The sequence below is a fragment of the Geobacillus zalihae NBRC 101842 genome, from assembly GCF_001544135.1.
GTDB classification, from domain to species: domain Bacteria; phylum Bacillota; class Bacilli; order Bacillales; family Anoxybacillaceae; genus Geobacillus; species Geobacillus zalihae.
The window spans coordinates 1-57671 of sequence record NZ_BCPV01000011.1 but is presented as its reverse complement, the minus strand read 5'-3'; the positions used below and the strand labels follow the sequence as shown (position 1 = coordinate 57671).

The following is a 57671-nucleotide window of genomic DNA, read 5'->3' as shown; positions in this document are numbered from 1 at the left end:
AATTTGTCGATCAAAGTGACGGACGACCCGTTGACGTTTTTGGTGACAGCGAGCGGCAAGGATAAGCGGAAGCAAACGGATGAGGACTTCTTGCTCGTTGACGCTGCCGGCCGACCAGCGGAGAAAACACATTTAAAGCCATCAGCGGAGACGCTGCTGCATGTGGAAATTTACAACCGCACAAACGCCGGTTGCGTCTTGCACGTTCATACCGTGGACAACAATTTGATTTCTGAACTGTATGCGCAAAACGGGGAAGCGGTCTTTTCCGGCCAGGAAATCATCAAGGCGTTCGGCATTTGGGAAGAAAATGCCGCCGTGCGCATCCCGATCATTGACAATTACGCCGACATTCCAACGCTCGCTCGGGAGTTTGCGAACTATATCCATGGCGACGCCGGCGCCGTGTTGATCCAAAACCATGGCATCACGGTCTGGGGGCGTACAGCGTTTGAAGCGAAAAAACATTTGGAGGCATGGGAGTTTTTGTTCCGCTGGCAGGTGAAGCGGCTGCTTTTGCAGCGGGCCGGCCTGCCGGTTGGCTAATCCATATACATTTTTCCAAAGGAGGATGTGAACAATGGCAGTCATCAAAGTGAGAAAAACGGGCCAAGTGATTGAAGGAGAAGACAATGTGCGCGCGTTTTTGAACAGTCAAGGGGTGTTGTATGAACATTGGGACATCACGAAACTGCCGGAGCATTTGCGCGATAAATATGTTCTGACAGATGAAGAAAAAAATGAAATTTTAGCGACGTTCAAAGACGAAATTGAAGATTTAGCGGCGCGCCGCGGCTACAAAACGTGGGATATCGTCGCTCTGTCCGACGCGACGCCGAACTTGGATGAGTTGCTGAAAAAATTTGAACAAGTGCACATCCATACGGAAGATGAAGTGCGCGCCATTACGGCCGGCCATGGCATTTTCATCATCAAAGGCGACAAAGAAACCGGCTATTTTGATGTAGAGCTTGAAGCCGGCGACGTCATTTCCGTGCCGGAAGGGAATCCGCATTACTTTACGCTCATGGATGACCGTCGGGTCGTTGCGGTGCGCTTGTTTATCGACCCGTCCGGCTGGGTCGCTCATCCATATGAAGAAAAAGAGGAAGCCGTCCAATAACAATGAACGCCCCGCTGCTTATATACAGGCAGCGGGGTTGTTTTCGTTAAAACGATTGTGTTAGAAAAATCATAAACAAAATGCCGACAATAAACGCGTACGTCGATGTCCGTTCATTTCCATCGCCATGGCTTTCGGGAATGAGCTCTTTGTAAATGATAAACAGCATCGCCCCGGCGGCAAACGCCAACCCGTATGGAACGAGGCCGCGGAAGAGAGAGGTTAAATAAAAGCCGAGCAAAGACGTCACAATTTCGACCGCGCCGGTTAACGTGGCAATGACAAACGCTTTAAAGCGGCCAATCTGCTGATTGACTAAAAACAAGGCGACCAAAAATCCTTCCGGCGCGTTTTGCAAGCCGATGGCCAATGCGATCAAATTGCCGATTTGCGAAGCGCCGTCTGAGGCGTAGCTCACCCCGACTGACAGCCCTTCGGGGAGATTGTGCATCGCAATGGCGGCGATGATGAGCATCGCCTTTTCGTCGAATTGCAAGCCGCTTTTCGTATGCTCCAAGTCGATATGGGGGACGGTCATCTCAAGCAACGTTAACACGAGCACCCCCGCCGCCAATCCGATGGCGAGCGCCTCAAAACCGCCGGACCGCAGGGCCTCGGGAATAAGACTTGTCATCGAGGCCGCCATCATAATGCCGGCTGAAAACGCGAGGAGCACATCGCGCCAGCGGTGGGTGAGCGATTTGGCCATAAACAAAATCGGCACAGCGCCAAGTCCGGTCGATAAGGCGGACAGCACACTGCCGGTCAATACCCCGTTCATCCAATTCCCCCTTCATCAGCCTTTATTTTTTCATATGCGCCGTTTCCACAAATGTGACAATCGCCCAAGCGCTGCCCTATCACAAAATTATCATAGCGAAAGGAACGGCCGCTGGCGAGAAAAATGGACCAGCGCCTGGCAAAAACGGTTGCCTGCCTGTTTGCTGTTCAAGTATAATGCAAGTAAGAAATGGTTAAATGCAAAGGGTTGGATGGCATGGAACAAAAAGAGCAAGAACTCGAGCAATCGCTAAAGTTGTTTATCGTATTGTCGCGGGCTTACCGCGCCGTAAGCGACCAAGTGAACAAATCAATCCACTCATTCGGGGTCAATCCGACCGAATTTGCCGTGTTAGAATTGTTATACCATAAAGGGGATCAGCCGCTCCAGCAAATTGGCGAAAAAATTTTGCTGGCGAGCGGGAGCATCACCTACGTCATTGACAAACTGGAAAACAAAGGATTGATCGTCCGCCGCGCCTGCGAAAAGGACCGGCGCGTCACGTACGCGTCCATTACAGAAGAGGGGCGGCGGTTTATTGAACGCGTATTTCCCGAGCATGCGGAAAAAATTCACGAAACGGTTTCGGCGCTGACGGCGGCAGAAAAAGAGCAGGCGATTGCGCTGCTGAAAAAATTAGGATATGGGGCAAAAACAAGGGGCTGACGCGAGGTCGGCCTCTTTAATTTTGCCGGAAATGGATACGTTATATAAAGAACATACCATAGCCAGCAAAAAAGGAGAGATCACCATTGATGGTTCCAGTAGGGGTATCGAATCGCCACATTCATTTATCAAAAGAACACATGGCGGCGCTGTTTGGCGAAGGCGCCGAGCTGACGGTGCTCAAGCCGTTGTCGCAGCCTGGCCAGTTCGCCACCAAGGAAACGGTGACGGTCGAAGGGCCGAAAGGGAAAATTGAAAACGTCCGCGTCCTCGGACCGGTCCGTTCGCTCACCCAGCTTGAAATTTCGAAAACCGACAGCTTCAAGCTCGGCGTCGCGCCCCCGGTCCGCTTATCCGGCGATATTGACGGAACGCCGGGCATTACGATTCACGGACCGAAGGGGACGGTGACCGTCGACAAAGGGGTGATCATTGCCAAGCGCCACATTCATATGACGCCGAAAGATGCCGAGACGTTTGGCGTCCGCGATAAACAAGTTGTGAAAGTGAAAACGCAAGGGGAGCGGGCGCTCATTTTTGACGAAGTGATCGTCCGCGTCAGCGAAGATTTTGCATTAGATATGCACATTGACACCGATGAAGCGAACGCGGCCGGCTTGAAAACGGGCGATTATGTCGAACTGCTTCCATCGTGAAACCATCCGCGCCAAAGGCGGACAAAGCGCCCTCTCGGTACAAACGAGAGGGCGCTTCCCATTAATGCGGCCGCTTCTTCTCTGATGCTAGTGTGCCGACAAGATGAAACGGCGCATCACGCCGAATGGCGTCAATGACGCCGCTGCTGATTTCTTGATGGGTGAGCCAACGCGTGCTGTGCTCTTCGATCACGAAGCCAAGCTGAATTTGCCGGTACAGGCAAGCGGAAGACAAACGGAGTTCCCGCTTTGCCTCGGCCGGATGGGCCCGGCTGCCGAGCACGTGGAACAGACGCCAAGGACCGGGATGTCTGCTATTTTCCCGGATGATGGCCGGAAACGCCTGTTTCCCGTCGCTGTGCACCCATGCGACAACAAGGTCGAAGGCTCTGTTTTCATTGATTGTTTGGTGAATCAAGGAACATAGTACATCATGATCGCGATAATCGACCAAAAGCGGGGTAATGGCCTCCAGATGTGCGGCGCGGGCGATGAGCCGTTCCATCCGTTCCCTGTTCCGGGCGACGATGGATACATGGTACCCTTCTCGCACGAGCCAAAGCGACACGTCGGTTAACATGCCTGTCCCACCGATGACGAGTGCGTGCATGGTGGTTCTCCTTTCGGATTAATGCGATGCTCCTTTCAAATAGCGGTCAAACCAGTCGACGATATGGCGAAGACGCTCAAGCCGAAGAGCAGGGTTGCCGGTGCGCGACAAATCGTGGTTGGCGTCCGGAAAGCGGACGAGCTTTGTTTCCCGCCCGAGCTGCTTTAAGGCGACAAACAGCTGTTCGGCCTGCTCGATTGGGCAGCGGTAATCGCGTTCGCTATGCAAAATTAACAGCGGTGTGCGCATGTGTTTGACGTATTTGAGCGGCGAATGATGCCAAAGCCGCTCAGCGTCTTCCCAAACGTCGCAGCCGACTTCCCATTTCGTGAAAAAGTAGCCGATGTCGCTCACGCCGGCGAAGCTGAGCCAGTTGGAAATCGAGCGTTGGGTGACGGCGGCTTTGAACCGGTCGGTATGCCCGACGATCCAGTTTGTCATAAACCCGCCGTAGTTGCCGCCGGTGACGCCAAGTCGTTGTTTGTCAATAAAGTCGAACTTGCTGATCGCGGCGTCGACGCCAGCCATAATGTCTTCATAATCCATGCCGCCATAGTCGCCGCGCACGGCATTGACAAACGATTGGCCGTATCCGTGGCTGCCGCGCGGGTTCGTAAACAGCACGGCATAACCGGATGAAGCGAGCAGCTGAAATTCATGGAAAAACGTAAATCCATACATCGCATGCGGCCCGCCGTGAATTTCGACGACAAGCGGCGCCTTTTCTCCTTCGTCAAGCTCAGGCGGTTTCATCCTATTTCGCGCAGGAGACTCCCACTTCAACGACCAAAGGGAGTAAGTGGGAGAGGAATGCGCGTTCCCCTTTTCTTTTGTGTATGATATAATAAAGGCGTGGAGAAAACCGTTTAATAAAGGCACTCCAATAACTGCTACTCGATGTATGGAGTTGGTTACAGGAAACGTTGTAACCGTAAAACATCGAGCGTAGATCCGTCTGTTGTGTGTGGAAGCCAAGTACTGCCAACAGACACACCGAGAGAATCGGTAACGATGCAGGCATGACCTGCGTCGTTGGGTAGTTGTCAACCTGCCCTGATGCAACCCCAAGTCAAGGAAGGAGGACGAAGTCCGCTTGTACTTCTGGGGAGTTGCAAGCCCCCACTTCAAGCGTTAGCTAAGTGGGGGTAGTTGACGATCCAGCCTTGAATCTCCAAACCGTCCGCCGATCGATACGTAAACGGTTCGGCAGCGGCGAAGGCCACTTCATGTTCAAGCGCTTCATTGGCACGCGTAAGCCGTGTTTTCGTTCCATCGGCAAGCGAGACCGCATATAAATCGCCAACGGACGTAGGCGAGCTGATGGCGGCGACGGCTTGCCGTCCATTCGGATGGACGGTGAATCCGTATAGATGAAAATCTCCTTCGACCACTGGAACGATCGGGCCGGCGAGCGAGACGAAATATGCGTTGACGCGTCCGCGCTCTGAGGCGGTGACATACAGGCCGCTTCCGTCGCTCGCCCAAATCGGGCCCGGGCCTTTCGCATCAGCGTGCATGTCGCCGACCATGGCGTCACCGAGATGGACGTCCCAGTCGGCGGTCAACACCCGCTTCGTTCCACGTTCCGGCTCAAAGACGTAAAGCCGGTGAAGCGTCGCCCCAAGATAAGCCAAATCATGGCCGATGGCCGCGAGCTTCATTCCGTCCGGCGACCAGGCGAGTGAAGCGAACGCGCCGCAGCCGTTCGTCAAGTTCGTTTCTGTTTTTTTCTCGAGATCGAGCAAAATGATGTCGCGGGTAAAGGCGGTGTCCGGATCCTCGTTTCGGTTGGCGACAAAGGCAAGCGTCCGTCCGTTTGGCGAAATCGCAAACGAACCGATTTCCTCCTCGCGGCCCGTCAACGCTTCGATTTTTCCTGACAGCACATCGATGCGCGTGAGCACCGCCCGTTTGCCGTCAAGAAAACCAGCCGCGTCCGATTTGTAATACAGCCGCTCGATCACGCGCGGTTTCAGGTCGGCTCGCTTCACTTCTGCCTTTTCCGGTTCTTCGCGGTCTTCAATCGTTTCATCATCGCCAAGCGTCGTTAGGGCGATGAGAAACGTTCCATCCGGCGACCAGACGTAATCGCGCACGCCGTTTTTGAAAAACGTCAGCTGGCGCGCTTCGCCGCCATTGGCAGGCAGCAGCCAAAGCTGCACACGCCCCGAGCGGTCAGACAAAAAGGCGATCGTTTCGCCGTCCGGGGAAAAGCGCGGCTTCGTGTCGCGACAGCGCCCGAACGTCCATGGACGGACGGCGCCGTCTTCCGTCCACATAGATAGATGGGAGCGGTATTGGTTTTCTTCGTCGATCGATTTTTCCACAAACACGACGCGCGTTCCGTCCGGCGCGTAGTGCGGGTCGCGCACCGAGCGGAGGCGAAGCAAATCTTCCGCCGTCATGCCGCGGCGTTTCGTCAGGTGCTCGTTGTTGTTCATCAGCAAGACCTCTCTTTCCTTCAAAAATGGAACCATCTTGTATATTTCGTCTTACGAAAGAAAAGATCCTGCCCCAAAACAGAAAAAAACGAACGCCCAAACGATAGGCGTCCGTTTTTTAGCTATGCCGACAGTTTTTGTTTTTCATTTGCCTGCTGCGCTGCCTTTTTCACCTGCGGGTAGAAGATCACGCCGCTTGCCAGCAAGGCAACGCCAAGCAGGAACGTTTTCATATCCGCCGTCCCGGCGATGACGACCCAGACGGAATACAATGTTGCCAGCGCCGCAACGATGCCGTCAGCGAGCCGCTCCCGTCCTGCCGCATACGTTTCTCCCGTGAGCGTGAGCTTCAGCTGGAAGACGGAAGCAATCAAATATGGAACGAGATAAGCGAGCGTGGCGATGTAAATGACGAAGTCAAACGCTGTTGCCATCGAGTTGGAAATGGTCGAGAAAATGAACAATTGCGCCAGCGCGTTTGACAATGTGAGCGAGAAGCTCGGTGCCCCTTTTCTGTTTTCCTTCAAAAAAACCGGCAAAAACATCCCTTGTTTCGCCGCCTGGTACGGCACTTCGGCGCTCAACAAGATCCAGCCGAGCGTCGAGCCAAGCAAGCTGATCAGCCCAAGGCCAGCCAACACGTAGCCGCCCGCCGGTCCGACGATGGCATTGATGGCGTCCACGAGCGGTTTTTCCGATTGAATCAGTTCGCGTTGCGGCAAGACGCCCATCACCAAAAAGCTGATGCCGATGTAAATGGCTAAGGCGATGAGCAGGCCGGCGATCGTCGCCCGTTTTACGTCCGCTTGTTTGCGCGCGCGGGAAGCGAACACCATCGCCGATTCAACGCCGACAAACGCCCAGAGTGTCGATAAAGCGGCGTTGTTGATTTGTCCAAGCAAACCGATCGGCTGTCCGTTCCCGTCATAGCGAGGGGCATCAAGCGGGCCGATGACCGCTTTGTCAAAGGCAAACAAGGCGATGACGATAAATAGGAAAAAGCCAAGCACTTTGGCCGCGGTGGCGACAAAATTCAGCTTGCCAGCGCCTTCTACACCGCGCAAAATGATGATATGCATCCCCCAAAGGAGCGCCGTGCAGACGAGAAACGTCAACAAGTTCCCAAGCTTCAAGGTGAACGCCCCGGCGGTGAACACCGTTTGGCCGCTTGTCAGCACCGGGAAAAACGTCGACAAGTAGCTTGCAAATGTTGTAATGATCGCGACGTTGCCGGCAAAGTTGCCGACCCAGTAGCCCCATGATGACATAAAGCCGGATAAAATCGACAAGTTCGAACCTTTCGGAAACAGCTCCTTCGCGTAAATTTGCGGACCGCCGCCTAAGTCGGGCTTGCGGATTGCCAAGTTGCCAAACACAAGCGCCGTCATGAGGACACCGGCTCCGGTCAGCAGCCAGGCGAACATGACGCCGATGGGGCTCGCCGCCTCCGCCAACGAGCGCGGCAGCATAAAAATGCCGGATCCGACCATATTGCCCACGACAAGCGCGGTTAACACCCAAATGCCAAGTTTTCGTTGCTGATCCAAGGTCAAAACGCTCCTTTCAAAAAAAGAAAGCACCCGCGCCTCTTCAGCGGGTGCATGATCGATTCGCATCCAACTGAATGGCGATAGCGCTCCATCGCCCAAGGGCGATGGCAGTCCTGCGCCTGTTCGGCCGCAGGCCCAGCTTGCGCCGCCGGAGCGCGCCGCAAACTTCGGCGGTGAACCCTTTCCCGCTGCGTCATCGACCGCTCCGAGCCTCGGCAGCGCTACTTTTGTTCACCGCAACCTCTATCCCATGAAAGTGGAGAGGGGGATATATGGTTTTCGACATTATATTACTCAATTCGACAAAAAACGTCAATATGTTTTTAGGAAATACCGAAGATGGAACGAGATTACTAATCTAGGGCCGCTATTTGGAGGATGAAAGGGGGGAGAATAGGAATATGACTTGTTTTTGAAAATTCTTTTATTCATGAAAAGGAAACAAAGCAAAACGAAAGACATGAACTAAAATACTGGATATCAAAAAGTTGAAGCTAAGGTAGCATCAAAAATTTTATGAAAAGCACGTGTGAGCGACTTGTTGAAGGAAAATAAAAGAGATGGCGGGGCGGATTCGCCCTTGGCCAACACTTGCCAAACGAGAGAAAGGGTCAGTAGGAGGAAGGATAGGAAAAAGCATAGGAAAGCAGCTCTTGTCCCATCCTTGTAAATTAGGACATTATTTCAGAATCCTTTTTCAAATTCTTTCGGAACGTTTGCACGCTCTCTCAGATAAAGATTTCCAACGCGACTGATGGACCGATGGAAAAGAGAAAGCGCAAAATTTTGGTGAAGAGCCTTTTTATGCGCATATATGGGTGGTTTTTTATATATTATGCAAAGGTTGCGAAATATGGGTGAAATGATTAGTATAATTTGTGGTGATGAACCCAGAGAATGGGAAATCGAGAAGGATTTTGAGGATTCATGGCGAATAAACAGTAGGTCGGCTGAGTGATGAAAAAATGTAAAAATGAAAGGAAAGAAGGGACAGAGCATGAAGTTTTCCGAATTTCGTTACGAGCGGCCGGACATCGCTCAATTGCAAGCATCGTTTCAAGAAGCGCTTGATTCGTTCCGCCGTGCCGGGAGCGCCGCCTTGCAGCACGAGGCGATGAAGCGGATCAATGCACTGCGCCGCCGCTACAGCACGATGGCGAACCTTTGCCACATCCGCCATACGATTGATACAAACGATGAATTTTATAAACAAGAACAGGACTTTTTCGACGAAACCGAGCCGGTCGTCAAGGGGCTCGTCAACGATTATTACCGCGCGCTTGTTTCCTCGCCGTTCCGCGCTGAATTGGAACAAGTGTGGGGAAAACAGCTGTTTGCGTTGGCGGAAACGCAACTGAAAACATACGCGCCGGCGGTTGTCGAAGACTTGCAAAAAGAAAACAAGCTGGCCAGCGAATATACGAAGCTCATTGCATCGGCGAAAATCATGTTTGAAGGAGAGGAGCGGACGCTCGCCCAGCTGCAGCCGTTTGTCGAGTCGCCGGACCGCACGATGCGCCAACGGGCGAGCGAAGCGCGGTTTTCGTTTTTCACGGACCACGAAAAAGAGCTCGATGAGCTGTATGATGAGCTCGTCCACGTCCGCACAGCGATCGCCCGGAAGCTTGGGTTCAAAAACTTTGTTGAGCTCGGCTATGCCCGTTTAGGACGGACCGATTACAATGCCGACATGGTTGCAGGCTATCGCCAGCAGGTAAAAACGCACATCGTCCCGCTCGCGTCCAAGCTGCGCGAGCGCCAGCGGCAGCGCATCAAGGTCGAGAAGCTCTACTATTACGACGAACCGTTTATGTTTCCAACCGGCAACCCGGCGCCAAAAGGCGATGCCAGCTGGATTGTCGAAAACGGCCGGCGCATGTATGAAGAGCTGTCGCCGGAAACCGGCGAGTTTTTCCGCTATATGGTCGAACACGAATTGATGGACCTCGTCGCCAAAAAAGGGAAGGCGGGCGGCGGCTATTGCACGTATATCGATGATTACAAGGCGCCGTTTATTTTCTCGAACTTTACCGGCACATCCGGCGACATTGACGTATTGACCCATGAAGCCGGACATGCGTTCCAAGTGTATGAAAGCCGTCATTACGACATTCCGGAATACAACTGGCCGACGCTTGAGGCGTGTGAAATCCATTCGATGAGCATGGAGTTTTTCACCTGGCCGTGGATGGAGCTGTTTTTCGCCGACGACGCCGACAAATACCGGTTCGCCCATTTGAGCGACGCGCTCTTGTTTTTGCCGTACGGCGTGGCGGTCGATGAATTTCAGCACGCGGTCTACGAGAACCCGGATATGACGCCAGCGGAGCGGAAGAGTGTCTGGCGCAGCATCGAAAAAGCGTATTTGCCGACAAGAGACTACGCCGGCCATGACTACCTTGAGCGCGGCGGGTTTTGGCAGCGGCAAGGGCATATTTACACCGATCCGTTTTATTACATCGATTACACCCTTGCGCAAGTGTGCGCGTTTCAATTTTGGAAGCGGGCGCAAGACGACCTGGCTGCGGCGTGGCGTGACTATGTGGTGCTTTGCCGATTGGGCGGCAGCCGGCCGTTCACCGAGCTCGTCAAAAGCGCCAACCTCGTGTCGCCGTTTGCCGATGGAACGGTCGCTTCGGTCGTCGGCCATATCGAGCGATGGCTGGACAGCGTCGATGACAAAGCTTTGTAAAAAGAAGAAAAAAGGCGGGCGGGAACGGCACCGCCTTGCCTTTCTTTATTTTGGAAACTTCTGCTGAACTAGGGCAAAGGGGGAAAACGGATGATCCGTAAAGCCACATGGGCCGACGCACCGGCCATCGCCTCCGTCCACGTCGAAAGTTGGAAGACGACGTATGGCGGCATCGTGCCAGACGCGTACTTGGAGACGTTGACAGTGGAAGAAAAGCAAACGTTATGGGAGAAGGTGCTCCGCCAATCGGATCATTCCGTGTTTGTCGCCGAGGAAAACGGGCACGTCGTCGGATTTGTCTCGGGCGGCCGAAACCGGGCGAGCGACGGTTCAGCGGCACAATATGACGGGGAGCTGTACGCGATTTATTTGCTTAAGGAAGCGCAAGGAAAAGGGCTCGGCCGGCAGCTCGTGCAAGCGCTCGTCGGCGATTTGACGCAAAAAGGCATTCATTCGCTGGCTGTCTGGGTGCTTACCGACAACCCGTCCCGTGGTTTTTACGAACGGCTTGGCGGTGAAAAAGTGGCCGAGGAAAGGGTGGAAATCGGCGGAAAAGCGTTGTGGGAGCGGTGCTACGGCTGGCAAGACATGCAAACGATGAACGAGTAGAGGGGCTGCCGACAGTTCGGCAGCTCAAAAAATTTGTTTTGCGAGTGATTACTCACTTTACAAACACGTTTGTCCTATTTTATACTTTTGTGAGTGATTACTCACTATTTTATTTCAAGAAGGAGGAAAGGTGCATGAGCATTTTGAGAAGTAAGTGGGTGGCCTTGTCGCCTGTCATGGTGGCCATTGTAGTATTGATTTTCTCTCTTGTTCTTGTTCCAACCGTGCATCCGAAGCCGCAAAAGCTTCCCGTTGCGTCTTTTTCAGCTTTTTTGCCATTGAAAGCGCGGTGCTCAGTTGGATTGGGTTAAAAGGGATTCCGATTTTTATTCTTCTTTTGTTCTTCGGCGCTCCGCTGCTTTCCATGGCGCCGGAATTGATGACATCATTTTATCGCGATTGGGTTTATTCATGGCTGCCGCAGCGCTTCATGGTCGAGGGGCTTCGGGAACTCTTTTTCTTTGATCCGACATTTCAATGGAACGAACCCGTTTCCGTCTTATGTTGGCTGGCGCTTGTCGGGGTTGTTCTCGTCATCGTTTCGGCATTCAAGAAACGTATGGTTCAGGAATCGGAGGAATCCGGCAAACTGGTGACGTCATGATGAGGTGTAAAGGGGGAATGAACAATGCGCACTCATCCGCCTATTCAAGTCGAGCGTGTTTCCAAGCGGTTTGGAAAAAAAGTAGTCATCGACGATGTGTCGTTGGATGTCCAGACGGGGGAAATATTCGGCCTGCTCGGCCCGTCGGGGGCGGGCAAGACGACGTTGGTGCGCATGATCGCCGGCATTGATCAAGCGAGTGAATTCGGCGCTGGGAAATGGTCGTTGGCTACATGATCGGGTTCGGATTGTTTACCACGATTCAAGCGAGCTTAATTTCATGGTTTGCCATTGATGTGTTGGACATGATGATGGAAGGTTCGTTTTGGTATGTGCTGCTCATTACGTTTTTGCTGGCGATGACAGCGCTGGCGCTTGGGATGCTGCTGTCGGCGTTCGCCAACAACGAGCTGCAAATGGTGCAGTTTATCCCGCTTGTCGTCGTGCCGCAAGTGTTTTTCTCGGGTTTGTTCAATCTCGACACGATGGAACAATGGCTTCGTTCCTTAAGCGTCATCATGCCGCTCACCTACGGGGCGGACGCGCTGCGCGATATTATGGTGCGCGGAGAAGGTTTTAGCGCCATCGCCGTTGATGTGTACGTGCTACTTGGCTTTACGATGCTGTTTATGCTATTAAATGTAGTAGCATTGAAAAAATACCGCAAGCTGTAAGGAGTAGAGTCATGAGCGAGCATTCATGGATTCAGGAATTGCTGCAAATCGGCGGCAAGGAAGGGCAGTTCAGCGAAAAGCAGCTAAAAATTTTGGAAGCTGCCGTTGAAATGTTCGCCGAGAAAGGCTATGCGGCGACGTCGACGAGCGAAATCGCCAAAAAGGCTGGGGTGGCGGAAGGGACGATCTTTCGCCATTATAAGACGAAAAAAGATTTATTGCTGGCCATCGTCACGCCGACGTTGTTTCATTCCGTCGCCCCGTTTTTGGCGAAAGAATTCGTCCGCGAAGTGTTTGACAACGAATATGAGACGTACGAACAGTTTTTGCGCGCGGTGCTCGCCAACCGCTACACCTTTGTGAAAACGTATTTGCCGGCGATTCGCGTGCTTTGGCAGGAGGTTGCCTTTCATTCCGAGATTAAACAGTGCTTTCAACGCGTGTTTACCGAGCACGTGTATCCAAAATTCGCCCGCATTGTCCGCCATTTTCAAGAAAAAGGTGAGTTGGCCGAGCTGCCGGTTGATTCGGTCATCCGCTTGACGATCACATCGCTCGCCGGCTTTTTGGCCGCCCGCTTTCTCCTTTTGCCTGACCACCATTGGGACGATGAGGCGGAAATGGAGCGGACGATTCACGTGTTGATGAACGGTCTGCGGCGCTAACCGGCCGGCTTCCGCGTGGGAGCCGGCCTAGCCGTTTTTCTTGGCATAATCGAGGATGGCTTTGGCAAAGTGTTTAAAATCATCGAGATGGTGGTCGATGATGGCTTGCAAAATGCCAAGGTTCAGTTGTTGGTAGTTGTGAACGGCGATGTTGCGGAATCCGACCATCGCCTTCATCTTTTTGCTTACGGAAGGGGAGATGACCCCATGTTCTTCGAGGAGAGCGAACGCATCGCGGCTATGCTGCGGCAGTCCGAATTTCTGCTCGGCCACGATATGCATGGCCAAATCGATGCATGCCTCGCACGCCCGCTGTAAATTCAGAACGATCGAATCTTGTTTTGTGTAATTTTGTAAATTTTTTGGATCGCCGTTATATTCTTCACGAATTCGTTTCAGGCAGCGTTCGATCACGCTGATCTTGTTTAAAATGACATCACTTTTCATATATGCTCCCGCTTTCCGTAATTTGTTTTAACACCGGTGCTCTCTCTTCGTTTAGTTTCACATACATTTTCAATGTTTTCATTTCGAACTCAGCCCGTTTCCGCTCGTCGCGGCAATCAATGGCTTTTCCCGTCGAGACGACTTGCGCTTGAAACACCGTGCTGGCTTGGCGCAAATCGACAAGATCGACATCGCGTCCTAACTTGCCAGCCAACTCCCCAGCGAGCCGAAACAGCTCATACGGATCATGCGGCACGCCGTCGCTGACAAAGGCGATGTCGACATCGCTGTCTGGGCGCATCGCCCCACGGGCGGCTGAACCGAACAGGTAGATGACGAACGGGTGAAGAGCCGGGCGGAGCGTCTGAATGATGATCGTCTCCATTTCGTTTGGCAATCGCGATGCCCCCTTGCGTTTTTCTTCATTATAGCAAAATCTTATTGTTCTTGGCGAAAAGATGGAAAAAGAAAAAGGGATGGCGATGATGCGCCAATCCCTCTGAGCGAAAGAAGCAGGGGCTGATTGATTCATTTCCTCCTTACATACAAACTTCGGGGCGGCTCTTTTTGCTGCTCTTCCCTAAAACACTTCCTCACCCCGAAAACGGGATGGGGCGATGTTCGAGTCATTCGGGTGATGGATGATATAGGTGTGCGCGTTGGCCGTTAAGCCACAATTAGGCGATTTCCGCCACAATGGCATTGTCCTTGACATCGATGCGGATCGCACGCACCGATTGATCGGCGTCAAGCAGGCAGTCGGCGATGTTGTCTTCAACATGTTCCTGGATGGCGCGGCGGAGCGGGCGGGCGCCAAAGGCCGGATGGTAGCCAAGCTCAGCCAGCTTTTCTTTCGCCGCTTCGGTCACTTCGAGTTCGATGCCTTGTTCGCGCATTGCCGTTTTGACCTCGGCAAGCATCAAGTCGACGATTTGAAGCAAGTGCGCTTTTTCAAGCGGCTTGAACTCGATGATGGCGTCGAAGCGGTTCAAAAATTCCGGCTTGAAGTAAGCGTTCAAGGAGTCAAGCACGCTTGATGCGCCACCGCTTTGTTTTTCAAAGCCGACGGTGATTTTTTTGTCGGTCACCCCAGCGTTGCTTGTCGCGATGATGACCGTGTCTTTGAAGCTGACGGTGCGGCCTTGGCTGTCGGTTAGGCGGCCGTCTTCCAAAATTTGCAAGAAGATGTGCTGTACATCCGGGTGCGCCTTTTCAATCTCGTCAAGCAAGATGATGCTGTACGGGTTGCGGCGCACTTTTTCCGTCAGCTGGCCGGCTTCTTCAAAGCCGACATAGCCCGGCGGCGAACCGATCAGCTTCGAGACGGAATGTTTCTCCATGTATTCGCTCATATCGAGGCGAATCATGGCGTCTTTTGTGCCAAACAGCTCCTCGGCGAGCGTTTTGGCGAGCTCCGTTTTCCCGACGCCGGTCGGGCCGACGAACAAGAACGAACCGATCGGGCGGTGTTTCGCTTTCAAGCCGGCGCGGCTGCGGCGAATGGCTTTCGCGACTTTTTTCACCGCTTCCGCTTGGCCGATCACTTTTTTCGCCAAGTGTTCTTCAAGATGTTTCATTTTTTCTTTTTCATCGGCTTGCAGCTTGCCGACGGGGATGCCGGTTTTCTCGGCGATGATTTGTTCGATGTCGGCGGCATCGACGACAGGGCGTTCTTGGGTGACGCCTTGCTCGAGTTGTTTTTCGAGCTTCAGCTCTTCATCGCGCAGTTTCGCCGCCAATTCGTAGTTTTCTTCTTTCGCCGCTTGTTCTTTTTCTTTCGCGATTTGGATCAACCGCTCTTGCAGTTGTTTTTCATCGGTCGGGCCGAGGCGCAAGTTCGCTTTCGAGCCGGCCTCGTCAAGCAAGTCGATCGCCTTGTCCGGGAGGAAGCGGTCTTGAATGTAGCGGTGCGACAGTTTCACGCACGCTTCGATCGCTTCATCCGTATAGCGGACATGGTGGAATTGTTCGTATTTCGGCTGGATGCCTTTTAAGATGACGATCGCTTCCTCAACGGTCGGCTCGTGGACGATGACCGGTTGGAAGCGGCGCTCAAGAGCCGCGTCTTTTTCAATTTGCCGGTATTCTTTGAGCGTCGTCGCCCCAACGACTTGCAGTTCCCCGCGGGCGAGCGCCGGTTTTAAAATATTGCCGGCGTCCATCGAGCCTTCAGCGGCGCCAGCGCCGACGAGCAGGTGGATTTCGTCAATGAACAAGATGATGTTTTTCCGCTCTTGCAATTCGGCGATGAGCCGTTTCATCCGCTCTTCAAATTGACCGCGGATGCCGGTGTTGGCGACAAGCGACGCCACGTCAAGCAAGTACACGTCTTTGTTCAATAGTTTTTCCGGCACTTGCCCTTCGGCGATTTTCAGCGCGAGCCCTTCAACGATGGCTGTTTTCCCGACACCCGGCTCCCCGATCAACACCGGGTTGTTTTTGTTGCGGCGGTTTAAAATTTCGATCACGCGGGCGATTTCTTTGTCGCGGCCGATGACCGGATCGATCAAGCCCGCTTTCGCCATTTGCGTCAAGTTGCGGCCGAATTGATCCAAAAATCCACCGCCATGGCTTTGCGGGCGCTTCGCCATCGTTTTCGGCGCGCTCATTCCGGCGTTGGCGGCTGTGAACGGGCTAGTAAAGAAGTCATCAAAGGAAAACGGTGAAAAGCCGAAGTTCATCGGAATGGACAGTTGTTGTTTTTGCTTTTCATAGCATTCATGGCACAGGTGAAGTTGTTGTTTTTCCCCGTTCCATTGCAAGTTGACAAACACTGTTGCTTCACGTTGTTGGCATGCTTGGCATAGCATGAGACATACCCCCTTTTCTCTTATTCGGGATTTTACTTTGACTTTCTTTGACTTTCTGACTTTATTATACTTTGACCTTTTTTGACTTTCAAGTGTTTTGTACAAAAAAATTGTAATAACGATGAAATGTTTTTGAAAAAATGGTGAATACTAATGTAGGTGCGGCAAAGCTATGATAAAGTGAAAAACAGAAAAAGAGGCGGAAAAGACTCCGTCTTTGGTGCTCATGATGATCATGAATTTGAAGGAAAAAGGAGAAAGGTGAAGATGAGAAGACAGGTTGGTTTCGCGTTTGCTGTTGTACTTTTGGGGATGATGATCATGGCTGCTTGTACAAATCACAACAAGCAAGCCGAGACGCCGGCCGTGCTTGACGTGAAAATCGATGCGCCGGATCATATCGATTTGAACAAACCGACCAAGCTCGCCTGCGTCGTGACGTACGGCGGCGAAAAAGTAGACGATGCGAACGAAGTCAAGTTTGAAGTATGGAAGCATGGAAGCGACGAGCGGGAAATGCTTGAAGCGAAGCATGACGGCGACGGCCGATACTCGGTGGAAAAAACGTTCACCGAAGCGGGAACATATTCGGTGGTCGCCCATGTGACGGCGCGCGACATGCATAACATGCCGAAGAAAGATATTGTCGCCGGCAGCCCGGAACAGGCGGCGACGGCCGACGGTGCGCGCGAAAATTCCCAAGGCAGTGCTGAAGAAAATCATCATGGCGCCGTCGCCATTTCGCTGTCGTCCCGTTCGTTCGAAGCCGGAAAACCGGCGGCGTTGACCGTCCGCCTCTCCAAAGATGGGAAGCCGTTGACAGGTGCGACCGTTCGTTTTGAGATTTGGCAGGCGGACAATAAGCATGAATTTGTCGATGCAAAGGAAAAAGGAAACGGCGAGTACGAAGCCATGGCCACGTTTGCCAACAAAGGAACGTATTCGGTGAAAGTGCACGTCGAAGGAAGCGGCGGGCTGCACGAACATCAAGTCGAACACGTGACAGTTCATTGATGGAAACGCGATTTCACATCGCATGCCATATTAATGAAGAGAGTTTGCGGTGTGTGAGAAGGCATCTTGTCTCGGATGCCTTCTTTTTTCGTTCTGTCGTCTTTCTTGTCCATGCCGGACATATACATATATATGGAAAAGCAACGGACAAGAGAGGGAGATGGAGGATTTGGGCAAGAGACACGAGTGGTCGGAGGCGTGGCAAATCGCTGCTGTTTACGTTGGAACGGTGATTGGGGCAGGATTTGCGACCGGAAGAGAGATTATGGAATTTTTCACTCGTTATGGGACGGCTGGAACGGTTGGCATCATCATCAGCGGTTGTTTGTTTATATGGGGAGGCGCGCGGCTCATGGTGATGGCGCGCCGCATTGGAGCCGCGTCCTATGATGAATTGAATCGCTATTTGTTCGGGAACATGTTGAGCCCGTTTGTGACGCTCGTGATGACGGTGATGATCGCAGGGGTGACGGCGGTGATGATCGCCGGGGCGGGTGCCGTGTTTGAAGAGCAGATCGGCTGGCCGAGGCAGGCGGGCGTCACGCTGACGCTCGGTTTGGCGCTTCTTGTCATGTTGTTTGACCGCAAAGGGCTGTTTGGCGTCAACGTGTTCGTCGCGCCGATGATGGTGCTGTTCAGCGCCATCGCCTTTGTGAAAACAATCGTGGCTGGCGATTTGTGCCGTCCGGACATGGCTGCGGTGGACTATTCCCTCAAGGCGATGTTGTCCCCGTTTTCCTATGCGGCCTTTAACTTGGCGATGGCCCAAGCGGTGCTTGTCCCCATCGCCCGCGAAGCGACCGATGAGCGAGCGGTGAGGCGCGGAGCGATGTTAGGCGGAATGGTGTTGACGGTTTTGCTGCTGTTGAACCATATGGTGCTGCTGTCGTTTCCACACAAGGACGATTATGATATTCCAATGGCCGAAGTCGTTCATACGTTTTTTACTGTGTTGTATTGGCTTTATGTCGTCGTCATTTACGGAGAAATTTTTACATCGGTCATCGGCGGCATGTTTGGACTTGCACGCCAAGTGCGCGTTTGGGCGCCGCTTGGCGGGAAATGGCTGGGCGTGCTGCTCGTTTTGCTGTTTGCGGCGGTCAGCCCGTTTCATTACGGGGAGCTGCTGTCATTCATCTATCCGCTGTTTGGCTATATGAGTCTTGTGCTTTTGTGGCTTCTTTGGCGCCGGCAGCTGCCGCGCCGGTAAATGAGCCCTTTCGTTCCCCAAAGTTTTTTGGTGAAGGGGGACGAAAGGGCTTCGTTTCGTTATGAGTGGAAGCGGGCGATCATGTTTTCTAAATCGCGCGCTGCTGCAGCCAACGTGTCGGCTTCCCGCGCCAACTGGTGAAGGGCGAGCGTCTGTTGCTCAAGCCCCGCCGCCGTTTCTTGCACCATGTTTGAAAAATCGGCGGCGACGGTGCGTACGTCTTCCATCAGTCCGCCGAGCTGCTCGCCGTCGGCGGTGATGTCGTTGACATATGATTCGTTTTGCTGAAGCAAGTCGTTCAGCTGGGCGAACATGCCTTGAAACGATGTGAACGTTTCCCCTGTTTTCCAAAGAGAGTCTTTCGTTTTTTCGACGTGGCGGCCACTTCCTTGCATCGCATGCACGGCTTCTTTGAGCGCGTTCGTCATGGCGTCGAGCGAGGCGAAAATTTCAGCGGCGAAGGCGTTTGTATCTTCGGCAAGCTTCCGGACTTCTTGGGCGACGATGGAAAAGCCGCGGCCCGCTTCACCCGCCCGCGCCGCTTCGATCGAGGCGTTGAGGGCGAGCAAGTTCGTTTGCTTGGCGATCGTGCGAATGGCGGCGATCATCTCATGAACGCGCGCCGCTTCATTGGCTGCTTTGTCGATGAGGGCAGTCATTTCGCCGATGCCGCGCTGCATCGCGTCCATGTTTGTTTTCGTTTCCTCAATGAGGCGGATGCCTTCTGCTGCTGACGACCAAGCGTCGCCCGCTTGCCGTACGACGCGTTCAACGGCGGCCCGCATGAGTTGCACGCGTTCCACCATCTGCCCGATGACGTCACCCGCTTGTTCGACGGCGGTCGTTTGTTGTTTCGCCCCTTCGCGGAACGTTTCGACGGCGGCGGCGATTTCGTCAAACGATTCAGAGAGGCGGCGCATTTCCATCTGCTGTTCAACGCTCACATCATGCACCGTTTTGGCCGCTTTGCCAAGCTCATGGATGATCGTGCGGATGCCGAGAATCATTTTGTTGATTTCGTAGGCGATTTGATGAAATTCATTCCGTTTTCCCGTCGTTTTCACTTCTGTCCGCAATTGACCCGAGGAGACAGTGCGGGTGACGCTGTACCAATGGCGAAGCTCGGCGGCAATGGCCCGATGCCAGGCGGCGCCAAGCCCAAGCCCAGCGAGAGCGGCGCACAGCGCGGCAAAAACGGGCGGCGCCCCTGCGATGGAAGCGGCCAGCCCAACGGCTGCGGGCGCGATGGCGATGCTTGCTAACACCCATTGCAAATACGGACGGTGCATGAGCCGCCCCATCCGCAAATTGAACCGCCTTCCGCCTGGCTTCGTCCAAAACGGGCAGCTGGCGTCAATCAGCACCTCGCCCGTATCGCGTTCGTACACTTGCAAGAGCGGCTCATTCGTGCGGGCGGCAGCCAGCCCGACCGGGTCGGCAAACACCCTTCCCTCGCGAAGGCGGTTCGTATGGACAACTCCGTATCCGCTTTCATCGACAAGAACAAAATATTCATCACGGCCGAGCCGCTCGTCTAAAAAGGTGCGGATGCGGTCAAGCTGTTCTTCAAGCGGACGGGTTCGGTCGATCATCTCCCGCAGCGCTTCCGCCGTTTCCGTCACTTTTTTCAACGCTCGTTTCGCCCGGCGCTGGTTCGTCAGTTCGCTCATAGACGATTCTCCTTTTCTCATTTGTCTATTTTCAATAATATATAGAAGATTTTGTCGAATCAATAGGATGAAAGGGGGATGCATAAAAATATCGATCGATTGGAAGACTATGCTGTAAACGGAAAGGCGAGGGGATGTTCGTGGGTTTATTCTCATTTTGGAAAAAAAAGAAAAAACGCCCCCCTCAGCGGCCCATTTCGCAACTTTGGGAAAAGCTTCGGCAATCGAGCGATTTTGTCGAAGTGTCGTTTGTTGTCGGAGGCAAGGAGCTGTCGATTTACTATTTCGATTCGCTCGTTGATCCGCAAGTGCTGCAAGAGCGGATTTTTTGCCATTTGCAAAACGACATTCCCCAGCATCCGAACGTCCGATTGGAAGACTTGCAGCAAATCGTGCCGATTCAGCGCATTGAGGTGAGTGAAGACACGGCACTGATTGAAGAGAAGGTGCTGAAAGGGTTTGTCGCGGTCACCTTCCGCGAGCAACCGAACAAAGCGGCGCTCATGGGCGCCGCGGCTGAAAATTTGGGGCTTCGGGAAAACAATGATTCGGAAAACGAATTCAGCGTCGTTGGGCCCAAAGTCGGATTTGTGGAAAATGTCGGCGTCAACTTGCATCTCATCCGCCGGCAAGTGGTGACGCCGAATCTTGTCTTTCGGGAAATGTCGATTGGTTCGGTGTCGAAAACGAAAGTGGTCATCGCCTACATCGATGGCGTCGCCAATCCGGAAGTCATTCAAACGGTGACGCAGCGGCTTGAGTCCATTCATTTTGACGTCGTGTTTGACAACGCTATTTTGGATCAGCTGCTCGCGGATAATTCACGGACGCCGTTTCCTCTTTTTATCTCGACCGAGCGGATCGATCGGGCCATCTATGCGCTTGTGTCGGGTCAGGTGGCCATTTTTTGCGACGGCTCCCCGTATGCCGTGATTGGCCCCGCCGCTCTCTTCGATTTTTTTACGTCGCCCGAAGATTATTACTTGCCATGGGTGCTCGGTACGTTTTTCCGGCTCATTCGGTTTTTCGGCGTTGCGTTTTCCGTGTTGGCGTCGCCGATTTATGTGGCGGTGCTGACGTATCATTATGAAATGATTCCCGAAGACTTGCTTGGACCGATCATTTATTCACGCTCGAACGTGCCGTTTCCGCCGGTGCTCGAGGTGCTGTTTTTGGAAATTACGATTGAGCTGTTGCGCGAGGCCGGGGCGCGGCTGCCGACGAAAGTCGCACAAACGCTCGGGATTGTCGGCGGGATTGTCATCGGGCAAGCAACCGTTGATGCCGGGCTGACGAGTACGATTTTGTTGATTGTCGTCGCGTTGGCGGCGCTCGCTTCGTTTACAACGCCGATTTTCAAAATGTCCAATACGATCCGGCTCATTCGGTTTCCGTTTATTTTGTTTGCTGCATGTTGGGGCGGGATCGGCATTATCTTTGCCGTCTGCGGGCTGCTCATTCATTTAGGGCGGCTGCAGTCGTTTGGCTATCCGTATTTGCTGCCGTTTTATCCATTTCGTGTGCGCAGCTTCCGCGATACATTCGTTCGTTCGCCATACAGTGAAACGGCGGAGCGGCCGATGTTTCTTCGTCCGCGGTCGCGGTTTCGTTACGATCCGAATGCGGCGAAGCAAAAACGCGATATTGATGAGTAAGGGGGATCGTGATGAGGCGTGGGCTTCTATGGCTCGGTGCGCTGCTGTTGCTTGGCGGCTGCGCCAGTTCGCGGCCGATTGATGAAATTCAAATTATTCAACAGATGGGGTATGATTTCGAGAACGGCCGCTACACGGGCACCGCGGTGTACCCGACGTTCAAGCAAGGGCCGATGACAAAGCCGAATATGCTGACGACGACGTCGCCGACGGTCTACGACTTGATTCCGCGCCTGTCATCGAAATCCGCGCTGCCGGTTGAGGAAGGGCAGCTGCGCTTGATTTTGTTCGGCAAGGAGTTTGCCAGGCGGGGGGTGACGCAAATTACGCACAGCCTCGCGCGCAACAACAAAGTCGGCAGTCATTTGCTGCTTGGCGTGGCGGAAGAAAGCGCGAAGGAGCTGCTGAAAACCGCGGCGAACACGACGCTGAGCGATACGTTGTATTTGCCGAATCTGGTGGAGCAGAATGAGCAGTCGATGAACTTGCCGAAAACGAATTTGCACTTGTTTTTGTATCGCTATTTTTCCCCGGGCAGCGATCCGTTTTTGCCGTATTTTGAGAAAAAAGGAGATTTCGTCAAGCTTGAAGGGGTCGCGTTGTTTCGCGACGACCGATACGTGGGGCATGTGAGTTTGCGTGATTCGTTTTTAATGAAAATTTTGCTTGGAGAAACGAAAAACGGCGTCTACCAGCTGAAGGTTGGGAATCGCGGGAAACAGGGCGAGGATCGGGTGATGCTGCAAAACTTATGGGCGAAGTCGAAATATGAATGGAAGCGTGATGGAAGCCGCCATGTGCTTGATGTGTTCGTCCATATCCATGCGTCGGTGCGGGATTACCCGTCGTGGCTCGATCATTCGGGTCAAGATTTGTTTGCTGATGTGAAGAAAAAAATGCAAAACGAATTGGAGCATAATATGCGTCGGTTATTCCGTTATTTTCAGAAAAAACGGATTGACCCGCTCGGCATCGGCGATTTTGTTCGCAGTGTGACAAGACATTGGGATTCCGACGCGTTTTACCGTGAATACCCGGATTTAGACATCCGCCCGCACGTCACGGTGGATATCGTCCATACCGGCATTGGCGAATAAGACGGGGAACATGAGGAGGGATTAGGATGAAGCAGGCCATTCAGGAACGGTTTCTCATCTCCCCGTTTCTTGTGTTTTTTGTCATTCATGCTACGCAAGTTGGGATCGGGGTACTCAATTTTCAGCGTCCACTGATGAAAGAGGTGGGGCAGGATGCCTGGATGGCAGTCTTAATGGCCGGGCTGTCGGCGCACGTGTTGATTTGGCTCATGTATCGGCTGTTGTCGCATTCGCCATCAGGCGGAGACCTCGTGTCGCTTCATGAACAGTACTTCGGGCGGTGGATCGGCGGGGTGCTGAGCCTTGGACTTCTTTTTTACTACGCGTTGGCGGCGTTTATGGTGCTTCAATCATACATTGAAATCATTAAAGTATGGGTGTTCCCGTTGATGGGGGCGTGGCAGTTCAGCCTTATGTTTTTGCTGATGACGTATTATGTCGTCTCCGGCGGGTTTCGCGTCGTTGTCGGCTTATGCGTTTGGGGGGTGGTGACTCCGCTGTTGACGATTTTTCCGATGGTTTTCTTTCCGCTTGAGTATGCTCAATACCGGAATTTATTGCCGGTGTTCGACCATTCGTTTGGGCAATTGGCAAAAGCATCGAAAGAGATGGTGCTGCAATATTTAGGGTTTGAAATGCTGCTGATGTATTACCCGTTTTTAAAACAGGCTCCGTCCTCGCAAAAGTGGGCGCATGCGGCCAACGCATTTACGATGTTCATTTATTTTGTTTTGATCCTTATTTCCATCGTGTTTTATAACAAAGAGCAAATTCAGCATATTACATGGCCGACGCTGACGCTGGCCAAAATTCCGGAAGTGCCGTTTATCGAGCGGATGGAGTATATTGTCATCTCGATTTATGTGCTCGTTGTGTTCCCGATCATCGCGGTCTCTATTTGGGCGGCGACGCGCGTGATCAAACAGCTGTTTGCTGTTCAGCAGCGCCGTTCGCTTCCGGTGTTGCTCGCTTGCTTGTTTGTCGGGGGAATGTTTTTTCAGGAGAAGACACATATTGAGCAGTTGACGGAATGGACAGCGAAGGCGGGATTTTATCTTGTCGCGGTGTATGTTCCGCTTTTGTATCTATACGTATGGACGGCGGAAAAAGTGAAAAAGGCGCTACAACAAAAGCCATAAGTATGGTATAGTAATATGGAAAACAGAAGAATCGCAATTCCGTACGCTTGTACGGGAGAGGTTTCTAGCAAAACCCTCTATAAAAAACTAGGGACGGCTGTATCCTAGGGGTATGGCCTTTTTTGTTTTGGAAACCTCTTCTTCTGCTGATTCAGAAGGAGGTTGATTGTGATGAAGATGAAGGAAGAAAAGGCGGTCGTTGTCTTCAGCGGCGGCCAAGACAGCACGACGTGTTTGGTTTGGGCGAAAGAGCAGTTTGGGGAAGTGGAAGCGGTGACGTTTGACTATGGGCAGCGTCATCGCCGCGAAATTGAAGTCGCTCAGGCAATTGCCGCTGAGCTTGGCGTTCGCCATACGGTGCTCGATATGTCGCTGCTTGGGCAATTGGCGCCGAACGCCTTGACGCGTGATGATATCGCCATCGAACAAAAGGAAGGCGGGCTGCCGACGACGTTTGTGGACGGACGCAATTTGTTGTTTTTATCGTTCGCGGCGGTGCTTGCCAAACAGCGGGGCGCGCGCCATATTGTGACGGGAGTGTGCGAGACGGATTTCAGCGGCTATCCGGACTGCCGTGATGTGTTTATCAAATCGTTGAACGTCACGCTGAATTTAGCGATGGATTACGAATTTGTCATTCATACGCCGCTCATGTGGCTGACGAAAGCGGAGACGTGGAAGCTCGCGGATGAGCTCGGGGCGTTCGAGTTCATTCGCACGAAGACGCTGACGTGCTATAACGGCATCATCGCCGACGGCTGCGGCGAATGTCCAGCGTGCGTGCTGCGCAAGCGCGGATTGGATGACTATTTGCGGGAAAAAGCGGGGGTGGAGCGGCCATGATGCACCAGCTTTATCCGCAAGTGATGCACCCTTACCGCTATGAGCTGAACAAAGATATGCACATCGCCGCCGCCCATTTCATCCCGCACGAAGCGGCCGGGAGCTGCGCCAACGTGCACGGCCACACGTACATCGTCAATGTGACGATTGCTGGCGATGAGCTCGATGAAAGCGGATTTTTGGTCAATTTTCAAACGATCAAACAGCTTGTGCATGGAAAGCTGGATCATACGCTGCTCAATGACCACACCGATTGCTTTGATGAAAACGACCCGAACCGGTTTCCGACGACGGAAGTGGTGGCGCGCACGATTTATGAAACGATTCAGCGCTATTTGGATACGCTGCCGCACAAGCCGACATGTTTGCAAGTGTTTGTCCGCGAAACGCCGACGAGCTATGTCGTCTACCGGCCGAAAGCGGGGGACCGGTAATGGCGCGCACGATTCCGGTGCTGGAGATTTTTGGTCCGACCATCCAAGGAGAGGGAATGGTGATCGGCCAAAAGACGATGTTCGTCCGCACAGCCGGCTGCGATTATCGCTGCCGCTGGTGCGATTCGGCGTTTACGTGGGACGGATCAGCGAAAGACGAGATCGAGCAGTTGACGGCAGACGATATTTGGCGGCGGCTTGAAGCCATGGGCGGCCGCCGCTTCCGCCACGTGACGATTTCAGGCGGCAACCCGCTTCTCATTGCCGCTCTTGGAGAGCTTGTCGCCCTTCTTCACGAAAAAGGGGTGCGCGTTGCGGTTGAAACGCAAGGGAGCCGCTGGCAAGACTGGCTGCTCGATGTAGACGATGTCACCATTTCCCCAAAACCGCCAAGTTCGGGGATGGACACCGACTGGTCGGCGCTCGACCAACTCATCGGGCGGTTGCAGAAAGATCAAAGCCGGACGCGGCGCGTCAGTTTGAAAGTCGTCGTCTTTGATGACGCCGATTTGGCGTACGCGAAAGAGGTGCACCGCCGTTACCTAGGCGTTCCGTTTTACTTGCAGGTAGGCAACGCCGATGTGGCCGATTCAGATGTGGATGCACTCCGCACAAAGCTTCTCCATCGGTTGGAATGGCTGGTGGAGCAAGCCGCCGATTCGGAGGAGCTGGCCGACGTCCACATCTTGCCGCAGCTGCACACGCTTCTTTGGGGAAACAAGCGTGGCGTGTAAAGCGGGGGTGCGGCCGCTCACGTTGCATGAATCAAAGGGAGGAATGAAGGAATGGCAGGAAGAAAAGAGGAAGAATTGAAAGACTTGACGCTGCTTGGCCATCAAGGGACAACGTATTCGTTTACGTACAATCCCCATCTTCTTGAAGTGTTTGACAACAAACATCCTGACCGGGATTATTTCGTGAAGTTCAATTGTCCGGAGTTCACTTCGCTATGTCCGAAAACCGGCCAGCCGGACTTCGCGACGATTTACATCAGCTACATCCCGGACAAAAAATGCGTCGAAAGCAAATCGTTGAAGCTGTATTTGTTCAGCTTCCGCAATCATGGCGACTTTCACGAAGACTGCGTCAACATCATTATGAACGATTTGATTAAAGTCATGGAACCGCGCTATATCGAAGTGTGGGGCAAATTCACCCCGCGCGGCGGCATTTCCATCGATCCGTACTGCAATTGGGGGCGCCCGGGGACAAAATACGAAAAAATGGCGGAATACCGGCTGCTCAACCACGACTTGTATCCAGAAAAAGTCGACAACCGCTAAACTACAAAAAAGAGGTAGTTTTTTCGCCAACACTCCTATATAATGGACAGTGAATGTTTGCCTTGGAGGTTTTGGCGTTGGAGCGAAGAACAGCTCTTTTGCTTGGGGCGAGCGGCTTGGTCGGCGGGGAACTGCTCAAGTTGCTGCTTGAGTCGGATTTGTACCGGCAAGTGACCATTTTTGTCCGCACCCCGCTGCCGATTAAACATGAAAAACTGCAGCAAGTCGTCGCCGATTTTGCGCGGCTTGAATCGTATGAGCGGCATTTTTATGTCGATGATGTGTTTTGCTGCCTCGGAACGACGCGGAAAAAGGCGAAAACGAAGCAGCAGTTCATTCAAGTTGACTATGAATATACGCTGCGCGCGGCGGCGTTGGCGGAAAAGTGCCGCGTGAAAAGCTTTTTGACCGTCTCTTCGGTTGGCGCCAACCCGTGTTCGCCGTTTTTTTACCAGCGCGTCAAAGGAGAGGTGGAAGAGGCGTTGCAGCGGCTTTCCATCCCATCGCTTCATATTTTCCGTCCATCGTTGCTCGTCGGCAAGCGTCGGGAGTTCCGCCTCGGCGAGACGCTTGCCGGGTGGCTGTTATGCCGGCTGCCGTTTTTGTTCGTCGGCAAATGGAAAAAGTATAAGCCGGTTGACGCCCATCAGCTTGCTTTGGCGATGTTTTACCGGGCGGCGTCCGCAGCGAACGGCGTCCACATCTATGAATGTGATGAACTCGCCCGCATTTCGTAAACAAAAAAGAGGCTCTTGACGGCCTCTTTTTTCTATTCAATAATCTTATAATTTTTATGGTTGACCACCGTCCGCTCTTGCAAATCAAGCTCGCGGTAGTTTTTCATATATGTCAAATCGACGATGACCGAGTTTTCGTTCACTTTTTCCACGATGCCGCGCAATCCATTTTTAAATTCAATAATGTCCCCGACTTTTGCTTTTTTCACCATTCTATCATTCCCCTTTTTAAACCGAATATAGTCGTCGGCGGCTAAAACGGGCGTGATCGGCCGAAAAGGCGGCCGGCCGGTGCGCCCTGGCCGTTGTGCCCGCTCTTTATAAAAAGGAGCAGGCGCTTTTTTACTAGTTTGCCTTATTTTTATGCACAAGTAAAGGGGTTTCTTTCCTAAAATTTGATATTTTAAAAAAAAAACAAGGGGCGAAGCCGTCCCCTTGTTTTCATCTACTTGGCAAACACATGGTTGCCGATGACGACCGTCACCGGACGGGAGCGCAGCCATTTGCTTTTCGCCGTTTTCGGATTGTAGAAATAGAGCGAGCCGTTTCCTAAACCGCGAAAAGCAAGTGCTTCTTCAACGGCGCGATATGATTCACGGTCAGCGGGTTCATTGATCGTTCCGTTTGCGACCGGCGTGAATGCATAATGGCCGCCAGAGCGCTCATAAATAACGGCGCGGATCGTATCCGGAAAATCCGGATGGTCGACGCGGTTGAGCACGACCGTTGCCACGGCTACTTTCCCGGCGTACGGCTCCCCTTTCGCCTCAGCATGGACGAGGCGAGCGAGCAAGTCTTTTTCCGCCGCTGTAATGCCTGCGTTCGGGATGATCAGTTTTTCGCCAGGATACAGCCAATCGTCTTTTCTATTTTTTTGCATCAGCTGTTTGAGCGGCACACCGTATTGCTTCGCGATTTTCCAAAGCGTGTCGCCGCGCTTGACGGTGTGGATGGTTGCCGCATCGGCATGGCCGGCAAAGAAAAACATCCCGCACAATACCGCCATCACCCATGCTTTTCCTTTTTTCATCCTGATCCCTCCTCTCGTAAACTCGCTACTAGAGTAACAAGGATGGGAAGATGATTCATTATCGAAATGATGGAAAAAGTGCGCGAAGCATTGAAATGACTAGTTTCATAGGAGGAATGGAAATTTCTCCGCAAGCCAAAACATCCGGCTTTCGGGGCGGAAAGCCGGATGTGAAGCCATGGGGACAGGAGCTTTTAGCTGCGTGGAGCATCCATATAGTGGTAAATAACGTGGCCGCCGCGCTGGGCGATGCCGCGAAATCGTTTGAAGTCGGGCTGTTTGACGAGCACGGCACGAAAAACAGGGAAGTCCTCTTTTTTCACCAACAGTTCGGAGATGATTCCGTTGCGCAATTCATCGATTTGCTTGGCCGCCAGTGCTTCATCCATCGCATGTCCCCCCAAGCGTTGATTCGGCATCGTCACCGTTATTTATCGTATCACAGACGCCTGTTGGGTTAAATACCTATATTTTGGCCGGGCAAACACCCTTTGCTTGTTCTGACATACAATATGGGTGGGTACGCGCCCCGAGAATATAAGCAAGAAAGGGAGAGAACAATGAATCATTGGGATCCGTATATGAATGGTCCGTTTTCAACCTCTTCCGGCCATGACAATGAAGCCGGGTGGATGGAGAATAACGTGCCGCCGATGGCTCCGCTATCGGCAACGACGCCAAATGAAGCGACGCCGACTCAAGTGATGCCGATGGCGTATTATCCGCCGGCAGCGCCTTATGGCTATTGGTGTCCACCGGTTGCGCCGCCAGCGCCGCTTGTCAGTCCGGTCCATCTTGACAGTCCAGACAGTCCGGACAGCTCCGATATGATGCTGCCGGCGCCGCCGCTCGGTTTAGGAGCCGGGCCGAATATGGCCCATGCTTCCGTTTGGCCGATGGGTGGGAAAGAAAACACGCCGCCGATGACGCCTGATGACGCCGCTATTCCGTATGGCATGACGGCCCCGTATGCAGAAAACGTCCCCCCGGCTGGCAGCACGGCTCCCGTGGCCGTTCCTGGCACGCTGTCTGGAATGGCTGCTGGTGCAACACCAGGTTTCGTTCCTGGCGCACATCCGTATGCGCCGCTGTACTATCCACCGATGGCGCCGCAGCCGTATGCCCCGGTGATGCCGTATGGCTATGGCTATCCCGCTGCGCCGCTGCCTCCATATTATGGCGGAGGAACCCCGTATGCACCTGGCTTTCCAATCTCGTATGGCCCCTATCGGTAAGATGCCAAAAAAGACCGCCGAATGGCGGTCTTTTTTACATCTGGAGCCGAGAAAATCCTCACTTCCATGCGTGAGCGCAAGTGGGGGATGAATCGGTATCTTTCCTCATCCACCTTTCTCTTGCATCAAGAGAACGAAAGGTATAAAATGGTCATGAATAGAACAAACGTTCCTTATCGTAGGAGGGAAGGCCATGCATAAGGCCTACCTCTTTCGGTTGGATCCCATCCGAAAGCAAACGGAGCAAAGGAAGGGAGAAGAGATTGCACATGAGCATGGAACAGAAAACAGCCATTGTCACCGGTGGAGCGAATGGGATCGGCAAGGCGATCGCTAGAGCATTCGCAAAACAGGGAGCGAACGTCGTGATCATCGACCGCGATATTCAAAACGGTGAAGCGTTCGCCGCGCAATTGCAGTCGGACGGGTTCAAGGCGATCTTTGTGGCAGCGGATGTGCGGAAGGTGGACGATATTGAACGGTTTGTACAAGAAGCTGCCGGCCGCTTCGGCCGCATTGACTATTTGATCAACAATGCTGGCGTCTCACGCTGGAAGTCGCCGTATGAGCTGACGGTTGAGGAGTGGGATGACGTGCTGTCAACGAATTTGCGCAGCGCTTTTTTTGCTTCTCGAGAAGCAGCGAAATATATGCGCCGCAATGCAAAAGGCGGAGCCATCGTCAACATTGCCTCGACAAGGGCGCTCATGTCCGAGCCGAATTCCGAGGCGTACGCTGCATCGAAAGGCGGCCTTGTCGCTTTGACCCATGCGCTGGCGGTGTCGTTTGCGGATGATCGCATTCGCGTCAATTGCATCAGCCCCGGTTGGATTGAAACGGGCGATTATGGGCAACTGCGAGACATTGACCACCGGCAGCACCCGGCCGGCCGCGTCGGCAAACCGGACGATATCGCCCGCGCTTGTCTGTATTTATGCGATGAGGAAAACGATTTTATCACCGGGGTCAATTTGGTCATCGACGGGGGAATGACAAGGAAAATGATTTATATTGAGTAGGGAGCGGGCGTTTGTTAAAATAAACAAAATGGGGACGGCTTGAAAGGAAAAGGTGGGACGGAAAAATGAAAATCCGCAAAACGCCGGTGATGGACGGACAAGCTCCGGCTAATGTCTACATTTACGAAAATCGAAAAGAAGAATATATCGTGATTGCCATTCCGGCGCTTGAGTGGTCATTTTCGTTCGCCTATGAGGAAGAGGCGGAGGCGGTGGCCGAGCGGCTTGAGGCATCGCTAAAAAAGCGGCTTGACCATGAGCGCGCCGCCCTCTTGGCCGTGCGGTTGCTCGGCTGGGCGCGGGAAATGTAGCCTAGAGGGCGACCGTGGCCGCCAGCGACTTTGCATGTTAGGGGTTCGATGACAACGTGGTCAACAAAACAAAAGTAATCGCAGTATATATCATAGGCAGCATTTTATGGATTGCCGCCACCGACACCCTGCTCAATATGCTGTCGATCAGCCGCGCTGTATATATGGCGCTTGGCGCCGCCAAAGGGGCCGTGTTTATTTTGCTCTCGGCTATTTTTTTGTACCAGCTGTTAAAAAAACGCGAGCAGCTGGAAAAGATCGAAGAAAATGAACAACAGCTGCTTACGCTCATCAATTCGATGCCCGATTTCGTTTGCTTTAAAGACAGCGAGGGTCGATGGCTGCGCGTCAACGATTTCGGACAGCGGCTTTATCATCTCGAGCGTATCGACTATGTCGGGAAAACCGATCGTGAACTTGGCGAGCTGGTGCCGTTTTTTAAGGACGCTTTCGAGCAGTGCATCGAATCGGACCGCGAAGCATGGAAAAGCGGAACGGTCACCCGCCGCGAGGAGTCGTTTGCGACGCCGGATGGGGAAGTGAAGACGTTTGACGTCATTAAAGTGCCGCTCTTTGACGAAAACGGAGCGCGCAAAGGGCTGCTGACGATCGGCCGCGACATTACCCAGCAAAAGCTTGCCGAGGAGCTGCTCTTGAAAAAAGAAAAGCTGTCCGTCCTTGGCGAGCTGGCCGCCGGCATTGCCCATGAAATCCGCAATCCGCTCACCTCCATGAAAGGATTTATTCAGATGATGCAAGAAACGCGCGAAGTGAATGATCATTATATGCGCATTATGTTAAGTGAACTCGGCCGCATCAACCAAATTGTGAGCGAGCTGCTGGTGCTCGCCAAGCCGCAAAGCCACGATTATCGGCCGTTTTTGCTAGACGAGGCCATTTCGTATGTCATCAGCTTGATTGGCCATGAGGCGACGTTGAACAACGTTTCCATTTCCGTCCATAACACCGCTCCGAAAGCTTGTGTGTACGGCGATCAAAACCAAATTGTTCAAGTGTTGTTGAACGTTATGAAAAATGCCATCGAAGCGATGCCTGATGGCGGAATTTTATACGTCCACGTTGCGGAAGCGGACGGGAAGATCTATGTCGATGTTGCCGACACCGGCGTCGGCATCTCGAAAGAGCGGCTGCAGAAAATCGGTGAACCGTTTTTCACTTTGAAAGAAAAAGGAATGGGGCTCGGGCTGACGACAAGCATGAAAATCGTTCAAGAACATAAAGGAACGATGCGGATCGAAAGCGAGGTTGGGAAGGGAACGACTGTTCATTTGACGTTTCCGTCCGGCGGCGTCAAAGCCGCAAACGGCCGGCAAAATGCGCTGTCATAACAACAGGCGTCCACGCAGAGCGAGGATGTCTGTTTTTTTTGGCTAACGGCTCAATCCATGGCTGATAGGCAGACGAGTTCTATGGCAGGCAGCGGCTGATGTTTTGTGGATCATCATAGGCCCTGTCGGTGCACAGCGCGTTTTGGTTCGTAAAATTTCTCTTTCAGTTGTTTAGGGTCGAAACTGCCGATCGTGCAGGGAACGATTCCGACTTAGCTTTGCTTGAAGTGGGAGACTTCTTTCGGAAATCCGTTAAAAATGAAACCTATTGCACATGATAAACGTAGTTTGGGGAGGGATAATGGGAAAAGGATGTGATGGTGTGTTCATCGCCCAACTGGCAGTCATTTTGTTCGCCGCCAAACTTGCCGGCGATCTTGCCGTGCGCCTTGGCCAGCCCGCCGTGCTCGGCAAGCTGCTCATCGGCATTGTGCTTGGTCCGAGCGTGCTCGGTGTGATCGAGGATACCGACCTTTTGCAGGAGTTAAGCCAAATCGGCGTCATTTTGCTTATGTTTATCGCCGGCCTTGAGACGGATATGGACCAGTTTCGGCGCACTGGAAAAGCTGCTGTGGCGGTCGGAGTGCTCGGCATTCTCGTTCCGCTGCTCGCCGGGTATGCGGCTAGCGCAGCGTTCGGCATGGAAACCGGCACAGCTCTTTTCCTCGGACTTTTGCTGTCCGCAACGAGCGTCAGCATTTCCGTGCAGGCGCTCAAAGAGATGGGACAGCTGCAATCGAAGGAAGGATCCGCGATTCTCGGCGCGGCGGTCATCGACGACGTGCTGGTCGTCATTGCCTTGGCGTTTTTATTAAGCCTAACTGGCGGCGACGTCGAGCTTGGTGCGGTCGTGCTGAAAAAAGCTGTTTTTTTTGCCGTCGCCATTTTGCTCGCTTGGAAAGCCATCCCGCTCGTATTAAAGTGGTTTGCCCCGTTGCGTGTGACAGAGGCGGTCGTCTCAGCCGGGCTGGTCATCTGTTTTGCCTTTGCCTATTTTGCTGAGGCGATGGGGGTGGCGGCGATCATCGGCGCCTATATGGCCGGGCTTGGCGCGAGTTTTACGGACTATCGGGAAGAAGTATTTGAGAAAGTGGAAACGATCGCCTATTCTTTGTTTGTCCCTGTCTTTTTTACCTCCATCGGGGTTGCGGCCGACTTTTCCGGCATCGTCGAGCATTGGCCGCTGATTGTCGGTTGGAGTGCGCTCGCGATTTTGACAAAGCTTGTCGGCGCCGCGCTGGGGGCAAAATGGGCCGGATTTTCGTGGGGAAGCTCGCTGGCGGTAGGTGCTGGCATGGTGTCGCGCGGTGAGGTGGCGCTCATCATCGCCGGCATCGGCTTGGAAGCCGGCCTGCTTGATGGAGACATGTTTGCGGTCATGATCATCGTCGTATTGGTAACGACTGTTGTGACGCCGCCATTATTGAAGATGATTTTCAGCCGTCTTCATCCGGTGCGCCGGACGGCCTAGTCGCCGTCGAAGTGGGCGGCCGGGCCGATGGCCGGCGCTATAGCGGCAAAACAGCGGGGCTGTCCCCAAGAAAGGGCAGCCTCGCTGTCGCTACGAGCGGTTCTTTTTCGCTTGTTTGGCCGTATCCACGCTGTCTTTGGCCATTTCTGCCTCCGCCTTGGAGACGGTCGGGTTGGCTGTTTCTTGGCTCACCTTGTTTTGTCTCCCTTTGTTCGACATGCGATCCCCTCCTTTCGGCCCGTTTCGCTCCGCTTGCCGTATGCCCGCAAAACCTTTCCTCCCTCCCAGCCCTCTTATTAGTATGTCGAGAAGAGCATCTCCCCATCCAAAAAACGTCATTGAGAGCGATGGCCCGTCCGGTTTATAATGTAGTCTGCATAGACTAGCGGCAGACGATGGGTGCGGAAAGGAGGGAGCCTGATGGAACAGCCGTTTCGCGTCGAAAAAACGCTCAACAATAACGTGTTAATCGCTTCCCATCCGGCGTATGGCGAAGTCGTCCTGCTTGGCAAAGGAATCGGCTTCGGCAAAAAACGGGGGGACGAGATTGCGAAGAGCGCTGTGGAAAAATGTTTCGTTCTGAAAAACGAACGCGAACAAGAGCAATACAAAAAGCTGCTTCCGGAATTGAGCGAAGAATTCATCGCCCTCATGAGCGAGGTGGTTCAACATATTCAGCAACGCGTGGGCGCACCGCTCGACGAGCACATCCATGTGGCGCTGACGGACCATATCGCCTTTACATTAAAGCGGCTTGAGCAAGGATTGGACGTCAAAAACCCGTTTTTGGCTGAGACGAAAAGCTTGTATCCGTTGGAATATGAAATTGCCCATGAAGTGGCCCGCACGATTGAACAAAAGCTCGGAGTCTCCCTGCCTGAAGGGGAGACAGGCTTTATTGCTCTTCATATTCATAGCGCGATTTCGAAACGAAGCGTGTCGGAAGCGAATCGATATTCCCAGCTCATTGCTGACCTTGTCAAGATCGTCGAGCAACAGCTTGGCGTTGACATCGACCGCGAGAGCGTTCATTATTTGCGTTTCGTCCGCCATTTGCGCTATGCGATTGAGCGGATGAAAAAAGGTGAAAAAGTCGAAGAACCAAAAAATTTGTCGAAAATCTTGAAGGAAGCGTATCCATTGTGCTATAATCTAGCATGGAAGTTGGTTAAGGTCATGCAGCAAACGCTTCATCTGCCGGCGGACGATGCCGAGGCGGTCTATTTGACGTTGCATTTGCAACGGCTGGCGGAGAAAAAGAACAATACAACTGCATAGGTTGTCTCGCTTTACGTGTTACTGACTCGATCAGGCATGAGTAAAGAGGGCAAATAAGGCGGCAACAGTTGCGAATGTATGCGCGCTGTTGTAAGCGTTCTTTTTGCCTCTCTTTAGTCATGCCTTTTTTATTGCGCCGATGCCCCTCGGAAGCGTCCGCTCCATTTTCGATACATGAATCGGCTGTTTGCTGCAAAACTTAAGAAAAGGAACCTAAAGGAGGTTATGAAGATGAAGCGAGCGTTTGGCACGCTGCAAAAAGTCGGGAAAGCGCTCATGTTGCCGGTGGCGATTTTGCCGGCGGCCGGGATTTTGCTGGCGTTTGGCAATGCGTTGAAAAACCCGGCGCTCACGGATAAAATTCCCGCATTAAAAGCCGATTGGGTCGTGCTCGTCTCCAACGTGATGGAGCAAGCGGGCGGCATCGTCTTCTCCAACTTGTCGCTCTTGTTTGCGGTCGGCGTAGCGATCGGCCTTGCCGGCGGGGACGGAGTCGCAGGCTTGGCGGCGATCATCGGCTACTTGATTATGAACGTGACGATGAGCGTCATCTTAGGTGTAACGGCCGATATGGTCGGCGCTGACCCGTCGTATGCCAACATTCTCGGCATCCCGACGCTGCAAACCGGCGCCTTTGGGGGGATTATCGTCGGGATTTTGGCCGCCTACATGTACAACAAATACTTCAATATCGAACTGCCGCAATATCTCGGCTTTTTTGCCGGCAAGCGGTTCGTGCCGATCGTGACGGCGGCGTCTGCGGTCGTGCTTGGCATTATCATGACATTCATCTGGCCGCCGATTCAGCACGGGCTCAATGCGTTTTCGCACAATATGATCGATGCGAACAAACCGTTGGCCGCCTTTATTTTCGGCGTCATCGAACGGGCGTTGATTCCGTTTGGCTTGCATCATATTTTCTATGCACCGTTTTGGTTTGAATTTGGCGAATACGTCAATAAAGCCGGGCAAGTGGTCCATGGCGACCAAAAAATCTTTTTCGAGCAGCTGAAAGACGGCGTGGAACTGACGGCCGGCACGTTCATGACCGGGAAGTTTCCGTTTATGATGTTCGGCCTTCCGGCAGCGGCGCTTGCCATCTACCATGAAGCGCGGCCAGAAAACAAAAAAGTTGTGGCCGGCATTATGGGATCGGCTGCGTTGACATCGTTTTTGACTGGGATTACCGAACCGATCGAATTTTCGTTCTTGTTTGTCGCTCCGGTGCTGTTTGCCATTCACTGCGTTTTTGCCGGCTTGTCGTTTATGATCATGCACTTGTTGAACGTCAAAATCGGGATGACGTTCTCCGGCGGGGTCATTGACTTCTTGCTGTTTGGCGTTCTGCCAAACCGGACGGCATGGTGGCTCGTCATTCCGGTCGGCTTGGTGTTTGCCGTGATTTATTATTTCGGGTTCCGCTTTGCGATCCGCAAATGGGATTTGGCGACGCCGGGCCGGGAAAAAACGGTCGAGGAAGCACCGAAAGCCGAGGCGGCCGCTGCTGGCGACCTGCCGTATGAAGTGCTCGCTGCTCTTGGCGGAAAGGAAAACATCGAACATTTGGACGCCTGCATTACACGTTTGCGCGTGTCGGTCCATGACATTGGCCAAGTCGATAAAGACCGCCTGAAGGCGCTTGGCGCTGCCGGGGTGCTGGAAGTCGGCAACAACGTGCAAGCGATTTTCGGTCCGAAATCGGATATGTTAAAAGGGCAAATTCAAGACATCATGCAAGGAAAAGCGCCGGCCCGTGCGGCGGAAGAAGAAAAGCCGAAAACAGCGGCTTCGGAAGCCGCGGAGTCCGAAACGATCGCTTCGCCGATGTCCGGAGAAATCGTTCCGCTCGCTGAAGTGCCGGACCAAGTGTTTTCGCAAAAAATGATGGGCGATGGGTTCGCAGTCATGCCGACGGACGGCACGGTCGTCTCTCCGGTTGATGGGAAGATCATCAACGTCTTTCCGACGAAGCACGCCATTGGCATTCAGTCGGCCGGCGGGCATGAAATTTTGATCCACGTCGGCATCGATACGGTGAAGCTGAACGGCCAAGGGTTTGAAGCGCTTGTGAAGGAAGGCGACGAAGTGAAAAAAGGACAGCCGATTTTGCGCGTCGACCTTGATTATGTCAAACAGAACGCCCCATCGATCGTCACACCGGTGATTTTCACGAATCTCCAAGCCGGCGAAACGGTTCACGTCAACAAGCAAGGCTCAGTTGCTCGAGGAGAAGACGCTGTTGTGACGATCCGCTAAGCTGCTTATTCGCCGCGGGGCGGGGACAAGCATTTTCCGTTGCCTTCCCGCCCCTGCATTTGATATGATGGCAAAGAAAAAATTGAAGAAAAGGGGAATGATGAACATGGCAGAAAAAACGTTTAAAGTCGTTTCTGATTCCGGCATCCACGCTCGTCCGGCGACGATTTTGGTGCAAACGGCGAGCAAATTCAACAGCGAAATCCAGCTTGAGTACAACGGCAAAACGGTGAACTTGAAATCGATCATGGGCGTCATGTCGTTAGGCATTCCGAAAGGGGCAACGATCAAAATCACGGCAGAAGGGGCCGATGCGGCGGAAGCAATGGCGGCGTTAACGGATACGTTGGCGAAAGAAGGTCTTGCAGAATAATGGGAAACGCAATCCGTGAAAAAACGATCCATGGGATTGCTGCATCGAGCGGTATTGCCATCGCGAAGGCATACCGCTTAGAAACCCCTGATTTGGCAGCCGAAAAACGGGCTGTTGCCGATGTTGAAGCGGAAGTAGCGCGGCTTGAGGCGGCGGTGGCGAAAGCGAAAGAAGAGCTGGAAGCCATCAAGCAGCATGCCTTGGAAAAGCTTGGCGAAGATAAAGCGGCCATTTTTGCCGCCCACTTGCTTGTGCTTGACGACCCAGAATTGTTGAACCCGATTAAAGAAAAAATCTAAACGGAGCGCGTCAATGCCGAGTACGCTCTCGATGAAACCGCCTCGTTTTTCATCTCGATGTTCGAGGCGATGGACAATGAATATATGAAAGAACGGGCCGCTGACATCCGCGATGTGACAAAGCGCGTCCTCGCCCATCTGCTTGGCGTCACAATCTCGAACCCGAGCCTCATTTCTGAGGAAGTCGTGATCATCGCGGAAGACTTGACGCCATCCGATACGGCGCAGCTGAACCGCCAATATGTGAAAGGATTTGCCACCGACATCGGCGGGCGGACGTCGCATTCAGCAATTATGGCCCGTTCGCTCGAAATCCCTGCCGTCGTCGGCACGAAGACGGTGACGGCGGAAGTAAAAAACGGCGACATCGTCATTGTCGATGGGCTCGACGGCCAAGTAATCATCAATCCATCGCCGGAGTTGCTCGCCCAATATGAACAAAAACGGGCCCGCTATGAGGCGCAAAAGGCAGAATGGGCGAAACTCGTTCACGAGGCGACCGTGACGGCTGACGGCATTCATGTCGAGCTGGCTGCCAACATCGGCACGCCAGACGATGTGAAAGGAGCGTTGGCGAACGGAGCGGAAGGAATCGGATTGTATCGCACAGAATTTCTATACATGGGACGCTCGGAACTGCCGACGGAAGACGAACAGTTTGTGGCTTACAAAACGGTGCTGGAACAAATGAATGGCAAGCCGGTCGTTGTGCGGACGCTTGACATTGGCGGCGACAAAGAGCTGCCGTATTTGCAGCTGCCGAAAGAAATGAATCCGTTCTTAGGGTTCCGGGCGATCCGCCTTTGCCTTGAGATGCAAGACATGTTTCGGACGCAGCTGCGCGCCTTGTTGCGGGCGAGTGTGTACGGCAATTTGAAAATCATGTTCCCGATGATTGCGACGCTCGATGAATTCCGCCAAGCGAAAGCCATTTTGCTTGAAGAAAAAGAGGCGCTCCTCCGCCAAGGGGTTGCCGTTGCGGATGGAATTGAAGTCGGCATGATGGTGGAAATCCCGGCAGCTGCCGTCATGGCGGACCAGTTTGCGAAAGAAGTCGATTTCTTCAGCATTGGAACGAACGACCTGATCCAATATACGATGGCGGCCGATCGGATGAATGAGCGGGTTGCGTATTTGTACCAGCCGTACAACCCGGCGATTTTGCGGCTCATCAGCCACGTGATCGATGCCGCCCATCGCGAAGGAAAATGGGTCGGGATGTGCGGAGAAATGGCCGGCGACCCGATCGCGATTCCGATTTTGCTTGCCCTTGGCCTTGATGAGTTCAGCATGAGCGCCACCTCGATTTTGCCGGCGCGCGCTCAGTTGAAACAATTGTCGAAAGAAGAGGCGGCTCGCATCAAAGAAACGGTGTTGTCGCTCGGCACGGCTGAGGAAGTCGTGTCGTTTGTCAAACGAACATTTTCACTTGCCTGAATGAAAGCGCGGCGACGTTTACGTTCGCCGCGCTTTTTTCGTTTTGCGTTATGCCAACAGCGGCGTCGACGATTCATAGCCATACCGCTGCCGGACCGTAAGCGAAAGGCCGATAGCGATAACTTTCGCCATTTGGTAAACTATGTGCAAATTCGTATACGGAAGCGCGCTTACATCGGCCGTGTCCTCCATCATGACTCCCATGACGCTGATGTCTCCGACCGGTGGCAGCGATTTGCCGAGCGCCGTGCCAGGGGAAAGGGCGCCAGGGCGGATGGCGATCGTATGGACAAACGGCTGCGGCCCGACAATGCTGTCGATTGCCACCACATACGCTCCGCGCTCGTGTTGCAGCCGCTCGGAAACACGATGGATGTTCGTTGCATCGACAGGCTTCCTAAGTGTACCGATGACGGTCAAATGATCCGGATAAGCGTTTTCCAGCAGCGTGCCGACGAACGGCCCTAAGCTGTCGCCGTTGATGCGGTTGCTGCCGATGCAAACGACGGTCAAACGGGAAATGTGCGCTGGCAGCAGGGAAAACAATTCATTGCGAATAAGCAAAGGAGCAAGCGGATCACTATACAAAATCGATTTCATCGGCCGCGATTCCTTTCCGTCGGTCGTTCTCCTTTTCTTAGTTCGCGGCCGATGCGGGTGATTCCTTTTTTTCGTTTCTGTCAATTGTGTCCTTGTTTTTGCTTGAACGGATTGCGCCATTCCATTAACACGGCATGGTTGAGCGATTCTTCGTCTTCTAAATAATTACGGACAATCGCAAGCGGCGTTCGCCCGCAACGGAGCAAAAATGTAATGACCGGATCGTTCAGCTCGCCAGCAACGACTTTGTCGATGTAGGCTTCCGGCGATAGTTCAGCCGCATGTCGATGGTAGCCAGGCATCCGCCCGCCGCCGAGCAGCCGGTCAAGGCCGAGATGGACGACGACTTCATACATCGACTGCATGAGCCACTTGCCGAGGCCGAGCTTCCGGTATGGCGGCGAGACGCAAATGTCGACGACATACAGCGTGTTGCCATCCGGGCGGTGGTTGCGGATGTAGCCGCCGTCGGTGATCTCTTCCCATGTATGATCGGCATGGGCTGGATCAAAATCAACGATCAAGCCGGTCATCGATCCGACGATGCGCCCTTCGACTTCGACGCAAAGCGCTCCTTCGGGAAACAAGGTGACATGGTTGGTTAATTGTTCCTCGTTCCACCACAACTCCGATGGAAACGGGGGCGGAAAACTTTCTTGCTGCACGCGGATGAGATCAGCAAAGTCGTCTGTCGTATAGTTGCGGATGACCGCTTCGCGCGGGGTGTTGCCGTCAAAGACGTATAAACGTTTATCGTACATGCCGATCCCCCTTGCTTTTTTACCTTCATCATAACAGAAAACGCGAAAAAATGGCAAGAAAAGCCTCCGACAACTAACAGCGGCCGGAGGTTTTTTGCTCGACATACTCGCTCACAAGCGCTTCGATTTGCTGTTCATCGGGCTTTTCGCCGCAAAATGCAAACTCAATTTCCTCAATCAATTCACCGTCGCGATAAACGTGCAGCGCCCCTTTTTGCAGCAAGACGCTGTATTCGATCTCAAATATATAGCCCTCATGTTCAATCGCGCCCATTGTGGTTCACCTGCCTACGTTTAATGTCCCACAGGCGCGGCTCTCTATGTATGAATAAGAAGCTCATCCTATAGACGCAGGACGATTGTCCTTTTATAATGGACGTGGTTCGACAAAAAGAGGAAACAGAGGGGAGAAATAGAGAGTGTTCCGGACATTGCGCAGCAAATTGATCGTCTTGATGGCTTTATTGTTAGTGATTTCATTGGCAGCAACACAACTCGTTGGGGTTGTGCAAATGCGGAAGATGGTGGATGCTGACGTGAAACAGCGGGCGCAGACGGCGCTTGACGGACTGCTCGGCGATATTCGCGACAGTTTTCAAAGTGAGGAGAATAGCTTAGTGCAATTCAGTGAATCGCCGTTGGCTTTGCAAATGGTTCAAGATGAAAAAATGTGGCTGCAGCTTGAGAAACAGTTCCGCACGTTTTTGCGCCTGCATGAGAATGTGCAATTCATCTATATTGGCACGGAGCAGAAGAAAATGTATATATCGCCGATGACAGAGCTCCCGGACGGATACGATCCGACGAGCCGCCCGTGGTATAAAGCGGCGATGAAGCGGCCGGATGAAGTGGTGTGGACCGAACCGTACGTCGATGCGATTACCGGCAAGCACGTTGTGACGTTGGCCAAAGCGGTGAGCGAAAACGGCCGCATTGCTGCGGTCATCGGCATCGATATGACGCTCGATGCGGTGACAAGAATCGTCAATGCGAGAGACGTCGGCTATCACGGCTATCCGGTGCTGTTTGACGCGAAGGGGACGGCGGTCGTCCACCCACAATACAAGGGGAAAAACATGGCGAAAAACGCGACGGTCCGCTATATGCTCGAGCATGAAAAAGGAATGCACGAATATGAGCAAGACGGCGAACGGCGGGTGATTTACTTCACTACGATTCCAGAGCTCGGCTGGAAAGTCGGCGCTGTCTATAGAGAAAGCGATTTATCCGCGATGAGCCGCTCACTTGGGATGACGATGCTTGTCATTACGGTGATTGCGTTCATCATCGCTTTGGTCGTCGTTTATTTCTTGGCGCGCTCGATCACAAGGCCGATTGTGGCGCTGCAAGAGCAAGTCGAAAAGGCAGCGGGCGGCGACTTGACGGTGCACGCACGCATCACTGCCAAAGATGAGATCGGCCGCCTCGCCCGCCACTTCAATGACATGATCGACCATATGCGGATGCTGATCAGCGAGGTGAACCGCTCGGTCAATGAATTGGCCGTTTCGGCCGACCATTTGAGCGCTGTCTCGGAAGAAACGATGGCGACAAGCGAACAAGTGGCGAAAGCGATCGGCGAAATTGCCAAAGGAACAACCGATCAAGCAGGAAGCCTTGATACGATCAATGAGCGGACGACGACGCTGTCGCAGCAAATCGAAGCGGTCACGAATGCGACGGCTGGCATGGAGTCGCTGTCCGATGAAACGAAAACCGCGAGCTACGACGGCTTGGAGCATTTAAACATTTTGCAGAAAAAATCGGAGGAAGCGAAACATGAGCTGGAGTCAGTAGAAAACGTCATTAACGACCTTGTGAAAAAAATGAAAGAAATTGACGATGTCATTCAAACGATTACCGCCATTTCCGGGCAGACGAACTTGCTCGCGTTAAACGCCAGCATTGAGGCGGCGCGCGCCGGCGAGCACGGCAAAGGGTTCGCCGTTGTCGCGGACGAAGTGCGGAAGCTGGCGGAACAATCGGCGAAAGCGACGGAGATGATCCGCGCGACGATCGCCGCCATCCAGCAGCAAGCCGGGCTGGTGATGGAGGCGGTCCGCCGCTCCAAGCAGGCGTACGACGAACAGCGGGAAGCGGTGCACACGACCGGCGATTCATTTGTCAAAATCACTGGCATGATGGAGCAAGTGGCAACAGCGCTCGCTGGGATTATGGAGGAAGCAAAGCGGATGAACGCGAGCAAAGACGATGTCGTCGGGGCGATGCAAAACATCGCCGCCATCGCCCAACAAGCAGCGGCAGCGGCGGAAGAAGTGGCTGCTTCGGCTGATGATCAGTTGCAGGCGCTTTCGACGGTGACCGAATCGGCGGAGGCGTTAAGCGAAATGAGCCGGCAGTTGAAACAACTGGTTGAGAAGTTTAAGATTTCATAAAAAATGGAAGGCGTCCTAGCGGCAACGGGGCGCCTTTTTTATCATCTCCAGCCGAGAAGGCTCCCATTTCCGCGTGCGTAAGTGGGGGATGAAGCATCAAGGATGTTCCCTAACGCCGCCCAAAATAAAGAAGGATTTCGCTTGCTGTCTTCGTAAGACAACGGAACCGTGGGACACACGAGGATGGCTTGGCTGGCAAGCCTGTCGTGGAGCGGTTGTTCCAAAGAATCTCCCACCGCTAAACGTTTGCGCAGGCAAGAGAGCGTTCAATCATTTTCGAATAGGAGACTTTCACTTTCGCTTTGTACAGGGTGCAGTCCAAAAATAAGCGGGAGATGAATGTCGGTCGGCGTTTGCTTAAAATCATGAATGTCCCGCCGCCGTGCAGTCACGATCTTTTTTCTATTCATACAATGATAATAAGTGAAATTTTTTCAGCTTCTTCGTCGATTTTAGTGAGCGATAGTGCTAAAATAAATAGTGAAAACGTTTATACCGTTATTTTGCTGTACGTTTGGGGATGCTGGCAGCGCAATGAGGACTTTTATGCATAGCTGTTGCCAGCCCAAACGATGCGAAAACAAGGTGGAGGTTTTTTCACGATGGCAAAACAGACGAACTACGCTCAACCGTGGAGCCAGTTTTACGGGCCGAACCTCGGCTATGTCATCGACATGTATGAACAGTATCTCGATGACCCGGACAGTGTCGACCCGGAACTGAAACGATTATTCGAACAGTGGGGGGCGCCGGTCTTGGAAGAACCGGTTTCTCCTGCGGATGACGAAACAGCCAAAACGCATCAAACGTTCCGGCTGCCGGAAACGCCGAACGCCTTCAGCAAGCTTGTCGCCGCTGTCAAGCTGGCGGACAGCATTCGCCATTATGGCCATCTGGCTGCCGACACGAATCCGCTCGTCAAAGAAGAGAAAAAGCTGCGCCGTCTCGAGCTTGACGAGTACGATTTGACGGAAGAGGACTTAAAGCGCATTCCAGTTGCGTTCCTTTGCCCGCATGCTCCGGCCCATGTTCAAAACGGCTGGGATGCCATCTTGCACTTGCGCAAAGTTTATACCGATAAAATCGCGTTTGAATTCTCGCAAGTACATAATCTAGAAGAAAGGAACTGGCTCATCCAGCAAATTGAGTCCGGAGCGTACTATCCGAGCCTGGCGAACAAAGAGCGGGTCGCCTTGTTGCGCCGCTTGACGGAAGTCGAAGGGTTTGAAAAATTCATCCATCGGACGTACGTCGGGCAAAAGCGGTTTTCGATTGAGGGGCTTGACGCCATGGTGCCGCTTTTGGATGAGCTTGTCAGGCAGGCGATCGAACATGAAATCGACGCCGTCAACATCGGCATGGCGCACCGCGGCCGGTTGAACGTGCTGGCTCACGTGCTCGGCAAGCCGTACGAAATGATTTTCGCCGAGTTTCAGCATGCGGAAAGCAAAAATTTCATTCCGTCTGAAGGGTCAGTGGCGATCACGTACGGGTGGACGGGCGATGTCAAATACCACTTAGGAGCGGCGCGCCGCCTTCGCAATAAAAGCGCGCATACGATGCGGATTACGCTCGCTAACAACCCAAGCCATCTCGAAGTGGTCAATCCGGTTGTGCTTGGCTACACGCGCGCCGCGCAAGAAGATCGGACAAAACCAGGAGTGCCGGTGCAAAATATGGATGCGTCGTTTGCCATCTTGATTCACGGCGATGCCGCGTTCCCGGGACAAGGGATCGTCGCGGAAACGCTCAACTTAAGCCAGCTGCGCGGCTATACGACCGGCGGGACGATCCATATCATCGCCAATAACATGATCGGCTTTACGACGGAGAGTTACGATTCACGCTCGACGACGTATGCTTCCGATATGGCGAAAGGGTTTGAGGTGCCGATTGTGCACGTCAATGCCGACGACCCGGAGGCTTGTTTGGCGGCCGCATGCTTGGCGTTTGCCTACCGCCAGCGGTTTAAAAAAGACTTTGTCATTGACCTAATCGGTTACCGCCGCTTCGGTCATAATGAAATGGATGAGCCGATGGCGACGAACCCGACGATGTACGCGATCATCAACCAACATCCGACTGTGCGCAAGCTGTATGCGCAAAAATTGATGGAAAAAGGGATCATCACCGAGCGGGAAGTCGACGAAATGGAGCAAGAGGTGGCGGAACGGCTGAAAATCGCCTACGAGCGGGTGCCGAAAAACGAAGACGAGCTTGATTTCATCATGGATCCGCCCAAACCGGTCGTCGATCGGCTACCGGAAGTGAAAACAAGCGTGGCGAAAGACGTGCTCCATCGTGTGAACGAAGAATTGTTGCAGTTTCCGGACGGATTCAACGTCTTTAACAAGCTTGAGCGCATTTTAAAACGGCGAAGCGGCGTGTTTGCGCAAAACGGCAAAGTCGATTGGGCGCACGCGGAAATTTTGGCGTTCGCCACGATTTTGCAAGACGGGGTGCCGATCCGTCTGACTGGTCAAGATTCGCAGCGCGGCACGTTCGCACAGCGCCATTTAGTGCTGCATGACGTGAAAACCGGCAAAGAGTATGTGCCGCTTCACCATATCAGCGGCGCCAAAGCGTCATTTGTCGTGTACAACAGCCCGCTGACGGAAGCAGCCGTGCTCGGCTATGAATACGGCTACAACGTGTACGCGCCGGAGACGCTCGTGCTGTGGGAAGCGCAATTTGGCGACTTCGCCAACATGGCGCAAGTGATGTTTGATCAATTCATTTCATCCGGCCGGGCGAAATGGGGGCAAAAATCTGGGCTTGTCATGCTCTTGCCGCACGGCTACGAAGGGCAGGGCCCGGAACATTCAAGCGGCCGCGTCGAGCGCTTTTTGCAGCTGGCGGCGGAAAACAACTGGACGGTCGCCAACTTATCGACGGCCGCGCAATATTTCCATATTTTGCGGCGGCAGGCGGCGCTGTTGACAAGGGAAGAAGTTCGCCCGCTCATCATTATGACGCCGAAAAGTTTGCTCCGCCATCCGCTGGCGGAATCGGATGCGGAAGCGTTCGTTGACGGTGCGTTCTCGCCGGTGCTGGAACAGCCGGGATTGGGCGCTGACGCTGGCAAAGTGGAACGCATCGTGTTTGGCACCGGCAAATTGATGATCGATTTAGCCGAACAGATCGGCAAAACCGAAGGGCTCGATTGGCTACACGTCGTGCGCATTGAAGAGCTGTACCCATTCCCGGAAGAAGCAGTGAGAGACATCATCGCCCGCTATCCGAACGTCAAAGAGCTCGTCTGGGTGCAGGAAGAACCGAAAAACATGGGCGCGTGGACGTATATGGAGCCGCACCTGCGTGCCGTTGCCCCAGAAGGTGTCGATGTCAGCTATATCGGGCGGCGCCGGCGGGCGAGCCCGGCGGAAGGCGATCCGGTCGTCCACCGAAAAGAGCAGGAGCGCATCATCCGCTGTGCATTGACGAAGCATGAATGATGACTACGGAACATTTGAGGAGGGCATCAACGTGGCTGAGATCAAAGTCCCAGAGTTAGCAGAATCCATCACGGAGGGAACGATCGCCCAATGGCTGAAAAAACCGGGCGACTACGTGGAAAAAGGAGAATCGATTTGCGAGCTGGAAACGGATAAAGTGAACGTGGAAATTATGGCGGAAGAGTCGGGCGTTTTGCAACAGCTGCTTGCCAATGAAGGCGATACGGTTGCGGTCGGTCAAGCGATCGCCATTATCGGAGAAGGAGCGGCGTCGGCACCGCCTGCACCAGAGAAGGCGCCGCAGCTGGCCGAGGAACCAAAACCGGCTGTGCCGGTCGACCGTGCTGAGCAGCCAGCGCCGCAGCCGGTTGCGGTTGCCCAAGCGCCAGGCCAACGACCGATTGCTTCGCCGGCTGCTCGGAAAATGGCGCGTGAAAAAGGGATCGACTTGACGCAAGTGCCGACCGTTGATCCGCTTGGACGCGTGCGCAAACAAGACGTCGCCTCGTTTGCCGCCCAGCCGGCCGCCGCTCCGCAGCCGGCGCCGCAAGCCGCGCCGACGTCGACGCCGGCCGCCGTTCCAACCGCTGAGGCCGGCAAGCCGGTCATCCGCGAAAAAATGTCGCGCCGTCGGCAAACGATCGCCAAACGGCTGTTGGAAGTGACGCAAACGACCGCGATGTTGACGACATTTAACGAAATTGACATGTCGGCGGTCATCGATTTGCGCAAGCGGAAAAAAGATAAATTTTTCGAAGAGCATGACGTCCGCCTTGGCTTTATGTCGTTTTTCGTCAAAGCGGCTGTCGCGGCGCTGAAAAAATATCCGTACGTCAACGCGGAGATCCAAGGCGATGAGATTTTGCTGAAAAAATATTACGATATCGGCGTTGCCGTATCGACGGATGAAGGGCTTGTCGTTCCGGTTGTGCGCGACTGCGACCGGAAAAACTTCGCCGAAATTGAGCGCGACATTGCCGAATTGGCGGCGAAAGCACGCAGCAATAAGTTGTCGCTTGCCGATTTGCAAGGCGGCACGTTTACGATCACAAACGGCGGCGTCTTCGGCTCGCTTCTGTCGACTCCGCTTCTCAACGGCCCGCAAGTCGGCATTTTAGGGATGCATTCGATCAAACTGCGCCCGGTCGCCATCGACGAAGAGCGGATCGAAAACCGGCCGATGATGTACGTTGCTTTGTCGTACGACCATCGCATTATCGATGGCAAAGAGGCCGTCGGGTTCTTGAAAACGGTGAAAGACTTGATCGAAAATCCGGAAGATTTGCTGCTTGAAAGCTGAAAAGGAAAAGGGGAGCCTGCGATGCGCGGGCTCTTTCTTTTTCCCCGCCTTTCCTTGATCGGTGAATGATTTTCCATGTCTTACGGAACACTACCGGAAAAAAGGGGGGAATTTGATGCCAGAGCGTGGACGAAACGATCACCCGCACATGTTTTACCGCGACGGCGCCCGCGAAAGCGTCATTAACGATCCGACCGCCGACGGCGCCGAGGCGATTGGGGTGCGGACTGATGCTGATCCGATGAAGGCTGCCAATCCGAATTCGTTTCACGTTGATCGCCTTGACGTCGAGGAAGGGATGAAACGGTTTCAGTCGCTTTTCGAAGAGAGGTGATCCGCCCAGCGGATCACTTTTTTCGCTGATCGAAAGAAGGAAAATGACGAATGAGCGCGAATATGGTTACGTAACACCATTCTTTTGTTGGAGGGATGACGATGGAACTTGGATTGGCGGGAAAAACGGCGCTTGTCGCTGCCTCGAGCCAAGGGCTTGGCAAGGCGATCGCCCGGGCGCTTGTGCTTGAAGGAGCAAACGTGATGATCACGAGCCGAAACGAAGAAAAGTTGCACGAAGTGGCGGAAGAATTGAACAGTTTACATAAGGGACGCGTCGCTTATACGCGCACAGATGTCACCAACGCCGACGACATCCGCCAGCTGGTCGCCAAAACGGTCGAAACGTTTGGGACGATCGATTTGCTCGTCAACAACGCCGGCGGCCCTCCGGCGGGAACGTTTGAAACGGTGAGCGACGAAGACTGGCAATATGCGTTTGAGCTCAATTTATTGAGCTACATTCGGCTGATTCGTGAAGCGCTGCCATATTTAAAGAAAAACGGCGGCAAAATTGTCAACATCGCTTCGTCATCGATCAAAGAACCGATTCCGGGCTTGATTTTGTCGAACACGTTTCGCACCGGGATTGTCGGGCTGACGAAAACGTTGGCGACGGAATTCGCGCGGGACAACATTTTGATCAACACCGTCGCTCCCGGGCGGATTGCGACAGAACGCGTCGCCTTTTTAGATAAGGTGAACGCCGAAAAGCTTGGCATTACAAAAGAGGAAATGGAAGCGCGCATGAAAAGCGCCATTCCGCTCGGCCGCTACGGGACGCCGGAAGAATTTGCGAACGTCGTCGTCTTTCTATTGTCCGAAGCGAACTCGTACGTCACCGGACAAGCGTTGATCGTCGACGGCGGCATGGTCAAAGCGATTTAACGATTTTCGAAAGAAGCCTCCGCTGCTAAGCGAAGCGCAGGTGGTGGGCAGATCGCTGGGCGCTTGCGGCCAAACGGACAAGAAGGGAGAGGACAGCGTTGAAAACGATCGGGTTTATCGGCCTTGGCGTCATGGGAAAAAGCATGGCGCGCCATTTGCTGAAGGCGGGCTATCCGCTTCTCGTCTATACACGCACAAAAGAAAAGGCGGAAGACTTGCTTCAGGAAGGGGCGGTTTGGAAGGAAACGGTCGCTGATTTGGCGCGGGAGGCGGATGTCGTCATCACGATGGTCGGCTATCCTCACGATGTCGAGCAAGTGTATTTCGGCGAAGGCGGCATTTTGGAGAATGCGCGGCCGGGAACGTATGTCATCGATATGACGACGTCAACGCCGACGCTTGCAAAGTCCATTTATGAAGCAGCCAAGCAAAAAGGGATTCACGCGTTGGACGCCCCGGTGTCCGGCGGTGACATCGGTGCGCGCGAAGGAACGTTGACGATTATGGTCGGCGGTGATGAGGACGTCTTTTTGGCGTGCAAGCCGATTCTCGAGCGGCTTGGCACGAACATCGTGCGGCAAGGAGGAGCTGGAGCCGGCCAGCATACGAAAATGTGCAACCAAATTGCCATCGCCACCAATATGATCGGCGTTTGCGAGGCCATGGCGTATGCGAAGCGGGCTGGTCTTGATCCATTCAAAGTGTTGGAAAGCATCGCCAAAGGGGCGGCGGGCAGCTGGTCGCTGAGCAACTTGGCGCCGCGCATGTTGTCAGGCGATTTTGCTCCGGGGTTTTACATCAAGCATTTCATTAAAGATATGAAAATTGCGCTTGAGGAAGCCGAGCGGATGAACTTGCCGCTGCCAGGGCTGGCGCTCGCCAAACAAATGTATGAGGAGCTGGCGCAAGCCGGTGAGGAAAACAGCGGCACGCAAGCATTGTACAAACGCTATATCAGACAGTGACATGGGGGCGGATTCGTCCTCTCTTTTTTTGAATGTGAGATATATTTATCAAAAAATATTGAATATTTCTTTTGGTCGAGGTATAGTAGAAATAAAGGGCACATACTAACCGGTTAGTATACAGGGAGGGGATGACATGGACTTTTCCTATTCGCCGAAAGTCCAAGAGTTGATCAAAAAATTAAGCGCTTTCATGGAAGAGTACATTTATCCGAACGAAAGGGTGTATGAGGAGCAGCTGAACGCCCAAGAGTCAAGATGGTCAGGGGTGCCGCCCATCATCGAAGAGCTGAAGGAAAAAGCGAAAAAAGAAGGGCTCTGGAACTTGTTTTTGCCGGACAGCGAATACGGAGCCGGCTTAACGAACGTCGAATACGCGCCGCTTTGCGAAATTATGGGCCGTTCGCTCATCGCTCCGGAAGTGTTCAACTGCAATGCGCCGGATACCGGCAACATGGAAGTACTCGTCCGCTATGGAACAGAAGAACAAAAGCGGAAATGGCTCATCCCGCTCTTGAACGGAGAAATCCGCTCCTGCTTTTCGATGACCGAACCGGACGTCGCGTCAAGCGATGCGACGAACATTCGCGCTTCCATCGTCCGCGACGGGGACGAATACGTCATCAACGGGCGGAAATGGTGGTCGTCCGGCGCCGGCGACCCGCGCTGCAAAGTCGCCATTGTGATGGGGAAAACGAATCCGGATGCCCCGAAGCATGAGCAGCAGTCGATGATCATCGTTCCGCTTGATACGCCGGGGGTGAAAATCGAACGGATGCTGCCGGTGTTCGGTTTTGACCATGCGCCGCACGGGCATGCGGAGATTACGTATGACAACGTGCGAGTGCCGAAAGAGAACATCATTTGGGGAGAAGGGAAAGGATTTGCCATCGCCCAAGGGCGGCTTGGACCGGGGCGAATCCATCATTGCATGCGCTTGATTGGAGCGGCGGAGCGGGCGCTTGAGCTTATGTGCCGGCGCGTGCAGTCGCGGGTCGCGTTCGGCAAGCGGCTTGCGGACCATGGCGTCATTCGCGATTGGATCGCTCAGTCGCGCATTGAGATCGAGCAGGCGCGCCTGTTGACAATGAAGGCAGCGTACATGATGGATACGGTCGGCAACAAAGCGGCGCGCAAAGAAATTGCGATGATTAAAGTGGTGGCGCCCAATGTCGCTTTGAAGGTCATCGACCGCGCCATCCAGGCGTTCGGCGCCGCTGGGGTGAGCAACGATTTTCCGCTTGCCGCCATGTGGGCGAACTCGCGCACGCTTCGGTTGGCCGACGGGCCGGATGAGGTGCATAAAGAGCAAGTAGCCAAGCTTGAGTTGCGTCCATATGAACAATAAAGGGAGAGGAAGTGGCGTTTATGCATGTGTTGGACTTGTTTAAAATCGAAGGAAAAACCGCCATCGTCACCGGCGGCGGGCGCGGGCTCGGCGAGCAAATCGCCGTCGGCCTCGCCGAAGCGGGGGCGAACGTTGTCGTCTGCTCGCGCAAAGTGGAGGCGTGCGAGCAAGTGAAAGAAAAGTTGGAACAGCTGGGCGTCCGTTCATTGGCGCTAAAGTGTGATGTGACGAACCCGGATGATGTCCAACATGTCGTCGAAACGACGGTGAAGGAGTTTGGCGGCATCGATATTTTGGTGAACAACAGCGGAGCGACGTGGGGAGCGCCGGTCGAAGAGATGCCGCTTGAAGCATGGCAAAAGGTGATGAACGTCAATGTAACCGGCACGTTTCTCATGAGCCAGGCGGCCGGCAAGGTGATGATTGAGAAGCAAACGGGCGGCGCCATCATCAACATCGCTTCCGTCGCCGGCCTTGGCGGCACGCACCCGGACATTTTAAATACGATCGGCTACAACACGAGCAAAGGGGCGGTCATTACGTTTACGAGGGACCTAGCAGCCAAATGGGGGAAGCACGGCATTCGCGTCAACGCGGTGGCTCCGGGCTTTTTCCCGACGAAAATGTCAAAAGTCGTTCTTGAACGCGTTGGGAAAAAAGTGCTCGAGCATACGCCGCTCGGCCGCTTTGGCGGCGAAGATGACTTGAAAGGGGCCGTCTTGTTTCTCGCTTCCCCGGCGTCCGCCTTTGTCACGGGCGCGCTCCTCGTCGTTGACGGCGGCAGCCATGCGACCGGCATTTAATTAAAAAAGGGGGAAACGCAAATGGGCGAAAAACGGGCGTTGTCTCTTTATCCGGAACACATTTCGTTCTATATGGATATTCCCGACAAAACGGTATGCGATGTACTGCATGAACGAGCGGCGGAATTCGGCTCCCAGCCGGCGCTGACATTTTACGACAAGACGATCACCTATGCCGAGCTTGAGGCGGCGGTCAACCGTTTCACCTCAAGCCTGCAGGCGCGCGGCGTGCAAAAAGGCGACCGCGTCGCAATCATGCTGCCGAACTGCCCGCAATATGTCATCGCTTACTATGGCATTTTGCAGGCGGGCGCGATCGTCACACAAGTGAACCCGATGCTTGTTGAGCGCGAACTTGCCTATTTGCTCAAAGACTCCGGCGCCGAGACGATCGTCATTTATGAACCGCTTTATCCGCGCCTTGCCGCCGTCAGAGGGGAGACAGCCGTCAAGCAGGCGGTCACCGTCAGCCTTGGGGCGCCGTCGTCCGTTGCGCTGGCTGAAGGAGATGTCACGTTTGACGAATTTCTTGCCGCAGGAAGCGGAGTGGTGCGCCCGGTGCCGATCGAGCCGATGCACGACGTTGCTGTATTGCAATATACGGGAGGGACGACGGGGCGCTCCAAAGGAGCGATGCTCACCCACCGCAACATTTTCGCCAACGTCTTGCAATGCGCCGAATTTTTCAAAGGGACATTTGAGTTCGGGAAAGAGCGATATTTAACCGTCATCCCGTTGTTCCACGTGTTCGCGATGACGTCGGGAATGAACTTGGCCATTTACCAAGGAGCGGAAAACATTTTGCTGCCGCGCTTTGAGCTGAAAGAAGTGTTGGAGACAATTCGCGACAAGCAACCAACCGTGTTTCCAGGCGTGCCGACGATGTATGTCGCGATTACCAATACGCCGGGTGTCGAGCAGTACGGCATCAGCAGCATCAAAACGTGCAACAGCGGCAGCGCACCGATGCCGCTTGAATTGATGCGCGACTTCGAGGCGAAAACGGGAGCGGTTGTCCTTGAAGGATACGGCTTGTCTGAAGCCTCGCCGGTGACGCATTGCAATCCGCCGTTTGCGGCGCGCAAGCCGGGCACGGTCGGCATCGGCATGCCGCTGACTGAGTACAAAGTCGTCGATGTGGCGACTGGCACGCAAGAGTTGCCGCCAGGAGAAGTCGGCGAGCTGATTATCCGTGGACCGCAAGTGATGAAAGGCTATTGGAACATGCCGGAAGAAACGGCCGTGGCGCTGCGTGACGGATGGCTGTACACTGGCGATTTGGCTTCGATTGACGAGGAAGGGTATGTGACGATTGTCGACCGGAAAAAAGATCTGATCATCGCCGGCGGCTATAACATTTATCCGCGTGAAATCGAAGAAGTGTTGTACGAACATCCAGCGGTGAAAGAGGCGGCGGCGGTTGGCGTGCCTGATCCGTATCGCGGTGAAACGGTGAAGGCGATCATTGTGTTAAAAGACGGACAACAGGCAAGCGAAGAAGACATTCTTGCCCATTGCCGAAAAAACTTAGCGGCGTACAAAGTGCCGCGCATTGTCGAGTTCCGTGCCGAACTGCCGAAGACGAACGTCGGGAAAATTTTGCGCCGCGCCTTGCGTGAAGAAGCATCCCGCTCGCAATAACGGCGCGGCTTTCGGCCAAGTCCGAAGCAGGCTTGGCTGTTTTATGGTACAATAGCTGGCAGCGACTACATTTTAGGCAAGAGGTGTAAAAACGTGAAGGAGAAAATTATGGCTGCCAGCATTGAGCTGTTTGAACAAAACGGCTTCAGCGAAACATCGATCCAAGACATCGTTGACGCCCTCGGGGTGACAAAAGGGACGTTTTATTACTATTTTACAAGCAAAGAAGAACTGTTGATGGATATTCACCTTCGCTACATTGAATGGCTGCTGGACGAAGAGGAGCGGATTATAAGCGATACACAGCGCTCGGTGCGGGAACGACTGTATGACATCGTCTTCATGCTCATCCATAATGTCGAACGGCAGGGACGGGAAGCGCGTATTTTTTTTCGTGAAATGAAGCATTTGAATGAAGAGCATTTACAGAAAGTAAAAGAAAAGCGCGATTTGTTCCGCTATCGGCTGCAGTCGTTGATTGAGGAAGGAATGAAAAGCGGTGAACTGCGCTGCGATTTGTCACCATCGATCGCCACGCTTACCGTTCTTGGGGCGGCCAATTGGAGCTACCAATGGTTTCGTCCGGACGGCGAGCTGACCGATGCCGAGGTGGCGAAGCAGATGGTGGAGATCCTGCTTGATGGCATGAGCGCGCCGTCTGTCTCGAAAGCCGAGTGAAAAGAGAGACAAACAAGTTTGATCCGAGGTGTGTCGATGGATGCTGTTCGTGCGGCGGCAATGGCGCGCTTGAATTGTTGACCAAGGGGGAGAGGGAGATGACAGCGATTATTCCAGTGCGCAAGGGGGAAGAACTGCCGGCAGGGAAGCTGGCCAAGTTTTTGCGAACGGTGCTGCCGGACATGCCGGATGGGGAGCTCGAGATCCAGCAATTTTCCGCCGGCCGGTCGAATTTGACGTATTTGCTCCGCTGTGGGGAGTGGGAGGCGGTGCTGCGCCGGCCGCCGTTTGGCCCGGTGCCGCCGAAAGCGCACGATATGAAGCGGGAGAGCACGTGGCTTTCTGAAATCCATCCGCTGTTCCCGTTGGCGCCGAAACCATTCTATTTTTGTGAAGACGAATCGGTGATCGGCAGTCCGTTTTTCGTCATGGAGCGGCGGCATGGCGTCGTGATTGACAGTGATTTTCCCGATGGCATCACTCCGACGGAGGAGGTTTGCCGCGGCATTTCCGAGACGATGGTCGAGACGCTTGTCCGTATCCATCAAATTGATTATACGAACACACGCCTCGTTCAGATGGTAAAGCCGGATGGATTTATGGAACGGCAAGTGCACGGATGGATCCAGCGCTATGAGCGGGCCAAGACGGATGATATTCCGGAAGCCGAGGCGCTGATGAAGTGGCTCGCTTCCCACATCCCACCGCAGCGCGAAGCAACCGTAATCCATTACGATTTTAAGCTGAATAACGCTTTGTTTGCCAAAGACGACATCACCAAAATGGTTGGGCTGTTTGATTGGGAGATGTCGACGGTCGGGGATCCGCTTGCCGATTTGGCGGTGGCCATGAGTTATTGGATTGAGGAAGACGATCCTCCACTCATTAAAAGTGGGTTTGGCCGCGCGCCGGTCACCGTCCGTCCCGGTTTTTATACGCGCGAACAGTTTATTGAGGCATATGCCAAAAAAAGCGGCCGTGATGTGTCCGATATACACGTTTATTTAACGTTTGCCTACTTTAAATTAGCGGTCATTTGCCAGCAAATTTATTACCGCTACCGCCGCGGACAGACGAACGATGAGCGGTTTCGCCATTTTGGCCAGTTTGTCGAAGCGCTCATTGAGCATGCATGGCAGCTGGCGACAGGACGGTGAGGCGGCGTGATGACAAAAGTGCATGTCGTGCTGCGCAAAGAAGACATTGATGAGATGGCGCTTGCTGATCGAAAGGTGGCTGTCGTGTTCGATGTTTTGCTTGCCACCTCGTCGATTACAGCAGTTCTCGCTGCCGGCGCTCGTTCGGTGATCCCGGTGCGCGATGCCGAGGAGGCCAAGGAGATCGCGCTTCGCTTGCCAGAGGGCAGCTATGAGCTCGTCGGCGAATACGAAGGGCGGACGATCGCCGGTTTTCATCCGCCGGCGCCGCTATTTTTGCAAACGGTTTGTCCAGGGAAAACAGTCGTGCTATCGACGACCAATGGCACGGTGGCGATTCGCAGAGCTCAGCCAGCCCGTGCGGTGTACGCGGCGAGCTTACTGAACAGCCCGGCGGTCGGCGAGCATATTTGCCGTTTACATCAGGAAGAGACGATCATTGTGATTTGTTCCGGCTCGTCGGGCCGTTTTTGCCTAGAAGACTTTTATGGCGCCGGCTACTTTGTGCACTGCTTGATCGAGCAAGGGATCAACGCGGCGGAGCTGTCCGACAGCGCGACGGCCGCATGGCTCTTTTACCGGCAATATTCGGATGAAGGAAAGGCGAAAGAAGTGTTGTCTGCCTCGCGCGTCGGCCGTTGGATGACGGCGTACGGCTTGGAAAAAGAAATCGACTACATCAACCGGCATGGGTCGCTTTCTGCCGTTCCAAAACTTGAGCTGGGGCCGTTCGGCCCGGAACTGCGCGATATGGCGTCGACAAAAGTAACGAAAGAGGGGATATCGCCATGAAATTTGTCCAATTCGTTGAATACGGTGGACCGGATGTCTTGCGTGTTTGCGAAGGCGAACGTCCGAAACCCACGGGGCGGCAAGTCGTGATTGAAGCTGAAGCGATCGGCGTCAACTATGCGGATACAGCCCGACGGGAAGGCCGCTATGTTGTGCCGACGCCGCTTCCGTTCATACCTGGGACGGAAGTGGCGGGCGTTGTCCGTGAAGTTGGTCCGGAGGTGCAAACGGTCCTCCCGGGGCAACGCGTCGTCGCGTTGATCGAATCCGGCGGCTACGCTGAGTTTGTCGCCGTCGATGAACGGGCGGTCGTGCCGCTTCCGGATGGAATGGATGCCCGGCAGGCGGCGGCCTTGCCGGTGCAAGGGCTAAGCGCCTACCATATTCTCAAAACGATGGGCCGCTTGGAAGAAGGAGAGACGGTGCTCGTTCATGCCGCAGCCGGCGGCGTTGGGACGATTGCCGTCCAATTGGCGAAACGGTTCGGCGCCAAAATGGTCATCGCCACGGCAAGCACGGAGGAAAAACGAGCGCTCGCCAAACAGCTTGGCGCTGATGTCACCATTGATTATACAAAAGACAGCTGGGCGGCGGCCGTGATGGAGGCGACCGGTGGGCGCGGCGTCGATGTCGCTTTGGAAATGGCGGGCGGCGATGTCTTTCATCAGACGCTCGATTGCCTCGCTCCGTTCGGCCGCCTGGTCGTATATGGGGCGGCGAGCGGGGAAATGACGCGTCTCAATCCAGTCCGGCTGATGGCGAAAAACTGGTCGGTGATCGGCTTTTTCTTGCCGCAAATCATGAAAAAGCGGGCGTTGTACGAACAAAGTTTGCGGGAATTGCTCGCGTGGGTGCAGGAAGGAAGCCTAAAGCTGATGATCGGCGGCGTCTACCCGCTTGAGCAGGCTTCTGAAGTGCATCGGCTGCTGCAGGGGCGGAAAACGCATGGCAAGCTATTGCTTGTGCCATAAGTAAAGAAGAGGGGGCTGACTCAAAAGGCTGTCTGCCTTCAGGGCAGACACAAAATATAGTGCGTAAGAATCGGTCAGTGCGTATATATAGAGACGAAAGAGGGTGTCCCGATCC

General features: G+C 53.7%; 52 protein-coding genes, 7 pseudogenes and 1 riboswitch (1 of these 60 running past the window's edge). Of the genes and pseudogenes, 43 read left to right on the top strand and 16 right to left on the bottom strand.

Features of this window, described 5'->3' with window-relative positions; genetic code table 11:
• Together GZ1_RS05575 and mtnD are read left to right on the top strand one after the other, a co-directional pair.
• A protein-coding gene (locus GZ1_RS05575; RefSeq protein WP_021321406.1) for a methylthioribulose 1-phosphate dehydratase crosses the window boundary here: on the top strand, window positions 1-546 show its 3' portion. It extends 87 nt beyond the left edge of the window; only the last 546 of its 633 coding nucleotides appear in the window; its start codon lies off the left edge, out of view; the stop codon is at window positions 544-546.
• A 34-nt stretch (window positions 547-580) separates the two neighbouring features.
• Entirely contained in the window at window positions 581-1123 is a 543-nt protein-coding gene (gene mtnD / locus GZ1_RS05570; RefSeq protein ID WP_011230457.1) for an acireductone dioxygenase, read from the top strand.
• Between the two features lie 46 nt (window positions 1124-1169).
• Here mtnD and GZ1_RS05565 read toward each other — a convergent pair whose 3' ends face one another.
• Window positions 1170-1904, bottom strand: coding sequence for a ZIP family metal transporter (locus GZ1_RS05565; protein WP_014195272.1), 735 nt, complete (start codon window positions 1902-1904; stop codon window positions 1170-1172).
• A 216-nt stretch (window positions 1905-2120) separates the two neighbouring features.
• Here GZ1_RS05565 and GZ1_RS05560 point away from each other — a divergent pair, with 216 nt between their 5' ends.
• Both GZ1_RS05560 and GZ1_RS05555 read left to right on the top strand, forming a co-directional pair.
• Window positions 2121-2570, top strand: coding sequence for a MarR family winged helix-turn-helix transcriptional regulator (locus tag GZ1_RS05560; RefSeq protein WP_014195273.1), 450 nt, complete (start codon window positions 2121-2123; stop codon window positions 2568-2570).
• An 89-nt stretch (window positions 2571-2659) separates the two neighbouring features.
• Window positions 2660-3226, top strand: a complete 567-nt coding sequence (locus tag GZ1_RS05555; RefSeq protein ID WP_060788071.1) for a phosphate propanoyltransferase — start codon at window positions 2660-2662, stop codon at window positions 3224-3226.
• A gap of 61 nt (window positions 3227-3287) precedes the next feature.
• On the opposite strand, the gene GZ1_RS05550 is transcribed toward GZ1_RS05555, so the two are convergent.
• From GZ1_RS05550 to GZ1_RS05535, 4 genes and pseudogenes are all read right to left on the bottom strand, one after another.
• Window positions 3288-3836, bottom strand: coding sequence for a short-chain dehydrogenase (locus GZ1_RS05550; protein ID WP_014195275.1), 549 nt, complete (start codon window positions 3834-3836; stop codon window positions 3288-3290).
• An 18-nt stretch (window positions 3837-3854) separates the two neighbouring features.
• Window positions 3855-4589 (bottom strand): annotated as a pseudogene (locus GZ1_RS05545) (alpha/beta hydrolase family protein); the annotation flags it as partial.
• Between the two features lie 383 nt (window positions 4590-4972).
• Window positions 4973-6226: pseudogene (locus GZ1_RS05540) on the bottom strand (TolB family protein); the annotation flags it as partial.
• A gap of 173 nt (window positions 6227-6399) precedes the next feature.
• The gene (locus GZ1_RS05535; protein ID WP_060788070.1) at window positions 6400-7824 is read right to left on the bottom strand and encodes an amino acid permease; all 1425 of its coding nucleotides are present in this window, start codon (window positions 7822-7824) and stop codon (window positions 6400-6402) included.
• Between the two features lie 76 nt (window positions 7825-7900).
• A riboswitch (Lysine riboswitch) is annotated at window positions 7901-8081 on the bottom strand.
• Between the two features lie 743 nt (window positions 8082-8824).
• On the opposite strand from GZ1_RS05535, the gene GZ1_RS05530 reads away from it, so the two are divergent.
• The 7 genes and pseudogenes from GZ1_RS05530 to GZ1_RS05505 all read left to right on the top strand — a co-directional run bounded on the left by GZ1_RS05530 (window position 8825) and on the right by GZ1_RS05505 (window position 13071).
• Window positions 8825-10519, top strand: a complete 1695-nt coding sequence (locus tag GZ1_RS05530) for a M3 family oligoendopeptidase (RefSeq protein WP_060788069.1) — start codon at window positions 8825-8827, stop codon at window positions 10517-10519.
• 90 nt (window positions 10520-10609) lie between these two features.
• On the top strand, window positions 10610-11128 hold the full coding sequence (locus GZ1_RS05525; protein ID WP_060788068.1) for a GNAT family N-acetyltransferase: 519 nt from the start codon (window positions 10610-10612) through the stop codon (window positions 11126-11128).
• A gap of 134 nt (window positions 11129-11262) precedes the next feature.
• Complete coding sequence (locus GZ1_RS19210) at window positions 11263-11439, top strand: hypothetical protein (RefSeq protein ID WP_167346358.1); 177 nt, start codon at window positions 11263-11265, stop codon at window positions 11437-11439.
• A pseudogene (locus GZ1_RS05520) lies at window positions 11391-11732 on the top strand (YhgE/Pip domain-containing protein); the annotation flags it as partial. The gene GZ1_RS19210 and the pseudogene GZ1_RS05520, both read left to right, overlap by 49 nt.
• A gap of 24 nt (window positions 11733-11756) precedes the next feature.
• Window positions 11757-11936 (top strand): annotated as a pseudogene (locus GZ1_RS05515) (ATP-binding cassette domain-containing protein); the annotation flags it as partial.
• A pseudogene (locus GZ1_RS05510) lies at window positions 11936-12406 on the top strand (ABC transporter permease); the annotation flags it as partial. The pseudogenes GZ1_RS05515 and GZ1_RS05510, both read left to right, overlap by 1 nt.
• An 11-nt stretch (window positions 12407-12417) precedes the next feature.
• Window positions 12418-13071, top strand: coding sequence for a TetR/AcrR family transcriptional regulator (locus GZ1_RS05505; protein ID WP_025948378.1), 654 nt, complete (start codon window positions 12418-12420; stop codon window positions 13069-13071).
• A 27-nt stretch (window positions 13072-13098) separates the two neighbouring features.
• Here GZ1_RS05505 and hepT read toward each other — a convergent pair whose 3' ends face one another.
• From hepT to GZ1_RS05490, 3 genes are all read right to left on the bottom strand, one after another.
• Window positions 13099-13518: a type VII toxin-antitoxin system HepT family RNase toxin gene (hepT, locus tag GZ1_RS05500; RefSeq protein ID WP_060788065.1), complete on the bottom strand. Its 420-nt coding sequence runs from the start codon at window positions 13516-13518 to the stop codon at window positions 13099-13101.
• Window positions 13508-13915, bottom strand: a complete 408-nt coding sequence (gene mntA, locus GZ1_RS05495; protein WP_060788064.1) for a type VII toxin-antitoxin system MntA family adenylyltransferase antitoxin — start codon at window positions 13913-13915, stop codon at window positions 13508-13510. Before mntA ends, hepT begins: the two co-directional genes overlap by 11 nt.
• 280 nt (window positions 13916-14195) lie before the next feature.
• Window positions 14196-16328 (bottom strand): ATP-dependent Clp protease ATP-binding subunit, encoded by a 2133-nt coding sequence (locus tag GZ1_RS05490; protein ID WP_060788063.1) that lies wholly within the window; start codon window positions 16326-16328, stop codon window positions 14196-14198.
• 267 nt (window positions 16329-16595) lie between these two features.
• Between GZ1_RS05490 and GZ1_RS05485 the strand changes: the two genes are divergently transcribed.
• Entirely contained in the window at window positions 16596-17342 is a 747-nt protein-coding gene (locus tag GZ1_RS05485; RefSeq protein ID WP_060788062.1) for a FixH family protein, read from the top strand.
• Between the two features lie 169 nt (window positions 17343-17511).
• The gene (locus GZ1_RS05480) at window positions 17512-18552 is read left to right on the top strand and encodes a YkvI family membrane protein (RefSeq protein WP_083509273.1); all 1041 of its coding nucleotides are present in this window, start codon (window positions 17512-17514) and stop codon (window positions 18550-18552) included.
• A 59-nt stretch (window positions 18553-18611) separates the two neighbouring features.
• On the opposite strand, the gene GZ1_RS05475 is transcribed toward GZ1_RS05480, so the two are convergent.
• Window positions 18612-20222 (bottom strand): methyl-accepting chemotaxis protein, encoded by a 1611-nt coding sequence (locus GZ1_RS05475; protein ID WP_060788060.1) that lies wholly within the window; start codon window positions 20220-20222, stop codon window positions 18612-18614.
• Window positions 20223-20362: 140 nt separating this feature from the next.
• Between GZ1_RS05475 and GZ1_RS05470 the strand changes: the two genes are divergently transcribed.
• The 8 genes from GZ1_RS05470 to GZ1_RS05435 all read left to right on the top strand — a co-directional run bounded on the left by GZ1_RS05470 (window position 20363) and on the right by GZ1_RS05435 (window position 27410).
• On the top strand, window positions 20363-21877 hold the full coding sequence (locus GZ1_RS05470; protein ID WP_060788059.1) for a spore germination protein: 1515 nt from the start codon (window positions 20363-20365) through the stop codon (window positions 21875-21877).
• An 11-nt stretch (window positions 21878-21888) separates the two neighbouring features.
• Entirely contained in the window at window positions 21889-22974 is a 1086-nt protein-coding gene (locus GZ1_RS05465) for a Ger(x)C family spore germination protein (protein ID WP_060788058.1), read from the top strand.
• A gap of 26 nt (window positions 22975-23000) precedes the next feature.
• The gene (locus GZ1_RS05460) at window positions 23001-24113 is read left to right on the top strand and encodes a GerAB/ArcD/ProY family transporter (protein WP_060788057.1); all 1113 of its coding nucleotides are present in this window, start codon (window positions 23001-23003) and stop codon (window positions 24111-24113) included.
• Between the two features lie 171 nt (window positions 24114-24284).
• Window positions 24285-24956 (top strand): 7-cyano-7-deazaguanine synthase QueC, encoded by a 672-nt coding sequence (gene queC / locus GZ1_RS05455; protein ID WP_060788056.1) that lies wholly within the window; start codon window positions 24285-24287, stop codon window positions 24954-24956.
• The gene (queD, locus tag GZ1_RS05450) at window positions 24953-25390 is read left to right on the top strand and encodes a 6-carboxytetrahydropterin synthase QueD (RefSeq protein WP_060788055.1); all 438 of its coding nucleotides are present in this window, start codon (window positions 24953-24955) and stop codon (window positions 25388-25390) included. The genes queC and queD overlap by 4 nt, the downstream gene beginning before the upstream one ends.
• On the top strand, window positions 25390-26124 hold the full coding sequence (gene queE / locus GZ1_RS05445; protein ID WP_060788054.1) for a 7-carboxy-7-deazaguanine synthase QueE: 735 nt from the start codon (window positions 25390-25392) through the stop codon (window positions 26122-26124). The genes queD and queE overlap by 1 nt, the downstream gene beginning before the upstream one ends.
• A gap of 51 nt (window positions 26125-26175) precedes the next feature.
• Window positions 26176-26673 (top strand): preQ(1) synthase, encoded by a 498-nt coding sequence (queF, locus tag GZ1_RS05440; protein WP_033011832.1) that lies wholly within the window; start codon window positions 26176-26178, stop codon window positions 26671-26673.
• Between the two features lie 53 nt (window positions 26674-26726).
• Entirely contained in the window at window positions 26727-27410 is a 684-nt protein-coding gene (locus GZ1_RS05435) for an NAD(P)H-binding protein (RefSeq protein WP_060788053.1), read from the top strand.
• A 32-nt stretch (window positions 27411-27442) separates the two neighbouring features.
• Here GZ1_RS05435 and GZ1_RS05430 read toward each other — a convergent pair whose 3' ends face one another.
• From GZ1_RS05430 to ykzS, 3 genes are all read right to left on the bottom strand, one after another.
• Window positions 27443-27622: a YkvS family protein gene (locus GZ1_RS05430; protein WP_033005507.1), complete on the bottom strand. Its 180-nt coding sequence runs from the start codon at window positions 27620-27622 to the stop codon at window positions 27443-27445.
• 233 nt (window positions 27623-27855) lie between these two features.
• Window positions 27856-28440, bottom strand: a complete 585-nt coding sequence (locus GZ1_RS05425; RefSeq protein ID WP_033010575.1) for a cell wall hydrolase — start codon at window positions 28438-28440, stop codon at window positions 27856-27858.
• A gap of 194 nt (window positions 28441-28634) precedes the next feature.
• Window positions 28635-28829, bottom strand: coding sequence for a protein YkzS (gene ykzS, locus GZ1_RS18075; protein ID WP_011230483.1), 195 nt, complete (start codon window positions 28827-28829; stop codon window positions 28635-28637).
• Between the two features lie 171 nt (window positions 28830-29000).
• Here ykzS and GZ1_RS05415 point away from each other — a divergent pair, with 171 nt between their 5' ends.
• From GZ1_RS05415 to GZ1_RS05395, 5 genes are all read left to right on the top strand, one after another.
• Window positions 29001-29675 (top strand): hypothetical protein, encoded by a 675-nt coding sequence (locus GZ1_RS05415; RefSeq protein WP_011230484.1) that lies wholly within the window; start codon window positions 29001-29003, stop codon window positions 29673-29675.
• A 269-nt stretch (window positions 29676-29944) separates the two neighbouring features.
• Window positions 29945-30694 carry an SDR family NAD(P)-dependent oxidoreductase gene (locus GZ1_RS05410; RefSeq protein WP_013523280.1) on the top strand — a complete coding sequence of 250 codons (750 nt, stop codon included), beginning with the start codon at window positions 29945-29947 and terminating at the stop codon, window positions 30692-30694.
• A 65-nt stretch (window positions 30695-30759) separates the two neighbouring features.
• Entirely contained in the window at window positions 30760-31005 is a 246-nt protein-coding gene (locus GZ1_RS05405; RefSeq protein ID WP_011230486.1) for a YueH family protein, read from the top strand.
• 56 nt (window positions 31006-31061) lie between these two features.
• On the top strand, window positions 31062-32354 hold the full coding sequence (locus GZ1_RS05400; RefSeq protein WP_015374280.1) for an ATP-binding protein: 1293 nt from the start codon (window positions 31062-31064) through the stop codon (window positions 32352-32354).
• Window positions 32355-32655: 301 nt separating this feature from the next.
• Window positions 32656-33825 (top strand): cation:proton antiporter, encoded by a 1170-nt coding sequence (locus GZ1_RS05395; protein ID WP_174520670.1) that lies wholly within the window; start codon window positions 32656-32658, stop codon window positions 33823-33825.
• A 90-nt stretch (window positions 33826-33915) separates the two neighbouring features.
• Here GZ1_RS05395 and GZ1_RS19550 read toward each other — a convergent pair whose 3' ends face one another.
• A complete protein-coding gene (locus GZ1_RS19550; protein ID WP_015374282.1) occupies window positions 33916-34044 on the bottom strand; it encodes a hypothetical protein in 129 nt (42 codons plus the stop codon).
• Window positions 34045-34245: 201 nt separating this feature from the next.
• Here GZ1_RS19550 and glcT point away from each other — a divergent pair, with 201 nt between their 5' ends.
• The 4 genes and pseudogenes from glcT to ptsP all read left to right on the top strand — a co-directional run bounded on the left by glcT (window position 34246) and on the right by ptsP (window position 39468).
• Complete coding sequence (gene glcT, locus GZ1_RS05390) at window positions 34246-35103, top strand: glucose PTS transporter transcription antiterminator GlcT (protein ID WP_033005503.1); 858 nt, start codon at window positions 34246-34248, stop codon at window positions 35101-35103.
• Between the two features lie 231 nt (window positions 35104-35334).
• Window positions 35335-37359 (top strand): glucose-specific PTS transporter subunit IIBC, encoded by a 2025-nt coding sequence (ptsG, locus tag GZ1_RS05385; RefSeq protein WP_060788051.1) that lies wholly within the window; start codon window positions 35335-35337, stop codon window positions 37357-37359.
• A 106-nt stretch (window positions 37360-37465) separates the two neighbouring features.
• Window positions 37466-37732 carry a phosphocarrier protein HPr gene (locus tag GZ1_RS05380; protein WP_011230496.1) on the top strand — a complete coding sequence of 89 codons (267 nt, stop codon included), beginning with the start codon at window positions 37466-37468 and terminating at the stop codon, window positions 37730-37732.
• A pseudogene (ptsP, locus tag GZ1_RS05375) lies at window positions 37732-39468 on the top strand (phosphoenolpyruvate--protein phosphotransferase). The gene GZ1_RS05380 and the pseudogene ptsP overlap by 1 nt, the downstream one beginning before the upstream one ends.
• 48 nt (window positions 39469-39516) lie before the next feature.
• Here the strand turns inward: ptsP and yyaC are convergent.
• From yyaC to GZ1_RS05360, 3 genes are all read right to left on the bottom strand, one after another.
• Window positions 39517-40068 carry a spore protease YyaC gene (gene yyaC, locus GZ1_RS05370; protein ID WP_020754921.1) on the bottom strand — a complete coding sequence of 184 codons (552 nt, stop codon included), beginning with the start codon at window positions 40066-40068 and terminating at the stop codon, window positions 39517-39519.
• An 80-nt stretch (window positions 40069-40148) separates the two neighbouring features.
• Window positions 40149-40829 (bottom strand): GNAT family N-acetyltransferase, encoded by a 681-nt coding sequence (locus GZ1_RS05365; RefSeq protein WP_060788050.1) that lies wholly within the window; start codon window positions 40827-40829, stop codon window positions 40149-40151.
• 73 nt (window positions 40830-40902) lie between these two features.
• The gene (locus GZ1_RS05360; RefSeq protein WP_014195319.1) at window positions 40903-41103 is read right to left on the bottom strand and encodes a YbxH family protein; all 201 of its coding nucleotides are present in this window, start codon (window positions 41101-41103) and stop codon (window positions 40903-40905) included.
• A 145-nt stretch (window positions 41104-41248) separates the two neighbouring features.
• On the opposite strand from GZ1_RS05360, the gene GZ1_RS05355 reads away from it, so the two are divergent.
• The 13 genes and pseudogenes from GZ1_RS05355 to GZ1_RS05295 all read left to right on the top strand — a co-directional run bounded on the left by GZ1_RS05355 (window position 41249) and on the right by GZ1_RS05295 (window position 57556).
• A complete protein-coding gene (locus GZ1_RS05355; protein ID WP_060788049.1) occupies window positions 41249-43225 on the top strand; it encodes a methyl-accepting chemotaxis protein in 1977 nt (658 codons plus the stop codon).
• 602 nt (window positions 43226-43827) lie between these two features.
• The gene (locus GZ1_RS05350) at window positions 43828-46680 is read left to right on the top strand and encodes a 2-oxoglutarate dehydrogenase E1 component (RefSeq protein ID WP_033005498.1); all 2853 of its coding nucleotides are present in this window, start codon (window positions 43828-43830) and stop codon (window positions 46678-46680) included.
• 31 nt (window positions 46681-46711) lie between these two features.
• A complete protein-coding gene (gene odhB, locus GZ1_RS05345; protein ID WP_015374316.1) occupies window positions 46712-47980 on the top strand; it encodes a 2-oxoglutarate dehydrogenase complex dihydrolipoyllysine-residue succinyltransferase in 1269 nt (422 codons plus the stop codon).
• A 115-nt stretch (window positions 47981-48095) separates the two neighbouring features.
• Window positions 48096-48314: a hypothetical protein gene (locus tag GZ1_RS05340; RefSeq protein WP_060788048.1), complete on the top strand. Its 219-nt coding sequence runs from the start codon at window positions 48096-48098 to the stop codon at window positions 48312-48314.
• 101 nt (window positions 48315-48415) lie between these two features.
• On the top strand, window positions 48416-49201 hold the full coding sequence (locus GZ1_RS05335; RefSeq protein WP_060788047.1) for an SDR family oxidoreductase: 786 nt from the start codon (window positions 48416-48418) through the stop codon (window positions 49199-49201).
• A gap of 59 nt (window positions 49202-49260) precedes the next feature.
• Window positions 49261-50166: pseudogene (locus GZ1_RS05330) on the top strand (NAD(P)-dependent oxidoreductase); the annotation flags it as partial.
• Window positions 50167-50302: 136 nt separating this feature from the next.
• Window positions 50303-51514: an acyl-CoA dehydrogenase gene (locus GZ1_RS05325; RefSeq protein WP_015374320.1), complete on the top strand. Its 1212-nt coding sequence runs from the start codon at window positions 50303-50305 to the stop codon at window positions 51512-51514.
• A 20-nt stretch (window positions 51515-51534) separates the two neighbouring features.
• Window positions 51535-52317: an SDR family oxidoreductase gene (locus tag GZ1_RS05320; RefSeq protein ID WP_015374321.1), complete on the top strand. Its 783-nt coding sequence runs from the start codon at window positions 51535-51537 to the stop codon at window positions 52315-52317.
• 21 nt (window positions 52318-52338) lie between these two features.
• Entirely contained in the window at window positions 52339-53958 is a 1620-nt protein-coding gene (locus GZ1_RS05315) for a long-chain-fatty-acid--CoA ligase (protein WP_020756250.1), read from the top strand.
• Window positions 53959-54051: 93 nt separating this feature from the next.
• Window positions 54052-54636, top strand: coding sequence for a TetR/AcrR family transcriptional regulator (locus GZ1_RS05310; protein ID WP_020756249.1), 585 nt, complete (start codon window positions 54052-54054; stop codon window positions 54634-54636).
• 98 nt (window positions 54637-54734) lie between these two features.
• Complete coding sequence (locus GZ1_RS05305; protein ID WP_011230532.1) at window positions 54735-55793, top strand: phosphotransferase family protein; 1059 nt, start codon at window positions 54735-54737, stop codon at window positions 55791-55793.
• Window positions 55794-55802: 9 nt separating this feature from the next.
• On the top strand, window positions 55803-56585 hold the full coding sequence (locus GZ1_RS05300; RefSeq protein ID WP_015374324.1) for a 2-phosphosulfolactate phosphatase: 783 nt from the start codon (window positions 55803-55805) through the stop codon (window positions 56583-56585).
• Entirely contained in the window at window positions 56582-57556 is a 975-nt protein-coding gene (locus GZ1_RS05295; RefSeq protein WP_060788046.1) for a quinone oxidoreductase family protein, read from the top strand. Before GZ1_RS05300 ends, GZ1_RS05295 begins: the two co-directional genes overlap by 4 nt.
• The last annotated feature ends 115 nt before the right edge of the window (window positions 57557-57671 follow it).

Coding starts and splice junctions, on each gene's coding strand:
- mtnD (WP_011230457.1), top strand. CDS start 581: ATGGCAGTCATCAAAGTGAGAAAAACGGGCCAAGTGATTGAAGGAGAA.
- GZ1_RS05565 (WP_014195272.1), bottom strand. CDS start 1,904: ATGAACGGGGTATTGACCGGCAGTGTGCTGTCCGCCTTATCGACCGGA.
- GZ1_RS05560 (WP_014195273.1), top strand. CDS start 2,121: ATGGAACAAAAAGAGCAAGAACTCGAGCAATCGCTAAAGTTGTTTATC.
- GZ1_RS05555 (WP_060788071.1), top strand. CDS start 2,660: ATGGTTCCAGTAGGGGTATCGAATCGCCACATTCATTTATCAAAAGAA.
- GZ1_RS05550 (WP_014195275.1), bottom strand. CDS start 3,836: ATGCACGCACTCGTCATCGGTGGGACAGGCATGTTAACCGACGTGTCG.
- GZ1_RS05530 (WP_060788069.1), top strand. CDS start 8,825: ATGAAGTTTTCCGAATTTCGTTACGAGCGGCCGGACATCGCTCAATTG.
- GZ1_RS05525 (WP_060788068.1), top strand. CDS start 10,610: ATGATCCGTAAAGCCACATGGGCCGACGCACCGGCCATCGCCTCCGTC.
- GZ1_RS19210 (WP_167346358.1), top strand. CDS start 11,263: ATGAGCATTTTGAGAAGTAAGTGGGTGGCCTTGTCGCCTGTCATGGTG.
- GZ1_RS05505 (WP_025948378.1), top strand. CDS start 12,418: ATGAGCGAGCATTCATGGATTCAGGAATTGCTGCAAATCGGCGGCAAG.
- hepT (WP_060788065.1), bottom strand. CDS start 13,518: ATGAAAAGTGATGTCATTTTAAACAAGATCAGCGTGATCGAACGCTGC.
- GZ1_RS05490 (WP_060788063.1), bottom strand. CDS start 16,328: ATGCTATGCCAAGCATGCCAACAACGTGAAGCAACAGTGTTTGTCAAC.
- GZ1_RS05485 (WP_060788062.1), top strand. CDS start 16,596: ATGAGAAGACAGGTTGGTTTCGCGTTTGCTGTTGTACTTTTGGGGATG.
- GZ1_RS05475 (WP_060788060.1), bottom strand. CDS start 20,222: ATGAGCGAACTGACGAACCAGCGCCGGGCGAAACGAGCGTTGAAAAAA.
- GZ1_RS05465 (WP_060788058.1), top strand. CDS start 21,889: ATGAGGCGTGGGCTTCTATGGCTCGGTGCGCTGCTGTTGCTTGGCGGC.
- GZ1_RS05460 (WP_060788057.1), top strand. CDS start 23,001: ATGAAGCAGGCCATTCAGGAACGGTTTCTCATCTCCCCGTTTCTTGTG.
- queC (WP_060788056.1), top strand. CDS start 24,285: ATGAAGATGAAGGAAGAAAAGGCGGTCGTTGTCTTCAGCGGCGGCCAA.
- queD (WP_060788055.1), top strand. CDS start 24,953: ATGATGCACCAGCTTTATCCGCAAGTGATGCACCCTTACCGCTATGAG.
- queE (WP_060788054.1), top strand. CDS start 25,390: ATGGCGCGCACGATTCCGGTGCTGGAGATTTTTGGTCCGACCATCCAA.
- queF (WP_033011832.1), top strand. CDS start 26,176: ATGGCAGGAAGAAAAGAGGAAGAATTGAAAGACTTGACGCTGCTTGGC.
- GZ1_RS05435 (WP_060788053.1), top strand. CDS start 26,727: ATGTTTGCCTTGGAGGTTTTGGCGTTGGAGCGAAGAACAGCTCTTTTG.
- GZ1_RS05430 (WP_033005507.1), bottom strand. CDS start 27,622: ATGGTGAAAAAAGCAAAAGTCGGGGACATTATTGAATTTAAAAATGGA.
- GZ1_RS05425 (WP_033010575.1), bottom strand. CDS start 28,440: ATGAAAAAAGGAAAAGCATGGGTGATGGCGGTATTGTGCGGGATGTTT.
- ykzS (WP_011230483.1), bottom strand. CDS start 28,829: ATGGATGAAGCACTGGCGGCCAAGCAAATCGATGAATTGCGCAACGGA.
- GZ1_RS05415 (WP_011230484.1), top strand. CDS start 29,001: ATGAATCATTGGGATCCGTATATGAATGGTCCGTTTTCAACCTCTTCC.
- GZ1_RS05410 (WP_013523280.1), top strand. CDS start 29,945: ATGAGCATGGAACAGAAAACAGCCATTGTCACCGGTGGAGCGAATGGG.
- GZ1_RS05405 (WP_011230486.1), top strand. CDS start 30,760: ATGAAAATCCGCAAAACGCCGGTGATGGACGGACAAGCTCCGGCTAAT.
- GZ1_RS05395 (WP_174520670.1), top strand. CDS start 32,656: ATGGGAAAAGGATGTGATGGTGTGTTCATCGCCCAACTGGCAGTCATT.
- GZ1_RS19550 (WP_015374282.1), bottom strand. CDS start 34,044: ATGTCGAACAAAGGGAGACAAAACAAGGTGAGCCAAGAAACAGCCAAC.
- glcT (WP_033005503.1), top strand. CDS start 34,246: ATGGAACAGCCGTTTCGCGTCGAAAAAACGCTCAACAATAACGTGTTA.
- ptsG (WP_060788051.1), top strand. CDS start 35,335: ATGAAGCGAGCGTTTGGCACGCTGCAAAAAGTCGGGAAAGCGCTCATG.
- GZ1_RS05380 (WP_011230496.1), top strand. CDS start 37,466: ATGGCAGAAAAAACGTTTAAAGTCGTTTCTGATTCCGGCATCCACGCT.
- yyaC (WP_020754921.1), bottom strand. CDS start 40,068: ATGAAATCGATTTTGTATAGTGATCCGCTTGCTCCTTTGCTTATTCGC.
- GZ1_RS05365 (WP_060788050.1), bottom strand. CDS start 40,829: ATGTACGATAAACGTTTATACGTCTTTGACGGCAACACCCCGCGCGAA.
- GZ1_RS05360 (WP_014195319.1), bottom strand. CDS start 41,103: ATGGGCGCGATTGAACATGAGGGCTATATATTTGAGATCGAATACAGC.
- GZ1_RS05350 (WP_033005498.1), top strand. CDS start 43,828: ATGGCAAAACAGACGAACTACGCTCAACCGTGGAGCCAGTTTTACGGG.
- GZ1_RS05340 (WP_060788048.1), top strand. CDS start 48,096: ATGCCAGAGCGTGGACGAAACGATCACCCGCACATGTTTTACCGCGAC.
- GZ1_RS05335 (WP_060788047.1), top strand. CDS start 48,416: ATGGAACTTGGATTGGCGGGAAAAACGGCGCTTGTCGCTGCCTCGAGC.
- GZ1_RS05325 (WP_015374320.1), top strand. CDS start 50,303: ATGGACTTTTCCTATTCGCCGAAAGTCCAAGAGTTGATCAAAAAATTA.
- GZ1_RS05320 (WP_015374321.1), top strand. CDS start 51,535: ATGCATGTGTTGGACTTGTTTAAAATCGAAGGAAAAACCGCCATCGTC.
- GZ1_RS05315 (WP_020756250.1), top strand. CDS start 52,339: ATGGGCGAAAAACGGGCGTTGTCTCTTTATCCGGAACACATTTCGTTC.
- GZ1_RS05305 (WP_011230532.1), top strand. CDS start 54,735: ATGACAGCGATTATTCCAGTGCGCAAGGGGGAAGAACTGCCGGCAGGG.
- GZ1_RS05300 (WP_015374324.1), top strand. CDS start 55,803: ATGACAAAAGTGCATGTCGTGCTGCGCAAAGAAGACATTGATGAGATG.
- GZ1_RS05295 (WP_060788046.1), top strand. CDS start 56,582: ATGAAATTTGTCCAATTCGTTGAATACGGTGGACCGGATGTCTTGCGT.